Below are 56,784 nucleotides of genomic sequence, written 5' to 3' on the forward strand. Positions count from 1 at the left end.
AGCGCCACCTCCCCGGACACGGGCCGCCCGGTGAGCAGGTCCGTCCCCTCCCCTCCCACGGGGACGGACGCGCCCAGCTCGCCGCTGTGGTTGAGCAGGAACACGTACTCGTAGGCGTCGTCGCTCCGCACGGAGCACTCCACGTGGGCGGGGACGCCCTCGAAGCGCCGGCGCACGCCCGCCGCCTCCATCGTCTGCGCCACCAGCGCGTCGAAGGCGGCCTGCTCCAGCAGCGTGGCGACGTAGACGACCCGTCCGGCGCCGTACCGGTTCTCGACCACGGCGGCCTGCCCCTCCAGCAGCCCGTCGCCGTACGTCGCCAGGGCCGTCCCGCTCTCCAGGTGCAGGTCCTCACGCCACCAGGTGGAAGCCGCGCGCCGCCCGTCGGCGAAGTCGACCGCGAACTCCTCGTGCGGCCGCGCCGGCCAGTATTCGTCGATCTTGGCGCCGATGAGCTCGCGGAACGCGCCGGGGTATCCGTTCGGCCGCACCCGGTTGTCGCCATCGACCACGCCGGAGAAGAACGACATGAGCACCGTCCCGCCGTTGCGCGCGAACTCGGTGATGCGCCGCACGCCCTCGTCGTCGATCAGGTACGCGTTCGGCACCACCAGCACCTTGTACCCGTCCAGCGACGAACCGGCCGAGACCACGTCCACCGGGTAGTGCCGCTCCCACAGCGGCGTGTAGTGCCGCATCACCGTGTCCGTGTAGCTGAAGTCGTTGCGCGGCAGGCCGAAGACCTCCTCCAGCCCCCACCAGCCGTCCCAGTCGAACAGGATCGCGATCTCCGACCGCGAGGTCGTGCCCGCCACCGGCGCCAGCAGCTTCAGCTCCCGCCCGAGGTCGGTGATCTCCCTGAACGTGCGCGAGCCGGGCCCGGAGTGCGGCACCATCGCCGAGTGGAAACGCTCCTGGCCGCCGCGGCTGGCCCGCCACTGGAAGAACATGACTGAGTCGGCGCCGCGCGCCATCGCCGCCAGCGAGCCGAGCCGCATCCGCCCGGGCTCCTTGACGACGTTGAGCTTCCACTGGCTGACGGCGCTGCTCGACTGCTCCATCAGCATCCACGGCCGGCCGCCCTTGAGGGAGCGGAACAGGTCGTAGTTGAAGGCCGCCGACACGTGCGAGTCGGGCTCGGCCGGGTTCGGGTAGATGTCGAGCGCGGCGGCGTCCTCTTCCGGAGCCCACTTCCAGTAGTCGGCGTGGCGGAAGAACCGCATGAAGTTCGTCATGACCGGGAGGTCGTCGCGGAAGGAGCGCACGATGTCCCGCTCGGCGAGGTAGCACTCCAGCAGCGCGTCGGAGGTGAAGCGCTTGAAGTCGAGGCGGCGGGTGGGGTTCATCCAGGTGCGGGGGATGTGCGGCACGTCGACCTGGTCCCAGTCGGTGTAGATCTGGCCCCAGAACCGGGTGGTCCACGCCTCGTTCAGCGCGTCGAGGTCGCCGTACTTGCGCTGCAGCCAGCGGCGGAAGTTGACCGCCGCGGCCTCGTTGTACGCCGTCGGCCCGTATTCGTTGCTGATGTGCCACATCGCCAGCGCCGGATGGAACGAATACCGCTCGGCGAGCTTGGTCGTGATGGTCGCCGCTTATTCCCGGTAGATCGGCGACGACGGGTCGTAGTGCAGCCGGTTCCCGAAACCGAACGGCTGCCCGTCCTCCCTGATCGGGAACACCTCGGGATGCAGGTGGGTGAGCCAGACCGGCGGCGCGGCGGTGGGGGTGGCCAAGTTGACGCTGATGCCGTTGTCGTGGAGGAGGTCCATGACCTCGTCCATCCACCCGAACTCGTACTTGCCCGGCTCGGGCTCCAGCGACGCCCACGCGAACACCCCGAGCGAAACGGTGTTGACGCCGGCCTCGCGCATGAGCCGGACGTCCTCCCGCCAGACGGCGGGCTCCCACTGCTCGGGGTTGTAGTCGCCGCCGAAGGCGAAACCTCTGACGCGGTTCCTGAATGCGTCCATGCGGGTCATCTCAACACTCCTGTCGATAGTTCGGGGCTCGCTCAGCGCCGGTCGATGGAGACGGTGGTCAGCCGCCGCTCGGCGCCGGTGATCTCGCGTACGGAGCCTGTCAGTGTCACGGTCCGCTCCGCCACGACGTCCGCGACCTAACACGTGCAGGCATACACCGTTCCAAGGGACTGAACATGTGTTGCAGGTGCTCAGCCGAACGCTCCGAACGGTGTTGAGCGTTCTGGTCGAACATACGCGCGATACACGTCGGGCAAGGGCATCCGCGGCCCGAGCGGCAGGGATGGCCGCGATGCCTCGGTGTTCCTTCGTTTCACCCTGGCGCCCCACCGCTTCGCGTCAGAAAGTTTCTGACTAGCTTTCCGAAAGATTACCGTGACATTGCCGAACCGTTACGGTAGGCTGCGGTCCTCAATCCTGTCAACAGTCCCCCTTGATTCAAACAAAAGGCCGATTAGCCCAGTTCAGAGAGCTAGTGGCTTTCGCGTGATTTTCCGAAAGTTGTCACTCGCCGGTGTCAGCCGGATGGCGGCACCGCTACAGCGGGAGGTTCTGTGCCCCGAGCGACGCTCGCCGACGTCGCGGCGGCCGCAGGAGTGTCGGTGCCGACGGTTTCCAAGGTCCTGAGCGGTAAGAAGCACGTCTCGGCCGCCACCAGGGACAAGGTCCTCGAAGCCGTCCGGGCCTTCGGCTACGAGACGCCGCGCCCGCCGAGCACGCCCCGGGTCGGCATGGTCGACCTGCTCATCGACGGGCTCGGCTCGCCGTGGGCGCAGGTCCTCATCAAGGGCGCGGAGCGGGCGGCGGCGCGATGGGGATTCTCGCTCGTGGTGACCTCGTCCGCGCGGCCCGACTTCGACCTGCGGCGCTGGATCGGGATCCTGCGCAAGCGCGGCACCGACGGCATCGTGCTCGTGCTCTCCCGGCACCAGAAGGACGAGATCGCGGCCATCGGAGAGCTGCTGCACGTCCCCCTCGTGCTGCTGGACCCCGTCGGGCAACGCGACCCGCGCATGTCCACGGTCGGGGCCACGAACTGGTCCGGCGGCGTCATGGCGACCACCCACTTGCTCGAGCTGGGGCACACCCGGGTGGGGTTCATCGGCGGGCCGCTCGACGTGCAGTGCACACTCGACCGATACGAGGGCTACCTGGCCGCGCACCGCACGTTCGGCATCGAACCCGACCCCGCGTTGACCCGCTACGGCGACTTCCTCGTCTCCGGCGGCAAGCTGTTCGGCGCCGAACTGCTCGATCGTGACGACCCGCCCACCGCGATCTTCGCCGGATCCGACCTGCAGGCCGCGGGCGTCTACCAGGCGGCCGCCGAGCGCGGCGTCCGCATCCCCGGCGACCTGTCCGTGGTCGGGTTCGACGACTCGCCCTTGTGCGAGATGTTGTCGCCCCCGCTCACCACCGTGCGCCAGCCGCTCGACGACATGGCCAACGAGGCCGTACGGCTCATCTCCGAGGTGCTGACCCACCCGGGCGGGCCCGCGGGGACCCGCATCGAGCTGGCCACCTCGCTCATCGTCCGCGCCAGCAGCGAGCACCGGTCCTCATAGCAGACCGGTAAGCGCGGGAAGGATCAATTCTCCTGCGGACAGCGAACGGCGAACGCGACGACATCGCCTGCTCCTGGCCAAGGCGGTGTGACCACCCTGATTCTGTCGGTCCTGCCTGGTTTGCTGATCGGCGCGGATGCACAAGATCGGCTTTTGAGAGGTGGGCGATGGACGCTGAGGAACGTTTCTGGGACATGGTGGAGGCGGCCTGGGCGCCCCTCGGCGCGGACGTCGGCCAGGCGCGACAGGCGCTCACGGACAGGAGTCCCGGTTCCGGCGCGGACGCCGTGCTCGCCGTCATCGACGAGGCGCTGGAGGACTTCCTCGCCAACCTCGCGGCGAGCAGCCGGGATTTGCCGGCCGAGGAGCTGACGGACCTCGATCGGGTGGTCGAGCGGAAGCTCTACGACATCGACCGCGCGGACATCCAAACGGTGACCGACGGCTCCGACGACGGCTTCCTGTACGCACGCGGCTTCGTCGTCGCCATGGGCCGTGACTTCTACGCCGGCGTGCTCCGGGATCCGCGGCTGGCCGTGCTGGACGCCTGGTGCGAGGAGATGTGTTACTTCTTCGCCCACCTGCACGACGAGCGCTACGGGACCTACCCGGAAACCGGCTCGGGAATCTCCCGCGAGTCGTGCTCGAACACCGCCGGCTGGCCCTCCTGACCCACGCACGGATCATGCCGCGCCCGCGCCCGTGCACGTGAGCGGGAACGGGTGGGTACGACGTGGAGGGCGCCTAGCTAACGGAAACGTCCTCAAAGCCGAGCTATGCGGGGTGAAACGAGCCCCCGAGACCAGGTCAGGAGACGACATAGTGGAGACCGAAGGCGGGTCGGTGACGGACGGCGCCGGCGGGCGGGCGCGGCCGCTGCGCGGTCTGCGGGTCGTCGAGCTGTCCAGCTACGTGGCCACGCCGCTGTGCGGGATGACGCTGGCTCAGCTGGGCGCGGACGTGATCAGAGTGGAGCCGGTCGGCGGCGCGGTCGACCGTACCCGGTGGCCGCTGGCCGCGAGCGGCACGAGCCTCTACTGGTCGGGGCTCAACAAGGGCAAGCGCGCCATCGAGGTGGACCTGTCACGCGAGGAGGGCCGCAGGCTCGTCGCCGACCTGGTGGTCCGCGCCGGGATCGTGGTCAGCAACGCGGACCGGTTCCGCGAGTTGTCGTACGCGGCGTTGCGGGCGCGCCGCCCCGACGTGATCCACGTGCTGCTCACCGGCCGCCGCGACGGCGGGGCCGCGGTGGACTACACCGTCCAGGCGGCCACCGGATTCCCCCTCCTGACCGGCCCGCCGGACACCGCGCAGCCGGTCAACAGCGTGGTGCCGGCCTGGGACCTCGCCGCCGGGCTCTACCTGGCGGCCGGGATGCTGGCCGCCGAACGGCACCGCCTGCTGACGGGCGAAGGACAGCAAGTGCGTCTCGCGCTCGAGGACGTCGCCCTGGCGACCGCGGGCAATCTCGGCTACCTCGCCGAAGCCCAGCTGAGCACCTCACCCAGGGAACGCGACGGCAACCACGTCTACGGCACCTTCGGGCGGGATTTCGCCACCGCCGACGGCGGGCGGCTGATGATCGTCGCCCTCACGCCGCGGCACTGGCGGGACCTCCTCGCCGCGACCGGCCTCACCGACGTGGTCGCCGCGCTGGCCGCCGCACTCGGGGCCGACTTCACTGAGGAGTCGCAGCGCCACCGGCACCGCAAGGTGCTCGGCGAGCTGCTCGGGAGCTGGTTCGAGGCTCACACCCTGGCCGAGGCGGAGGCGGCGTTGCGTGACACCCGGGTGTTGTGGTCGGCGTACCGGAGCTTCGCGGAGCTCGCCGGCCTGCTGCCGGAGCACCCGCTGATGGCGCTGCTCCACCAGCCGGGCGTCGGCGATCACTGGGCGCCGGGAGCTCCCCTGATGATGGACGGGCGGCAGCCGCCTCCTGCGGCCGCGCCGCTGGTGGGGCAGCACACCGAGGAGGTGCTGCGCGGCGAGCTCGGCTTGTCCGCGCAGGACCTCGCCAAGCTGAGGGAGGACGGCATCATTCGCAGCGCGGGAAGCGGAGAACGATCATGAGCGCACTGAACCAGGACGAGCGGGACATCGTGGCCCTGACCGGTGCTTTCGTCGACGAGCGGGTCCGGCCGCGGGTGCGGGACTACGAGGCGGGGGACAGGGCCACGATGGCGCTCACCGAGCCGGGCGGCGGCGGCGGCTTGCAGGCCATGCGCACGCACGCGGTCGCCGGCGGCGGCGACCTGCTGATCACCGGGTCGAAGACGTGGATCTCCAACGCCCGGCACTCGATAGGCCTGCTGTGCGTGACCGATCAGGACAAAAGTCCTCCCACCAGGGCATGAGCGTGCTGCTCGTCGAGCCGCGGGACGGCCTGCACATCTCCAAGGACCTGCCGAAGCTCGGCTACCGTGGCGTCGAGGCGTGCGGGCTCGTCTTCGAGCGCATGAGAGTCCCCGCCTCTGCCGTGCTCGGTGGGTGCCACGGTGGGTACGCAACTGATCGCGCGCAACCCCATCACGTGAGCGAGAGAATCCGATGAGCTGGGCCCCGCACACCGTCACCACCGTCGAAACGGTCGAACCCCATCCCGTGGCGGCCCTGTCGGCGCTGTTCGACGACGGCATGCCCGTGATCGGTCCGGGAGACGCCCTGTCACCGTTGTGGCACTGGGTCGCGCTGGCCCGCTGGCCCGTCTCGTCCGTGCTCGGCGTGGACGGTCATCCTGCGCGCGGGTCGTTCCTGCCTCCGGTGGAGCTGCCGCGGCGCGTGTTCGCCGGCGGCGAGGTCGCCTTCCACGCTCCGCTCACGGTCGGTGCCACGGTCCGGCGCGAGTCACGGGTGGAGTCGGTCACCGAGAAGTCCGGGCGCTCGGGCAGGCTGGTCGTGGTGGTCGTCGCCACCACGCTGTACGACGAGCGCGACCGGCTCGCGCTCGAAGAACGCCAGGACCTCATCTACCGTGACGCGGTGCCCGTCCCCTTCGCGGCGGACATCGAGATCCCGGCCGCCCAGGTTCCGGCCGGCCCGCCCTTGACCCGGGCGGGGGAGTGGGTGTGGGATCTCGCCACCGATCCGACTCTGCTGATGCGCTTCAGCGCCGCCACGGCGAACCCGCACCGCATCCACTACGACTGGCCGTACGCCACCCGCGTCGAGGGGTATCCGGGCCTGGTGGTGCATGGGCCGCTGATGACGATGGCCCTCGCCGAGGTGCTGCGGCTGGAGAAACATGATGCGCCGATCCTGCGCATGCGGCACCGGAACCGCAAACCCCTGTTCTGCGGCCAGCCCGCCCGACTGCGCCGGGTCGGTGCCGCTCCGCTCACGCTGGGCCTGTTCGGCGATGATTCCGGCGAGCCCTGCTCCACGTTGACGATCGAAGGGGCCCGCCATGCGTGAACCGGCCGCCCGCGCCCGCGCCATCGTCGAGACGTTGCAGGCCGTCGTCGGCAAGGCCGCCGCGCACGTGCAGCCGGTCGACGAGCACCAGGCCGTCGCCTACGATGTGGCGTCCGTGTCGTCGTCCGTCGCGGCCGCCGCATCACTGCTCGGCCATCAGGCCCACGCCCGCAGCCGTAGCGAGGACGACCTGGCGTTGCTCTACGCCGCCGACGTCGCCGCCGAGCTGGCCGGTCGCATCACCGGACGGGAAGGCCTGTGGGGTGTGGACCGGACCGCGCTGGACGGGATCGCCGCACACGTCGCCGCGGGACGGGATCCTGCACTCCTGGAACGGGTGGCCGCGCGGGTCATGGCCACCGGCGAGGCGGGACCGCGACACCTGTCCGACGAGCTGCAGCTCGTCCGCACCGCCTTCCGCGAATTCGCCGCCGACCAGATCGCCCCGGCGGCCGGCCGCATACACCGCGACGACGAGGACATCCCCGACGCCATCATCGACGGCCTCGCCGACATGGGCTGCTACGGGCTGTCGATCCCCGCCGCGTACGGCGGCTACGCCGAAGGCGGCGCCGACGAGCTGCTGAGCATGGTCGTGGTGACCGAAGAGCTCTCCCGCGCCTCGCTCGGGGCCGCGGGCTCGCTCATCACGCGCCCTGAGATCATCGGTGCCGCGATCATCCGGGGCGGCACAGAGGAGCAGAAACGGCGCTGGCTACCCGCGATCGCGTCGGGGGAGCGGCTGTGCGCCGTCGCGGTGACCGAGCCCGGCTGCGGGTCGGACGTCGCCGCCATCACCACCAGTGCGGCCAGGGACGGCGAGGAGTGGGTGCTGAACGGCGTCAAGACCTGGTGCACCTTCGCCGGCCGCGCCCACTACCTGCTCGTCCTCGCCCGCACCGACCCGGACCGCACCGCCGCCCACCGAGGGCTGTCGCTGTTCGTCGTGGAGAAACCGTCCTTCACCGGCCACACCTGGCGCCTCACCCAGGAGGGCGGCGGGAGCATCGAAGGGCGCGCCATCCGTACCCTCGGCTATCGCGGCATGCACTCCTTCGAGGTCGGGTTCGACGGCTGGCGCGTGCCCGCCGCCGACCTGATCGGCCTGGACGACGGCCTCGGGCGCGGCTTCTACCTGCAGATGCGGGCGTTCGCCAACGCGCGCCTGCAGACCGCCGCCCGGGCCGTCGGCGTCATGCAGTCGGCACTCGAACTCGCCGTGGACTACACCCGGCAGCGGCCGGTCTTCGGCCGGTCGCTCGCGGGCTACCAGCTCACCCGGGCCAAGATCGCCAGAATGGCGGCGCTGATCGCCGCGTGCCGCGCGTTCACGTTCGCGGCGGCGCGTGCGGTCGCGGCCGGCGACGGCGACCTCGAGGCCGCGCAGGTGAAGCAGGTCGCCTGCCGGGCGGCCGAGTGGGTCACCCGCGAAGCCCAGCAGCTGCACGGCGGCTACGGGTACGCCGAGGAGTACGCCGTCTCGCGGCTGTTCGTGGACGCCCGCGTGCTGTCGATCTTCGAAGGCGCCGACGAGGTCCTCGCGCTCCGGGTCATCGCCCGCCGCCTGGCACAACCCTGACCTCATCCGATGTGCCCGAGTCCGGCACGGTGTCCGATGTGCCCGAGTCCGGCACGGTGTCCGATGTGCCCGAGTCCGTTACCCGCCCAGCACTCTGTCGAGTGCTTCCAGGAGGGCGGCACGCACTCGGGCGGGGTCGTCGAGGTCGAAGCCGACCACGAGTCCGTCCCTGAGCAGCAGGAGAATGTCGGCGGTCCGCTCCGCGTCGGGGTGGCCGTCGGCGGCGAGCAGGTCCCGGTAGAGGTCGCGGACCCAGCGGCGGTACTCGGTGATGGCCTGCCGCACGGGGTGACCGGGATCAGGATATTCGGCCGCCGTGTTGACGAAGGGACAGCCGCGGTAGGTGGGGCCGGCCCCGAACTCGCACATGAAGGCGAAAATGCCCATCAGCTTCTCGCGCGGAGAATCAGCCTGCATGGTGGCGGCCGCGGCGCGCTGTCGCGCGCTCTGCTCGGTCACGTACGCGCGGACAAGGTCGTCCTTGCTCGGGAAGTGCTTGTAGAAGGTCGCCTTGGCGACGTCCGCCTCCGCGATGATCCGGTCGATCCCGACCGTGTGCACGCCCTCCCGGTAGAACAGGCGCGCCGCGGTGTCGAGCACGCGGGTGCGCGCCGCGCTCGGGCGACGGCCTTCCAACGTTTCTGCGCTCACATGTTGACGATACCAGACAGATCTGTCTACTCTCATGGCATGCGGCAGACAGACAGGTCTGTTTACTAAGAAAGGGCATCGTCATGAGCATGTACACCGCCATCGCCACCTCCGCCGGGCGCGACGGCCGCGCGGTCTCCTCGGACGGACGGCTGGACGTCAAGCTGGCCCTGCAGAAGGAGCTGGGCGGCGACGGTGAGGGCACGAACCCCGAGCAGCTCTTCGCCGCCGGGTACGCGGCCTGCTTCGCTTCGGCGATGCGGCTGGTGGGCGCTCAGAAGAAGATCGACGTCTCGGACGCGTCGGTCACGGCCGAGGTCGGCCTGTCGCCGAACGGCCAGGGCGGCTTCCAGCTCGAGGCCACGCTCCGGGTCGAGCTGCCCGACTCGATCGCCCCGGAGACCGCCCGTGAGCTCGTCGAGGCCACCCACCAGGTGTGCCCCTACTCCAACGCCACCCGCGGCAACATCCCGGTCAACCTGGTCGTGGAGTAAGGAAGGCCATGTGCCGCTGGGTGACGCCGATGACGGCTCACTCAGCGGCCCTGGCTCGAAACTCGATCGGGACCGCTCATCATCGGCGCATCGTCTGGAGATGCGGAGGAGACATGGGCGGTCGCTTGTTCACATCCGAGTCTGTCACGGAGGGCCACCCCGACAAGATCGCCGACCAGATCAGCGACGCGATACTCGACGAGCTGCTGAGTGGCGACGCCACCAGCCGGGTCGCGGTCGAGACGCTGATCGCCACCGGCCAGGTGCACGTCGCGGGCGAGGTCACGACCAAGACCTACGCCGACATCCCGGCCATCGTCAGGAGGACGCTGCTGGAGATCGGGTACGACTCGTCGGTCAAGGGGTTCGACGGCGCCTCCTGCGGAGTGTCGGTGTCCATCGGCGCGCAGTCGCCCGACATCGCCCAGGGCGTCGACGACGCCTACGAGCACCGGGTGGCCGGCGACGGCGACGAGCTCGACCGGCAGGGCGCCGGAGACCAGGGGCTGATGTTCGGCTACGCCTGCCGGGACACGCCCGAGCTGATGCCGCTGCCGATCGCACTGGCCCATCGGCTCGCCCGGCGGCTGTCCGAGGTGCGCAAGAGCGGCGTCGTGCCGTACCTGCGGCCGGACGGCAAGACGCAGGTGACCGTCGAGTACGACGGCGACCGGCCGGTGCGGCTGGACACCATCGTCGTCTCCAGCCAGCACGCCTCCGGCGTCGACCTGGACGGCCTGCTCGTCCCCGACATCGCCGAGCACGTCGTGGCGCCGCTGCTGGCCGAGGTCGGCATCGAAACCGAGGGCTATCGCCTGCTGGTCAACCCGACCGGGCGGTTCGAGATCGGCGGCCCGATGGGTGACGCGGGGCTGACCGGCCGCAAGATCATCGTGGACACCTACGGCGGGATGGCCCGGCACGGCGGCGGCGCCTTCTCCGGCAAGGACCCGTCCAAGGTGGACCGCTCGGCCGCGTACGCGATGCGGTGGGTGGCCAAGAACGTCGTGGCGGCGGGACTGGCCGACCGGTGCGAGGTGCAGGTGGCGTACGCGATCGGCAAGGCGCACCCCGTCGGACTGTTCGTCGAGACCTTCGGCACCGAGAAGACCGAGGTCGCGAAGATCCAGGACGCCGTGACCAAGGTGTTCGACCTCCGCCCCGCGGCGATCATCCGCGACCTGGATCTGCTGCGCCCGATCTACGCGCAGACCTCGGCCTACGGGCACTTCGGGCGCGAGGGCCTGTCCTGGGAGAGCACCGACCGCGCCGACGCTCTCGGCAGGGCCGTGTGAAGGAGCTGGCATCCATGAGCATCATCGTTACCGGTTCGATCGCGATGGATCATCTGATGACCTTCCCCGGCCGGATCACCGAGCAGCTCGTCAAGGACAAGCTCGACACGGTGTCGCTGTCCTTCCTCGTCGACCGTCTCACCGTGCGCAGGGGTGGCGTCGGCGCCAACATCGCCTACGGCCTGGGCCAGCTCAACCTGTTCCCCACCCTGGTCGGCGCCGCGGGCCCCGACTTCGGCGACTACGGCAGATGGCTGCTCCAGCACGGGGTGGACGTCGAGTCGGTCAGGATCTCCGACAGCCATCACACGGCCCGCTTCTCCTGCACGACCGACCTCGACGGGAACCAGATCGCCTCGTTCTACCCCGGGGCGATGCGGGAGGCGGGGGAGATCGAGCTGGCCCCGGTCGTACGGCGCGTGGGCGGGTGCGAGCTGGTGATCGTCAGCCCGAACGAGCCGGCCGCCATGGCCCGCCACTCCGAGGAGTGCCGGGCCCGCGGATACCCGTTCGCCGCCGACCCCTCACAACAACTCGCTCTGCTCGCCGCGGACGAGATCGTCTCGTTGCTGGATGGCGCACATTACCTGCTCACCAACGAGTACGAGCGGTCTCTGCTCCTGGGCAAGTGCGGCTGGTCGGAGAGGGACGTGCTGGAGCGGGTCGAGGTCTGGGTGACCACCCTGGCCGCCGACGGCGCACGCGTCGACCGGCGCGGCATGGAGCCGATCTTCGTGCCTGCGGTTCCGGTGAAGGAGCCGGTCGATCCGACCGGTGCGGGCGACGCGTTCCGCGCCGGGTTCTTCGCCGGGGTCGCCTGGGGATTCCCGCTGGAGCGCGCGGCTCAGGCCGGCTGCCTCATGGCCGCACTGGCGATCGAGTCGGTGGGCGGCCAGGGATATGAGTTCCATCTCGAGACCGCGGTGGAACGGGTGGCGGACACCTACGGGGGCGCGGCGGCCACCGAGCTCCAGCGGGCCGCGGAGGCGCAGGCCGAGGTCGCGCTGGGCAAGGTCCCCATGATGGCGCTGGTGTCGCCATGACGCACCTGACGATCCAGCGGAGCTCCTCGGTCCGGGAGCTGCTCGCGGCGGGCACTCCCTCCATCTCCTTCGAGTTCTTCCCGCCCAAGACCCCTCAGGGCGAACAGGCGCTCTGGCGGACGATCCGCGAGCTGGAGGCGGTGCGCCCGACGTTCGTCTCGGTCACGTACGGCGCCGGCGGATCGACCCGCGACCGCACCGTGGAGATCACTGAACGGCTCGCCGGCGATACGACGCGGCTGCCCGTGGCGCACCTGGTCGCGGTCGACCACTCGGTGGCCGAACTGCGTCACCTCGTCGGCCGGTTCGCGGCGGCGGGCGTGCGGAACCTCCTGGCGCTGCGCGGCGATCCGCCGGGCGGCGATCCCCTGGGGCAGTGGACCAAGCACCCCCAAGGGGTCGCCTACGCGGCCGACCTCGTCAGGCTGATCAAGGTCGCCGGGGACTTCTGCGTCGGCGTGGCCGCCTTCCCCTACCGCCATCCCCGCTCACCTGACGTCGAGAGTGACACCCGGCACTTCGTCGAGAAATGCCGTGCGGGCGCCGACTACGCCATTACCCAGATGTTCTTCCGGGTCGAGGACTATTTGAGGTTGAGAGACCGCGTCGCCGCCCGCGGCTGCGACACCCCGATCATTCCCGGCATCATGCCGGTGACCCGGATGAGCACCATTGAAAGATCGGAGCAGCTCTCGGGCGCGCCATTCCCGCCCGAACTGGCCGCTGCGTTCGACCGGGTCGCCCATGACCCTGAGGCCGTGCGCCGGCTCGGCATCGATCACACGGTGGACATGTGCGTCAGGCTCCTGGACGAGGGCGTGCCGGGAATTCACTTCATGACCTTCAACACGTCGGCGGCGACGCTGGAGGTATGCCGGCGACTGGGAATATGACAAGAGCTGTAAAGCACCCTGACAGTCTGTATCAGGCCTCGATCAAGCCTCGATCCGGCCTTGAGTGATCAGCGCCAGGATGCATCCACCCGTCGTCCGAGGGGCCGCCGATGATGCCTGCTGCTTCCGCTGGAAGAGCGCGAGCGCGTAGGCCGGTGGCGTGTTTCCGGGAGTGCCGGGGGACAGGCGGGGGCGGCAGGCAGGCAGGGAGTCGGAGCGAGGGAGGTTGAGAGTGGATGAGGCGAGGTGGGTCAGTGCTCACGCCTTCTACCACGATGATCTCGACCAGCTGCTGGTGGACGCCGTGGCGCCGCTGGCTGCGGAGCTGACCGAGCGTGGGCTGGCGACGGACTTCTTCTTCCTGCGCTGCTGGGATGGGGGAAATCACCTCAGGCTCCGGATACTGCCCGAGCCGGCGGTCGAGCGGGGCGACGTCGAGACGGTGATCAGCGAACGACTCGGTGAATTCTTCGCCACGCGGCCGTCCACGACCGCGGCCAGGCAGAAGGACTACGAGCGGATGGCGGCCCTGCTCGCGCGCCAGGAGCGGGTGTCCTCCTACTCTCGCAGCCTTTATCCCAACAACTCGCTGCTGCTCGTGCCGTACCGGCGGGAGCACGGGCGCCACAGGGACGGTCCGGCGGTCCGGGCGGTGGAGCGCCACTTCGTCGAGTCCAGCAGGCTTGCGTTGGACATGCTGGTGGACGGCCTCACGCCGGGCGAGCGGGCCACGGCCGCGTACGCGATGACGTGCATCGCCTGGTTCGCCTCCGTATCCGAGCCGCAGCGGCTGACCGAGCTGGTCAGGGCCTCCGGCAGGAGCGCCGAGCAAGTGGGCCTCCTCGACAAGGGCCGCGCACTCGAGTCCCAGCGGGAGCAGGCGATCACGCTGGCGAGGCGGATCCGGACGGCCGAAAACTCCGGAGCCCTCGCGGCCTGGGCGCGGTCCGTCACCACGCTGCGTGAGACGCTGACGTCGCGGGAGGGGCGGCGCGATGCGGGCGGGAGCGCGTTCGCCGTCATGGACAGGTGCGCTCGCCTCCTCTGCAACCGGCTCGGTGTGCCCCTGGTCGAGGAGGAGTCCCTGCGCCACCTGGCGACCGAGGCCGTCGCGGCCCTGGCCAACGACGGGGCCACGGCATGACACGCGACTCGACGCCACAACCAGGGACTTTCCGACAAAGGTTGACATGCGACGGTTTGATGGACATGGTTTGACTCACGTGGCCATAAGTATCCAGGCAGAAATCTGAAATTGGCTCATGTAAGACGGGGGCAGCACAGTTGTTGCACAGTCACTGGGTTGAGCCGCTGCGGATGGTTAAGTACGGGGTCAAACTATCCATTGGGGCGAATCGTGGGACGACTCGGGCCAAGCGGCGAGGTTCGATGGTTAGTGGCGGATTTGCTGGAGTCTTCCGTGGTGGAGGTCCGCACCGCATACGAGCAGGAGCTCAATAACGCGAATAGTTCACTTTTGCGTAACCCGGAGTCCGCCGAGCAGGTGCTGGCGAGTTGTACCAGCATCGTCGCCGACGTGGTTGAAGGGCTGCGCGACTCCGCGCCCACGACGAGGGGCGAGGACATCAGCAGGGAGATCGCCGTCACGCGGGCGCGGCACGGCGTGCACCCGACCGAGTCGCTGCGCGCGGCCGAGATCCTCTTCGAGGTGGTGCTGCGCTGGGTCGACCAGCGCCTCGGACCCGAGCGTGAGGACGCGAGGCAGGCCCTGGTCGAGCTCTCGCTGCTGTTGAGCAAGAGCATCGCGCTGCGTATCCGGGAGGCGTCGAGCTGGTACGCGAGCTTCCTGCTGCAGGAGATCCATCGCGTGCAGTCCGACGAGCGCGCCAGGCTGGCCCGCGAGCTCCACGACAGGGTGAGCTACGGGGTGACGGTCGGCCACCGGAACCTGGAGAGCCTCCAGCGCCGCGGCCGGAACCTCGATCCGGAGCACGTCAGGCGTTGCGTCTCCATGGTCCAACTCGCCCTGGAGGAGGCCATAGAGGCGATCCGAAAGCTCATCGGCGACCTGCGCGTGTCGGAGTCGGTGCCCAGCCTGGAGAAGGCGCTGCACTCCTTCCTGTTCGAGGCCGAGCCCGTGAGGGCGGTCACGTCCGTGGTCGTCAACGGGGACGAGAGCTGGGTGGACCACCAGGTGCGGGACGAGGTGTTCCTGATCGTCAGGGAGGCACTGCGCAACGCCCTGGACCACAGCGGGGCCGGGCGGGTCCTGGTGCAGATCGACATCGCGCCGCACGAGCTCAGGGCCACGGTCGCCGACGACGGCACGGGCTTCGCCGCCACCGGCGCCAGTGACGGGGCCGGGTTGTCGATCATGGCGGAGCGGGCGGCCCTCCTCGGCGGGAACACGCTGGTCTCCAGCCGCATCGGCAAGGGCACGCGCGTGGAACTGACGGTTCCGTTGCTGAGGGACGGCAATGCCGGCACCTACTGATCAGATCACCGTCGTCATCGTCGATGACCACACGCTCTTCCGCGTCGGATTACGAGAGATCTTCCAGGACCAGGACGACATCGTGGTCGTGGGGGAGGCGGGTGACGGCGCCACCGCCGTCAAGCTGATCGCCGAGCTGCGGCCCGCCATCCTGCTGCTCGACGTGTCCCTGCCCGGGGAGGACGTCACCACCACGATGCGGGCCGTGAAGGCGGCCTCGCCCGGCACCCGGGTCGTCATCGTGAGCATGCAGGACGAGCCCAGGCTGATCCAGGAGCTGATCGCGCTCGGCGCGCGGGCCTACCTGCTGAAGAGCGCGAGCTGGCACGAGCTGATGGCGGCGGTCAGGATGGCGCACACCAGCTCCACCCGGGTCCTGCTGTCGATCTCCGCGGGGAGCGTGGCCGGAATGCGCGGCTCCGCCCGCGACGACCGGCCGCCGATCGGCGTGCTGTCCGCGCGGGAGATCGAGGTGCTCAGGCTCGCCTCGGCGGCCATGAGCAATGCGCAGATCGCCAGCAGGCTGCACCTCACCGAGGCGACGGTCAAACGCCACCTGCACAGCATCTTCACCAAGCTCGGCGCGGTGTCCAGGATCGACGCGGTGAGCAAGGCCATCTCGGCCTCGCTCATCCCGAGCTGGACCGACGAATGACCGGTAGCGCCTCCCCCGGGGGGCGCTACCGCTCGGGTCGATCAGCCGGCGAACTGCAGCTCGGGACCGGTGTCCAGGCCGGTGGTCAGGATGGCCTGGTGCAGGTCCTGCAGCTCCCGGGAGGGGTCGATGCCGAGGTCCTGGTTGAGTATCGATCGCACGTTGCGATAGGCGTGCAGGGCCTCGCTGCGCCGTCCGCTCCTGCAGAGCGCGGAGATGAGCTGGGCATGGAACCATTCGTTGTGCGGATAGGTCGCGGCCAGCGCCTTGAGCTCGCCGACGAGCTCGCGATGCCGGCCGAGCAGGACGTCTGCCTGGATGCGCAGCTCCACAGCGCGCAGCCGCTCCTCTTCCCGGTGGACACGGTAGGCGCGCAGCAGCGATCCCTGGGAGACGTTGGCCAGGGGCGGCCCCGTCCACAGGTCGAGCGCCCTGCCGAGCTGCCGGGAGGCCTCAAGGTAGCGGCCCTCGGCCAGCGCCTTCCGCCCCTCGGCGAGCATGCGCTGGAAGACGTACGCGTCCAGTTGATCGCCGTCGACCTGCAGGACGTAGCCGAAGGGCTTGGTCACCAGCAGCTCCCCCGCGGGGGTGGCCAGCCTCTCCCGCTCAAGGGCCTTCCTGAGTTGGTAGATGTAGGTCTGAGCGGTGCTCTGTGCGGTCTTCGGCGGGTCCTCACCCCACAGCTCCTCGATCAAGGACTCGAACCCGACTATGCGATTGGCCCGGGAGAGTAACAAGGCGAGTACCTGGCAGACTTTGGGTGTTCTCGGAGTGAATTCTCGTTCCCCGTTCATCGCCGTCAGCGCGCCCAGAATCGTGAACCGAATCATTGGCACCTCATTCGTAGCGGAATGCCTGCACCTTAGATAGCGCACCACGCCGGCGACAAGGCGGCCACATCGAAAGTGCGGCAGGCAGAGCCGGTGGTATTACATCTTCCGTCCGGAGAATGTAGTCCTTCCGGGCGGCGACGCCGCGTCGCCGGCTAACCTTGGCACTACACCTCTTTTCCGTTCACGGCCGCCGCGCATACGGTCCGGAGCATGGGGGACAACACACCGAACCGAAGCGCAGCCCTTCGCCGAATCCCAGCCACCGCGATTTCCGATCTCGGCTTATGCCTGTCCGAGGCCCGCCCGATCGTCCAGATCATCTTCCTGTTCCGGTTCCTCACGGGAGCCGCGCTCGGCTACACCGCGGGTGAGACCGACCTCGCCGCCGTCGGCTTCGGCGCGTTCACCTGGGAGTGCGCGGTCGTGTTCGTCTATCTCCTCAACGGGGCGACCGACGTGCTGGAGGACCGCATCAACGGCTCCCGCCGCCCCATCGCCTCCGGCGTCCTGCCCAGGCACGTCGCGCTCCGATACGTGCGGCTGACCGGCGTGGGGGCGCTGGCCGGGGGCATCGTCATGGGCTGGGAGTTCCTCGTGGCCGTCGTCATCTTCATGCTGCTCGGCTACCTGTACTCCGCGCCGCCGTTCCAGCTCAAGAACAACCCCGGCGCGACGATCGCCGTGGCCGCACTCGGCGGACTGGTGACCTACCTGGCCGGATCCGCCAGCGCCGCGTCCGGCGGCGGCCTGCCGGCGCTCGTCTGCGCGGGCGCGATGTCGCTGTGGATGGGCCTGGTCGGCGCCATCGCCAAGGACTTCGGCGACATCGACGGCGACCGCGCGGCGGGCCGCCGCACGATCGCCGTGCTGCTGGGCGACACCGCGGCGCGGCGGCTGGTCGGCCTGATCGCGCCGGCCCTCGGCGTGGCGTTCTTCCTTGCCGCCCTGCACGTGGCGCCGGTGCTCATCGTGTCCGCCGTCGTGACCCTGCTGGGAGCGATCGTGGTGGCATGGTTCGCGCTGACCCCGGCCAGGGGTGACAGGAACGCCCGGCGCAGGCCGTACCGCGCCTTCATGACCACCCAGTACGGCTCGCATGCCGGGGTGGCGCTGGCCCTGACCGTGTGAGTGAGCACCGCCTCGGCCGGGCGTGGACGCGCCTCCACTCCGATCTGGATCGGTCCTGGAAGCCCGGCTTCTTCAATGTCGGCAACGGTCTCACGAAGCAGAGGTCACATATGTCCGTCACACCGATCAGAGACAGTCACGAGATCCGGTGGGGTAAGTGCCCAGGATGCGGCCGCCTGCTGTACCTCAAGCGGCTGGCCCGCAATCTCCATGTCTGCCAGGAATGCTCGCACCACTGGCGGCTCACCGCCAGGCAACGCATCGGGATGCTGGCCGACGAGGGCAGCTTCATCGAGTTCGACAACGAGATCGCCACACGGGACGACCCGCTCGGCTTCGCCGACCGCCGGCCGTACGCCCAACGGCTGGAAGAGGCGAGGAGAGCGACCGGCGAACACGAGGCGCTGGTCAGCGGCACCGCGCAGATCGGCGGTCACCCCGTGGTTCTGGCCGTCATGGAGTTCTCCTTCATGGGCGGCAGCATGGGCGGCGCGGTCGGCGAGCTGGTCACCAGGGCGGCCGAGCACGCCGAGCGGACCCGGCACCCGCTGATCGTGGTGTGCGCCTCTGGCGGGGCGCGCATGCAGGAGGGCGCGGTGTCGCTGCTGCAGATGGCCAAGACCAGCCAGGCCTTCGCCCGCCTGGCGGAGGCCGGGGTGTTCTCGGTCTGCGTGCTCACCGATCCCACCTTCGGCGGTGTGTCGGCATCGTTCGCCATGCTGGGCAGCGTCGTGGTGGCCGAGTCGGGGGCGCTGGTCGGGTTCGCCGGGCCCCGGGTGATCCAGCAGACCATCCGTCAGGAGCTGCCCCCCGGGTTCCAGAGCAGCGACTTCCTGCTCGAGCACGGGCTCGTCGACCGCGTCGTGCCGCGGGCCGACCTGCGCCCGCTGCTGATCAGGCTGCTGTCGCTGCACGCGCCGGCGGGCAGCGCGGACAAGCTCGCCGGGCCTCCTATCGTGCGCCGGCTGCCGGCCCCGGACGTCGATCCGTGGACGGTGGTGCAGCTCGCCAGAAACGCCGGGCGCCCGACCATGCTGGACTACCTGGAGGACGCGTTCGACGAGTTCGTCGAGCTGCACGGGGACCGCTGGTTCGCGGACGACCCGGCGATCGTCGGCGGGATCGCCAGGATCGGCGGACGCTCGGTCGTGGTCATCGGGCACCAGAAGGGCCACGACACCAAGGAGCTGGTGCACCGCAACTTCGGCATGCCGCACCCGGAGGGCTACCGCAAGGCGCTGCGGCTGTTCGACCACGCCGAGCGCTTCGGGCTGCCCGTGGTCACGCTGGTCGACACGCCCGGCGCGTACCCGGGAGTGGAGGCCGAGGAGCGGGGCCAGTCCACCGCGATCGCGCAGATGATCATGCGGGCCAGCCTGCTCGACGTCCCCATCGTCGCGGTGGTGACCGGCGAGGGCGGCAGCGGCGGCGCGCTGGCGCTGGCCACCTGCGACCGGCTGCTGATGCTGGAGAACAGCTTCTACTCGGTCATCAGCCCCGAGGGCTGCGCGGCCATCCTGTGGCGCACCGCTGACTCCGCCATCGCGGCCGCGACAGCGCTGAAGATCACCGCCACCGACCTGCTGGAGCTCGGCATCGCCGACGGCGTGGTGCCCGAGCCACCCGGCGGGGCGCACACCGACCCGGCCGCGGCGGCGGCCAACCTGCGCCGGGCCGTACTGGAGCAGCTGGAAGAGCTCGCCGAGCTCGACGAGGCGACCCTGATCGCCACCCGATACCAGCGGATCCGGCGGGTCGGCAGCACCGAACACCTGCCTGAGGAGGCCTGGAGCGCATGAACGAGGAAGTCACCGGTGTCGAGGACCTGCGGGCGCTCTGGGCCGACGCCGCCGAGCTGGTCCGCAGCCAGCCGGGCAAGGTGCGCCGGATCGCGATCAGGGTTGTCGACCAGGTCGTCGAGATCGAGTGGCCGCAGGACGGCGAGCAGGCCGACGCCGGGCCGCGCCCGCCCAAGCCCGTCGTCGCCGCGACCGCGGAGCCGGTGGGGCAGGAGGAGGCCGCGGACAGCGCTCCCACGGGGCACGTGGTGACCGCGCCGCTGGTGGGGACCTTCTACCGGGCTCCCCAGCCGGGCGCCGCCCCGTTCGTCTCCGTCGGGGACGTCGTAGGCGTCGGCGAGACACTCGCGATCGTCGAGGCCATGAAGCTGATGAACAAGATCGACGCCGACGTGGCGGGCCGGATCGCCGAGATCTACCCGGCCGACGGCGAGCCGGTCCAGTACGACCAGCCGCTCGTGCGCATCGTGCCCGACGGCGACGCGGACTGACGGGGGCCGGTGTGTTCAGCAAACTCCTCATCGCCAACCGGGGCGAGATCGCCCTCCGCGTCGCCCGCGCCTGCCGCGAGCTGGGCATCGCCGTCGTCGCCGTGCACTCCACCGCGGACCGGGACTCGCCCGTGGTGCGCATGGCGGACCAGGCCGTGCACATCGGCCCGCCGCAGCCCAGCGCGAGCTACCTCAACATCGCCAACATCATCGAGGCCGCCCGCACCACCGGTGCCGACGCCATCCACCCCGGGTACGGCTTCCTGTCCGAGGATCCCGACTTCGCCGAGATCTGCGCACAGGAGGATCTGGTCTTCGTCGGTCCCCGCCCGGAGGTGATGCAGCAGCTCGGGAACAAGGCCACGGCGCGGGCGCTGATGGCCGAGGCGGGCCTGCCCATGCTGCCCGGCACGATCGAGCCCGTCAGATCCGTCAAGGAGGGCGAGGCGATCGCCGCCGAGATCGGCTACCCGGTCATCATCAAGGCCGCGGCGGGCGGCGGCGGGCGCGGGATGACGGTGGTCCACGATCCCCGGGAGTTCGCCGAGGCGTTCACCACGACGCAGGCGACCGCCCACGCGGTGTTCCGCGACCCCACCGTCTACGTGGAGCGCTACCTCACCGGAGCGCGGCACGTCGAGGTGCAGATCATGTGCGACCTCGACGGCGAGGGCGTGCACCTGGGCGAGCGCGACTGCTCGATCCAGCGCAGGCATCAGAAGCTGATCGAGGAGGCGCCCTGCACCCGGCTGGACGCGCGGGGGCGCGCGGAGATCGGAGAGCTGGCCCTGCGGGGCGCGCTGTCGGTCGGATACAGCGGCGCGGGCACCATGGAGTTCCTCCTGGACGACCAGGGGCGCTTCTACTTCATGGAAATGAACACCCGGATCCAGGTCGAGCACCCGGTCACCGAGATGGTCACCGGCGTGGACCTGATCAAGGAGCAGATCAGGGTGGCCGCCGGGCTGCCGCTGTCGGTCAAACAGGAGGACGTCGTCCTCCACGGCGCGGCCATCGAGTGCCGGGTCAACGCCGAGGACCCGCGGCGCGGCTTCGCGCCCGCGCCCGGCCTTCTGGAGGTCTTCGAGCCGCCGGCGGGCCCATGGACCAGGGTGGACTCGGGCTACACCGCCGGCATGCAGGTCAGCCCGTACTACGACTCGATGCTCGCCAAGCTCGTCGTGTGGGCCCCCACCAGGGACGAGGCGCTCGACCGCATGGACCGGGCGCTCGGTGAGTTCCGCATCGAGGGCCGCGGGGTCAGCACGACCCTCGGCTTCCACCGCGCGGTCATCGGCCACCCGATGTTCCGCGCCGGCACGCACGACCTGAAATTCCTGGAGCAATTCAACGCCGAGAACGGCGAATTCGATGGCCTATAACGACTCTGGATCGAGCCTTCGCCGGCCGCTCATAACGTCTACGCCATGAGGGAATTCACGTTAGCCGAATTCATCGAGCTCATGGAGACCCACGCGGGTGAGCCGGATGAAGGCCAACTGGACGACACCGTCATCGACGTTCTCTTCGAACAGCTCGGCTACGACTCCGTGGCCCTGCTCGAGGTTCTCAGCCAAATCAAGCATCAATACGGCATCGACCTCGCCGAAGAAATCCTGGGCGACGTGAAAACGCCCAGGCAGGCCCTGGACAAAATCAACGAGCTCATCAACGCCTAGGGAGGCACCCGGTGGCCACGCTCACCAACGACAAGGACCTCGTCCACAACGACCCCACCAGACTCCACGCCCAGCAGCTGCTGCTGTTGGCCTGCGGCGGCCGGCTCTCGCGCGTGGTCCACGTCCTCGCCGAGCTCGGGGTGGCGGACATCCTCGCCGACGGCCCTCTGCCGGTCGACGTCATCGCCAAGAAGGCGGGCGCGCACACCGACGCGCTGTACCGGATCCTGCGCAACGCCGCGTCCGTGGGCATCTTCGAGGAGGGCCCGGCCAAGGTCTTCCAGCTCACGCCGCTGGCCGACGGCCTGCGCTCGGACAATGGCGACGGTGTGCTGCCGCTCGTCAAGTACAACAACCTCGACCTGACGGCGCGGCCGTTCGACGAGATCATGCACAGCGTCCGCACCGGCGAGCCGGCCGTGGAGCGGGCGCTGGGCATGCCGTTCAACGTGTACCTCGAGAAGAACCCCGAGGTGGGGCTCTTCTTCGACGAGTTCATGTCCTTCTGGAGCCGTCAGTTCATCGAGGAGGAGCTGGAGCAGTACCACTTCGAGCGCTTCGCCAGCCTGGCCGACCTCGGCGGCGGCGACGGCTTCTTCCTCGCGCAGGTGCTGCGCCGCAACCCGCAGATGACGGCCTACCTGTTCGACTACCCGGACGTGGTGCGCAAGGCCGGGCAGGTGCTCGCCGACCACGGCGTCTCCGCCCGGGTCACCGTCGAGGGCGGCGACCTCAACCAGGCCGAGATCCCGGCCGGCCACGACGCGTACCTGCTCAAGGCCGTCCTGCACTGGATGTCGGACGAGAAGGCCGAGAACCTGCTGCGCAGGATCCGGGCGCAGATCGGCGACACCGGCGCGCGGCTGCTGGTGTTCGACTCGGTGCTCGCGCCGGACAACAAGTGGGACCACGGCAAGTTCCTCGACGTGGACATGCTGGTGCTGTTCGGCGGGCGCGAGCGCAGCCTGGACGACTGGCGGACCCTGTTCGAGCGCTCGGGCTTCAAGCTGGTCCAGGAGCCGTCCGTTTACCACTGGACGCTCCTCGAGTGCGAGGCCGTGTGACCGCCATGACGACCGCGACCATCGATACGCACGCCCTGCGGCAGATCCTCACGGCCAACCTCGGCCTCGACGAGGACGTGCTGGATGACTCCTGGGACACCTCGCTCGCCGAGCTGGGCGTGGACTCCATCGGGGTGCTGGAGCTCCAGACGGTGATCGAGCAGAAGTACCGGGTGGCGCTCCCGGAGACGGCCGGGGAACTGAGCCCGGCCGAGATCTACGACCTTGTGGCGAATGGAGGATGACCATGGCCGGCAGCACCGACAACTCCGTCTGGATCGACGCGCCGTTCGACGTGGTGTGGAAGATCACCAACGACCTGCGCAACTGGCCCAGCCTGTTCACCGAATACGCCTCCATCGACGTGCTCGAGGAGGAGGGCAACACGGCGACGTTCCGGCTGACCATGGTGCCCGACCCCGACGGCTCGATCTGGAGCTGGGTCAGCAAGCGCACCTGGGACAAGGCCAACAAGCGCGCCGCGGCCCACCGCGTGGAGACGGGTCCCTTCGAGTACATGAAGATCTACTGGGACTACGCCGAGGAGAACGGCGGCACCCGGATGCGCTGGCAGCAGGAGTTCGCCGTCAAGCCAGAGGCCCCCTTCGACCTGGCTTCCATCACCGACCGCATCAACAAGAACACCAAGATCCAGATGGCGGTCATCAAGGAGAAGGTCGAGCAGGCGGCCGCCGCCTGACGCCGAGCGCGGGCCTTCGGCGGCTGCCCGCCGGAGGCCCCGGCAGGAGACTCCCATGACACTTGATCGCACCCTGTACGACTGGTTCGCCGCGGCTGCGGCCGCGCACCCCCAGGAGATCGCCCTCCAGACGGGCGGCGACACGCTCACCTACGCCGAGCTGGAGGCGCGCGCGGCCGGGCTGGCCGAGCGGATCGTCGAGGTCAACGGCGGGGCTCCGGCCACCGTCGCCCTGCACGCCACCCGCGCGGCCGGCACCTACGCCGGTTACCTCGCCGCCCAGCGCCTCGGCGCCGTGGTGGTGCCGCTCAACCCGGCCTGGCCGGCGGCGCGCAACGAAGAGATCGTCACCGCGGCGGGCGCGGACATCGTCCTCACAGACGGATCCGACGTCCTGCGACGGCCGGGCACGGCCGAGCTCCGCGACGGCGTCGCCTACATCCTGTTCACCTCCGGTTCGACGGGCACCCCGAAGGGGGTCCCCATCAGCCACGCCAACGTGTCCGCCTACCTGTCCTACGTGATCCCGCGCTACGAGCTGGGACCGGGCTGCCGGGTCACGCAGACGTTCGACCTGACCTTCGACCTGTCCGTCTTCGACCTGTTCGCCACCTGGGGCTCGGGCGCCACGCTGGTCGTGCCCACCCGCGGCGACCTGCTGGCGCCCGCCCGGTTCGCCGCCCGTGAGGACATCACCCACTGGTTCTCCGTGCCCTCCCTGGTGTCGGTGGCCATCCAGCTCGGACGCCTGCCGGAAGGCGCCATGCCGGCGCTGCGCTGGAGCCTGTTCTGCGGCGAGAGGCTCACCCTTGACCAGGCCCGCGCCTGGGGGGCGGCCGCGCCGAACTCCGTCATCGAGAACCTGTACGGCCCGACCGAGCTGACGCTGAGCTGCACCCAGTTCCGGCTCCCCGGCAAGGTGGAGCTCTGGCCCAGGCCGGCCAACGGCACGGTCCCGATCGGCACCCTCTACCCGGGGCACGAGGAACTGATCGTCGATGACGACGGCCTGCCCTCCGACCTGGGCGAGCTCTGCGTACGCGGTCCGCAGCGCTTCGCCGGATATCTGGACCCGGCCAGCAACAAGGGCAGGTTCGTCCGCTTCGACGGCACACGGGCGATCGTCTGCGGCGACCTGCCGGCCGCCGGTCCCGACCTCTGGTACCGCACCGGCGACCTGGTGCGCAGACAGGACGGCGGGCTGCTCCACCTGGGCCGCCTGGACCACCAGGTGAAGATTCAGGGATACCGCGTCGAGCTCGGCGAGATCGAGACGATTCTGCGCGCCCAGCCGGGCGTCGTGGAGGCCGTGGTGGTGCCCATGTCGGGCGGCGACGGGCGTACCTGGCTGGCGGCCGTGCACACCGGCGCGGACGCGGACGGCGAGGCCGGGCTCCTGGCGGCCTTGCGCTCCCGCCTGCCGAACCACATGGTGCCGCGCTCCATCAGCCGGCTGGACCGGATGCCGCTCAACACCAACGGCAAGATCGACCGCTCTGTCATCATCAAGCTCCTGGAGGACGGAAATGCAGCGGGCACTCCTCGTCATGAAAATGAGCCCGAGCGACGCGCCGCACGTAGCGCAGGCATTCGCTGATCACGACCGCTCGTCGCTGCCCACCGATATCGGGGCCGTGCGCCGCACGCTGTTCAGCTACCACGGTCTGTACTTCCACCTGGTCGAGGCCCCCGACGAGCTCGACGGCGACCTCATGGACCGGATCTACGCCTGGCGCGGGCACCCGGTCTTCGCCGAGACCGCCGAGCGTGTCAAGCCCTACCTGACGCCTTACCTGCCGACGTGGCAGGGGCCCAGGGACTCCCGGGCCACCGAGTTCTACTGCTGGGAAGCGGAGTGATCATGGATCGTAAGCAGCTCTTCGGCATGATGAAGGCGTACCAGCAGACGAGCCTGCTGCGCGCCGCCGTCAAGCTGAACGTCTTCGAGCACCTGGCGGGCGGTCCCGTCACCCCCGAGGAGGTGGGCCGCGGCGTCGGCGCCGACGCGCGAGGCGCCCGGATCCTGCTGAGCGCGCTGGCCGCCGTGCGCCTCGTCGAGTCCGACGGCACCCGCTTCTGGCTCTCCGACGAGCACGCCGACCTGCTGGTCCCCGGCCGCCCCGACTACGCGGGCGGCATGGTGAACGTCTTCGCCAGCGACTGGGAGTGGGACGCGCACAAGCGCATCGCCGACGCCGTACGGCACGGCGGCACGGTGCTCGCCGAGAACGCGGAGACCGCCGAGTACGAGTTCTGGGAGGACTTCGCCCGCTACGCCAACGTGGTCGCGGAGCCGACGGCCGACCTGCTCGCCGACGCGCTCCAGCCGTGGGCGGCCGGCCGGGACGAACTGAAGGTGCTCGACGTGGCCTGCGGCCACGGCATCTACGGCTACACCGTGGCCAGGCGCTACGAGCAGGCACGCGTGTGGTCCCTGGACTGGCCGAACGTGCTGGACGAGGCGCACAAGCACGCGGTCAGGCTGGGCGTGGCCGACCGGGTCGAGCGCATCCCCGGCGACATGTTCGAGACCCCGCTCGGCGGGCCGTACGACCTGGTGCTGGTCACGAACGTGCTGCACCACTTCTCCGCCGAGCGCGCCGCCGACCTGCTGGCGCGGACCGCGTCCGCGCTCAAGCCGGACGGCAGGCTGGGCATCGTGGGCTTCACCACCTCGGGCAAGACGCCCGCGGAAGACCCCGCGCCCTACCTGTTCGACCTGCTGATGCTCGCCTGGACCACCCAGGGCGAGGTTCACTCGGCGGAGACGTACGAGCAGTTGCTGGCCAAGGCGGGACTGGAGATCACCTCCAACGAGCCCGTGGCCAAGCCGGGCATCGACTTCCACGTGCTGCTGGCCAAGCGGGCGGCGTGATGGCCAACAAGATCTCGTTGACGGACGTCACGCCGACCAGGCGCTTCGGCTGCGACATCCGGGCCCTGCTGACGCCCAACTCTGTCGGCTCCACCTCGGGCTTCCTCGGCACGATGAACCTGGCGCCAGGGGAGATCGTGGCCGCGCACTACCACCCTTACTCCGACGAGTACTGGTTCGTCGCCGAGGGCCGGCTGTCGGTCCGCATCGACGGCGAGGAACTCCGCGCCGCGCAGGGCGATGCGTTGTTCGTGCCGCGCGGCAAGGAACACCGGATCGAGAACACCGGCGACGAGCCGGCGCTGGTGGTCTTCCACATCGCGCCGCTCGCCCCCAGCCCGGAGCTGGGGCACGTGGACGTCGAGCCGATGCCCTTCCCGGCCGCGCCCCCGCCATCAGTGGGAGGATGATCGTGAAAAGAGCAGTCATCACCGGGATCGGCATGTGCGTTCCCGGTGGGGTCGGTCGCAAGGAGTTCTGGGAGTTCATCACCTCGGGCCGGACCGCCACCCGGCCGATCTCGCTGTTCGACGCCAGCCGGTTCCGCTCGCGCATCGCGGCAGAGGTCGACTGGGACCCGATCGCCGAAGGCTTCACCGAGCACGAGGTGGCCAAGTTCGACCGGGTGCTGCAGTTCGCGCTCTACTCCCTGCGGGAGGCGCTGGAGGACAGTGGCCTGAGCGTGCAGCCCGTCGCCCCCGAGCGGATCGGCGTGGCCGTCGGCACCGCGATCGGCGCCACCATGAGCCTGGACCGGCAGTACGCGGCCACCAGCCACACCGGCGAGCGCTGGCTGGTGGACCACACCCGCGCCGACCCGTGGATCTTCGACTACTTCGTGCCCAGCTCCATGGCCAGGGAGATCGCCTGGCGGGCGGGCGCTGAGGGGCCGGCCACCGTGGTCTCGACCGGCTGCACGTCGGGCATGGACTCGATCGGATACGCCCTGGAGCTGATCAGGGAGGGCACGTCCGACGTCGTGATCACCGGCGCGTCCGACGCCCCGATCTCCCCGATCACCTCGGCCTGCTTCGACGCCATCAAGGCCACCACGCCGCGCAACGACGACCCGGAGCGGGCCTGCCGCCCGTTCGACATCACCCGCAACGGCTTCGTGCTGGGTGAGGGCGCGGCCATCGTGGTGCTGGAGGAGTACGAGCACGCCGTACGGCGAGGCGCGCACATCTACGCCGAGGTCGCCGGCTTCGCCACCCGGTGCAACGCCTACCACATGACCGGCCTGCGGCCCGACGGCGCGGAGATGGCCGAGGCGATCACCGTGTCCATGGGCCAGGCCCGGGTCAACCCGGAGGACTTCGGCTACATCAGCGCCCACGGCTCCGGCACCAAGCAGAACGACCTGCACGAGACCGCGGCGTTCAAGACGTCGCTCGGCGCCGCCGCCTACGGCGTGCCGATCAGCTCGATCAAGGCGGCGATCGGCCATGCGCTCGGCTCGGTCGGCTCCATCGAGCTGGCCACCTGCGCGCTGGCCATCGAGCACGGCGTGGTGCCGCCCACGGCCACCCTGCACGACCCCGACCCGGAGTGCGACCTGGACTACATCCCCCGGACGGCCAGGGAGGCGCGCGTCGACGTCGCGCTCAGCGTGGCCAGCGGCTTCGGCGGCTTCCAGAGCGCGGCGGTGCTGCGCGGCCCGAGGAGCTGGTCGGCATGAGCGGCACCACCCAGACGGCCACCAGGACCGTCGTCACCGGCCTGGGCGTGGTGGCCCCCAACGGCGTGGGCCTGGACGCGTACTGGGACGCGACGCTCACCGGGCGCAGTGGGCTGCGCCGCCTCACCCGATTCGACCCGTCGCAGTATCCCGTGCAGCACGGCGGCGAGGTGCTGGACTTCACGCCCAAGCCGGCCGTGCCCGGGCGGCTGATGCCGCAGACCGACCGGGTCACCCAGTTCTCGCTGGCCGCGACCGGATGGGCACTGGACGACGCCGCCCTCGACCTCGCCGCGCTGGGCCTGTACGACGTGGGCATCGTCACCTCCAACGCCTGCGGCGGCTACGAGTTCGGCCATCGGGAGCTGCAGAAGCTGTGGAGCGACGGCCCGCACCGGGTCAGCGCGTACCAGTCGTTCGCCTGGTTCTACGCGGTGAACACCGGCCAGCTCTCGATCCGGCACAACGTCCGCGGACACAGCTCCGTGGTCGTCACCGAGCAGGCGGGCGGCCTCGACGCGCTCAACCACGCGCGCCGCCTGCTGCGCAACGGCACACTCAAGGTGGCGATCGCGGGGGGCATGGAGGCGCCCCTCTGCCCGTGGGGGCTGACCGGGCAGATCCCGACCGGCCGGCTCAGCCGTGCGGGCGCCTACCTCCCCTTCCACCGCGCCGCGTCCGGCTACCTGCCGGGCGAGGGCGGGGCCATGCTCACGATCGAGGACGCGGAGGGCGCGCGGAGCCGCGGCGCCCACGTGTACGGCGAACTGGCCGGATACGCCGCCACCTTCGACCCCGCGCCGGGCACGGGGCGCCCGTCGGCGCTGCCGCGGGCCATCCGCGGGGCGCTCGACGACGCCCGGCTGGAGCCGGCCGACGTCGACGTGGTCCTGGCCGACGCGGGCGGGCTTCCCGAGCTCGACACGACGGAGGCCCGGGCGATCAGCGAGGTCTTCGGCCCGCGTGGCGTGCCCGTGGCCGCGCCCAAGAGCCTCACCGGCCGCCTCTACTCGGGGGGCGGGCCGCTGGACGTGACCACCGCCCTGCTGATGATCCGGGACGGCGTGATCCCCGCGGTGCCCTACGAGAGCGACATTCCCGACGAGTACGAGATCGATCTGGTCGCCGGGGAGCCTCGGCGGCACCCGGTGCGCAACACCCTCGTCATCGCCCGCGGGAACGGGGGCTTCAATTCCGCCCTCGTGGTCCGGGCCGCCTAACTAAGGAGTCGTCATGGCAGACAGAGAAGTTTCCGTCCTGGTCGTCGGGGGCGGGCTGAACGGACTGGCGTCGGCCCTCTTCCTGAGCCAGCAGGGCGTGGACGTCCACCTGGTCGAGCGCAACGACAAGACGGCGCAGCTGCTGCGCGCGGCGGGCGTCAGCGCCCGCACCATGGAGTTGTTCCACAGCGTCGGGCTGGAGCCGGAGATCCGCGAGCGCGGCCTGCGGCTGATCCCCGGTGAGCACTGGACCGAGCCCCACTCGCCGGTCGACCTGCTGCCGCGGGCCATCCTGGGCGCCAAGCGGCTGTCCGACATCGGCAACGGCCGCGCCTTCGTCATGGAGGAGGGCACGGTCGAGGTGGCCGACGCCAGCCCCATGGAGCCTGCCTGGTGCGGCCAGGACCGGCTGGAGCCGATGATGATCCGCGAGGCCGTGCAGCGCGGCGCGCGGATCGAGTTCGGCACCGAGATGGTGTCCTACGAGCAGGACGCCGACGGCGTGACCGCTGTGGTGCGCACCCTGGCCACCGGCGCCGAGCAGCGGATCAGGGCCCGCTACCTGATCGCCGCCGACGGCGTGACCAGCCCCATCCGCGAGTCCCTGGGCATCACCAGGTCGGGCAACGGCACCATCGGCCACGTGCTGAGCATCCTGTTCGAGGCCGACCTGGACTCGGTGGTGGAGGGCCGCAGGTTCCTCATCGCGTACCTGCTCAACGAGGCCGCGGGGCTGCTGCACCGGTTCGACGAGACCCGCTGGGTCTTCGGCCTGTTCTTCGACCCCGAGCGGCACGCCGAGGCCGAGACATCCAAGGACAAGGCGCTGGAGCTGCTGCGTACCGCGCTCGGCGAGCCGGACCTGCCCATCGACATCCAGCTCGTCAACCGCTGGCGGCTGGCCCACGACGTCGCCGACACCTACCGGTCCGGCCGGATCTTCCTGGTCGGCGACGCCTGCCACGTGCACCCTCCGGCGGGCGGCTACGGGGCCAACTCCGGCATGCAGGACGCCCACAACCTCGCCTGGAAGCTCGCCGCGGTGCTGCGTGGCTGGGCCGGCGAGAGCCTGCTCGACAGCTACGAGCAGGAGCGGCACCCGGTGGGCAAGGCGACCGCCGACCAGGCCTGGATCCGCCAGACCACCCGCAGCGAGGGCGACGGCGGGCACCCCGACCTGCGCAACTCCACCGTGATCAGCACCGGCTACCGCTACCCCGAGGGCGCGTTCGTCGGCGAGAAGGGCGGCGAGGCCCTGGAGACGGAGCTGCGCATCGACGGCCGTCCCGGGCTGCGGGTGCCGCACGTCTGGCTGGAGCGCGAGGGCGCCAAGGTGTCCACGGTAGAGCTGGCGACGGACACGTTCGTGCTGCTGGCCGCGCCCGACGGCGCCTCCTGGGCCGACGCCGCCACGGCCGCGGCCGGCGCACTCGGCATCCCGCTGTCCGCGTACCGGATCGGCACCGACCTCGCGGACGCCGAGGGCAGGTTCCTCCAGGTCACCGGCCTCACCCCGCAGGGGGCGCTGCTGGTGCGGCCGGACGGCTTCGTCGCCTGGCGCTCGCCCGGCGCCGCCGGGGACCCGCGCGTCCTGCTCCAGGACGTGCTCGAGCAGATCACCGCACGGGCCTAGGTGAGCGCGATGGCGACCATCACCACGGACGAGAAGCACTACACGCTGATCAACATCTTCCGGGTGACTCCGGAGAACCAGCGGCGCATGTACGACATCATCCTCGACGCCACCGACGTGATCACCAAGTTTCCCGGATACGTGTCGGCGAACGTGCACCTCAGCGACGACGGCACCCGGGTGGTGAACTACGCGCAGTGGCGCACCAAGGAGGACTTCGACGCCATGCGCGCGCATCCCAGCGTCCAGGAGCACTTCGCGGCCTGCCGGGCGCTGGCCGATATCGAGCCGATCTTCTGCCACGTGGAGTACACGCACGAGGTCTGATGTTAAGGTGGACTCAACCAACTGGTTGGTGGAGTCTCGCGGAGGTGGGGTCATGAGCACGGGAAGCCGACGGCAGGCACTGGTGGAGGCCGCCTTCCACTGCGTGGCGGCCCGAGGTTTCGAAGGTCTCCGCCTCCGCGAGGTCGCCAAGGAGGTCGGCATCGACCACTCGACCGTCCACCACTACTTCCCGACCAAGGAAGACCTGGTGGCCGCGGTGGTCGACCACGCCACCCGCCAGTTCTGGAAGACGATGCCGCCCCAGCCCAGCGCCGCCGCCACGATCAAGCATCACCTGGCGGTGCTGGCCGACATGATCCGCACCCGTCCCGAGTTGTTCGCGGTGCTGCGCGAGCTGGACCTGCGGGCCGCCAGGGACGCGCGCATCAGGGAGATCGTCGCGAGCAACGAGCGAGGCTGGCACGACGCCCTGCGCGAGGTGCTCGCGCAGGCGGCGCCCGGCGCCGACGCGAAGGCGACGGCCGACCTCGTCATCTCCGTGGCCCGCGGCGTCAGCCTCGCCCCGGACCTGGCGCCCGCTGTTTTCGCACAGCTCGAACTGTTGCTCGACCTGACCGACTGACGCCTGACAAAGGAGTGCACCGTGCCGGCGGATGCGATCGTCTACGCACGGCTTCAGTTCGCGCTGACCGCCGTCGCGCACTGGCTGTTCGTAGCCCTCACGCTGGGCCTCGTCACCTACGTCGTGATCATCCAAACCATGTGGACGGTCACCGGAAACCCCCGTTACGAGCGGATGACCCGATTCTTCGGCCAGCTCTACCTCATCAACTACGCGCTCGGCATCGCCACGGGCATCGTGATGGAGTTCCAGTTCGGGCTGAACTGGAGCGGGCTGACCAAGGTCACCGGCAGCGTCTTCGGCGCACCACTGGCGATCGAGACGCTCGTGGCGTTCTTCCTGGAGTCGACCTTCCTCGGCATCTGGATCTTCGGCTGGAACCGCCTCGGCAAGCGGCTGCACCTGGCGATGATCTGGCTCACCGCCGTCACCGCCTGGATGTCGGTCTTCTGGGTCCTGATGGCCAACTCGTTCCTGCAGCACCCCGTCGGGCACGCCTCCGCCGCGAACGGGCGGCTGGTACTGGCGGACTTCGCCGAGTTCGTCGGCAACCCGAACTTCTGGCACGCCATCCCGCACGCGGCGGCGGCGGCGATCACCACCGGCACGTTCTTCGTCGCCGGCGTCAGCGCCTGGCACCTCAGGCGGCTGCCCGAGGGTCACGAGGACCGGGCCGCGTTCCTGCTCCTGCTGCGCATGTCTGTCTACATCGCGCCGTTCTTCGTGTTCGTCACCGCCTTCATGGGCGGCCAGCTGCTCGACGTCATCAACGTGGAGCAGCCCATCAAGGGCGCACTGGCCGACAACGACCTCGCTTTAGCGGCCCGGCTGCAGGAAGAGATGGTCGCCAAACACGGTCCCGGTGAATACATCCCGGTCCACGAGTTCATCTACATCACCCGCACGGTCATGATCTGGTCGGCCATCACTCTGCAGGCCGTGTCCGTCATCACCGCGCTCATGACCATCAAGATCTCGCTGCTGCTCACCCGGTTCGCCTGGCTGCTGCGGGTGTTCCCGTGGCTGATCCCGGTGCCGTTCCTCGCGGCCACCGCGGGCTGGCTGTTCCGGGAGGTGGGCCGCCAGCCGTGGGCCGTCTACGAGATCCTCAAGACCGAGGACGCGATCAGTCCCGGGCTGACCAGCGGCGTGCTGCTGACCTCCCTCATCGTCTTCACCCTGGTCGTCGGGGCACTGGCCGTCACCGACTGGCGGCTGCTGGCGAAGTTCGCCCGCCGCGGGCCCGACGCCGCCCAGCTGGGCTCCCAGGGCCAGGAGACGGACACTGACGAAGAAGAAGAGCTCGCGATCACCGGAGGTCGGCTGTGACCTGGCACGCTGCTTGGCTCGTCCTCACCGGGCTGATGTTCGCCGGATACCTCCTCACCGAGGGACGCAGCATCGGCATCGGGCTCATCCTGCCCGTGCTGGGCAGGAGCGACCGCGACAGGGACGCCGTCGTCGACACGATCGGGCCGTACTTTCTCGGCAACGAGGTGTGGATCGTCTCCGTGGTGGGCCTGCTCATCGGCGGCTTCCCGGTCTTCGAGGGGACGCTGCTGTCCGGGCTCTTCCCGCTCTTCGCCGCGTTCGCGCTGGGCATGGTGGTGCGCGGCGCTTCCTTCCACTTCCGCCGCCGCCACCCGTCGCCGCGCTGGCGGCGCGGCTGGGCCGCCGCCATCACCGCCGCCAGCCTCGTGATCGCGCTGGCGCTCGGCGCGATCGCCGCCGCGCTGCTCCACGCCCTGCCGCTGCGGCCGGACGGGGTGCTGCCGCTGACCGCAGGGGTGCTGTTCACCCCGTTCGGGCTGGCCTGCGCGCTCACGTCCGTGCTGTTCTTCGCGCTGCGTGGGGCGGCGTTCGCGGCGACCAGGACCCGGGGGCCGCTCGCCGGGCGGGCCATCGGGCTCGCCAGCCTGCTCACCCGGCTCGCCCTGGCCGGCGCGGCGATCTCCTTCGGCGTGGGCCTGCTGGCCGCCGACGTGCGGGCCTCCGTGCAGCAGCCGATCGTCGTGTGGGTGCTGGCCGGCGTCGTCGCCGTGGCGCTCGTGGTGTGCGACGTCTTCGCGATGCGGGCCGCGCCCCGGCGCGCGCTCGCCCTGTCGGGAGTCGTCCTGCTCGCCGCCGCGGCCGCCGTCGCCGTCGGCCGCCTGCCCTACCTGCTCGTCTCCCAGTACGGCGACTCGGCCGGCATGACAGTGGCCGAGGGCAGCGCGGATCCGGTCGTGCTGGCGCCACTGTTCTGGGTCGTGGCCGTGCTGGTCCCGTTGCTGGCCGCCCTCCAGTGGTGGGCGGGACGTCTCTACCGCACCGCCAGGACCGGCGCGCGCGCCTACTTCTAGGTGGAGGAACAGATCATGACCGTGCAGCTTCAGGACGTGACCGACGCGCGGGCGCTGCTCTGGTCGGGCCGCGACGAGGCCGAGTGGGAGTCGGGGCGGCGGCGGCTGGCAGAACGGCTGGCAGAGCGACCGGTTACGGCCGCGGAGTTCGCCGCCGTCGCCGGCGAGTGGAACGCCTGTGAGCGCGGCGACGGCCCGGTGCGCGGCGCGATCGTCGCGGCGGACGCGGCGGCCGCGCTGGCGGCCCTGCCGGGCGCGCGGCCGTCCGCGGCGCTGCGGCGGCCGGTCGCGCTGCTCTTCCCCGGGCAGGGTGCGCAGCACCGCCGGATGGCCGCCGGCCTGTACGGGTTCGAGCCCGTCTTCACCGCCGCGATGGACGAGCTGTTCGACCTGCTCGGTCCCGACGGGGAGGAGGTGCGGGCCGACTGGCTCGCCGACGAGCCCCGGGTCCCCGTCGACGAGGTGTCGCGGGCCCAGCCGCTCCTGCTCGGCGTCGGCCACGCGCTGGCGCGAACGCTGATCGGCTGGGGGCTGCGGCCTGGGGCGTTGCTCGGGCACAGCGTGGGGGAGACCGTCGCCGCGGTGGTGGCGGGGGTGTTCTCCCTGGAGGACGCGGTGGCCACGATGCGGCACCGCGTCGCGGCCGCCGCCTCTCAGCCGCCCGGCGGCATGCTGGCGGTCGGCGCCGCCGCCGAGGCGCTCGCCCCCTACCTGCGGGGCTCAGTCGTGGTGGGGGCGGTCAACTCGCCCCGGCAGACAGTGCTCGCCGGTCTGGCCGCGGAACTGGGCGCCGTCGCCGACGACCTGCGGGAGGCCGGGTTCATGGTGGTCCCCGTGCCGTCGCCGCTGGGCTTCCACAGTCCGGCCGTGGACGAGCTGGCCAGGAGCGGGCTCGACGTGCTCGGCCGCGTCACGTACAGCCCACCGGGGCTGCCGCTCTACTCCGCGTACACGTGCGCGCCGCTCACCGCGGAGCAGGCCGGCGACCCGTGGTTCTGGGCCAGGCAGGTGGCCGACCCCGTGCTGTTCTGGCCGGCGCTCGACCGGCTGCTGAACGACGGCGACTTCCTCCTCGTCGAGGCGGGGCCGTCGCAGGGCCTCATCACCGCCTGCCGCCGCCACCGGTCGGTGATCAGGAAGAAGAGCGACGTGACGGCCTTCCTGCCCGCCCGCCCCGGCACGGCGGAGGCCGACAGAGCCGCCCTGCTGACGGCCGCGGCGCGGATCTGGACGGAAGGGCACGACATCACGCCGTGGTGACCCCCGCCAGGTAGGGGGCGGCGCTGCCCGCCGCCACGCGGGGCATCTCCCGCACCCCGATGATCGCGAGCGCCGCGGCGTGCCCGTCTCGCCGCGGCAGGTCCGTGAGCGCCACCCGGAGCAGCGGGCGCCCGCGGAAGCCGAGCAGGCGCGCGGGCTGATCGGGAGGGGAGACGATCACGTGCGACATGGGCACGCGCAGCCCGTCACCGGTGGCCTTCAGCACGGCCTCCTTGCGCGTCCAGTAGGCGATGAATCCGGCCACGGGGTCGGCCGTGCGCCCCAGCGCCTCGGCTTCGACATCCGCGAGCGCCGCCTCCACCAGCGCCGTGCTCCGTTCGGCGACGCGCTCCACGTCGATGCCCACGGGCCCCACGCCGCTGATCGCCACAGCCACCCAGCGGCCGGAGTGAGACACCGAGAGGTGCAGCTCGTCGCCGGGCAGGCGCGGCTTGCCGTGCGGGCGGGCACAGGCCGGGCAGTCGCGACGCAGCGGCACGTCGGCGGCAGGCACGCCCAGGCGCCTGCCGAGCATGATCCTGGTGATCGCACAGCCCAGGATGAAACGGTGGCGGTCCGCCGGGGCACGGTACTTGCCCTTGCGGAGCCGTTCCACGGGGTCGAGGAGCTCCTCATGCCAGGCCCGCACCTCGCCGAGCTCGGCCCACCACACCTCGCAGGTCATCCGGCTCGGTCCGGGAGCGCGGCGGCCAGGCCGTCGAGCAACAGCTTCAGGCCGAAGCGGAAGCGCTCCCCGCACGGGGCGTCCGGCGCCGAGGCAAGGTGGGGATGACGCCCTTCCGGCGCGTGCCGGCACGCGGCAAGGCTGGGGTGACGTCCGTCCGGTGCGTGCTGGTACGCGGCGTCGGCGATCGCGTACAGCAGCAGCCCGGTCAGCGCCGCGGCGCGGGTCGCCTCCGGCAGACCGGCCGCACGCATGATCGCCAGCATTCCCTCCCTGACGCGCAGCCCCTGCGGGCACACCGGAGACTCCAGCGCGGCTCGCGCCACGCCCGGATCGACCAGCAGCGCCTCGCGCAGCCCGGCGGTCGCCTCCTCCAGCTGCTCCCGCCAGCGCCGCGGGTCCGCGTCGGGCACGCGGACCCCGGCGAGAATGCCCTCGAGCGTGATCGGGGGCCTGCGGGGCGGGGTCGTGCGCGGAGGCCACCAGGCGGGCAGGCGGGCCGCCGTCGGCAGCAGGTCGGTTTCCATCGGCTCACTCCGCTCAGTCACTCGCCCTCTACTGTGCCGCGCCACGACCGAGAATCGATTGAGGACCGATGGAGCGTCCCGCCCGTGCGCCGGGGTTGCGGAGCACGGGCGGGGGAGTGGGTGTGTCAGTCCCTGTAGGGAGCGACCGTGATCTTGTCGATGGCCGGGGCGTACTGGGAGCGGAGGAGCACTCCCGGGAAGGTCTCCGACGCGTAGGTCTTGCCGTCGAAGTTGGGCAGTTCCTCGGCGGAGAACCGCACCGTGTTCTCGCCCTTCTGCAACTGCACCGGGACCGTGAGCTCCCAGAAGTTGTTCTCGTGGAAGGAGTGCGGGAACAGGACGCGCTGCGGGGCGGCGCCGTTCACCGAGATGTCGGCGTGCCTGGCGAGCGGGTCCGGGTTGTAGTGCGTCGCGGGCGACTGCTCCGGGTTGGAGTAGCGGACGCGCATCGCGTACGTGCCTGGCTTGTCCGCCTGGACGGTGAAGGTGAGCGTGTTGGCGTTGCCCGGCGTGCCGCCGACCCCGGTGACCGCGGCCTTGCCACTGGCCAGGGAGAGCTGCGCCGCCTTGGCGGTGCCGGCCAGCTGGGCGGACTCCGCCTCGTAGGCGGTGCCGGGCAGCGCGCCGGCGGCCGGGCGCACCTCCAGCCGGTCGACGAGCGCCGTGCCGGACGCGCCGGTGACCGTGACCTTGTTGACGCCGCCGGACAGCGACACCGTCCTGGTGGAGCCGTCGCGCCGGGCGTCCTCCATCACCTGGATGCCGTTGACGGATATCGTCGCCTGGCCGGAGCCGAGCAGCTTGAGGTCGAGGACGGCCGCGGCGTCCCGGGCGGAGTAGACCCAGAACGTCACCGACTTCCCGCGCTCGGCCGCCACGACACCCGAGCCGCCGACGCCGTCGCCCTTGACGTCGTAGGCGATGCGGGCCCCGCTCAGGTCGGCCAGCTCCGCCTCATAGATCGAGGTCGCCGCCGCCGGGTTGGCCAGCGACAGCCGGATCCGGTCCACGATCGCGTCGCCCTTGGTCGCCTTGGCGCCGTCGAGGCTCCGCGCGGCCAGGGAGATCACGTGCTTGCCCGCCTTGAGTTCCACGGTGGTGCCGGCGTGGTCCCACACGACCCACTTGTAGCCGAGGGGCAGGAACAGCTCCTGCTCGGCGGCGCCGTCCACGCGGACGAAGACGTTCGTGGGCCCCTGCTCCCGCACCCGGTCGAAGGTGTTGAGCGAGTTGGCGAAGACGCTCAGGTCGTAGCGGCCGTCCTGCGGGACCTCGACGGTGAAGTCGAGCACCCCGTCGGAGCCTGTCCGCAGCCCGCCGACGTCGTAGCGGCCGGAGGTGTAGAACTTCGACACGTCCGAGGGCGAGCCCTCGGGGCCGTTGCGGGTGTAGCCGCCGCCGGTGTACTTGGCGTCCTCGGCCTCGTAGGACTGCTCCCACAGCTTGGGCGCGGGCGCCGTCACCGTGCCCGCGCCCTCGGGGCTGAGCACGATCTCGTACGCCGACGACTCCTTCAGCCGCGGCAGGCCGCCGCTGCCGAAGTCGAACGCCACGGTGCCGTCCTCGACCTTGACGTCACGCTCGGCGATGATCTCCGGCTGCGCCGAGTCGCCGATCTGCCCCGTCCACGGGATCTCGCGGATCCAGGCGTGAACGGTGCCGGAGCTCGCGCCGAGGACGTCGGCGGGGACGTTCTCGAAGCGGATGTGCCCGGCGCTGCTCGCGCCACCGAAGATCGTCCGGGCCTGCTTCTTGGCCGGGTCGAGGGTGGCGACGCCCTGCAGCGTGTAGTTCTGCCCTGGGAACGGCGGCGTGACCTGCACGGTGTGCCCGCTCATGCCGCCGTAGGCGTTGAGCAGCCACCACTGGCCGTTGGCGCGGTTGGCCTGCACGGCGGAGTCGGACAGGTTGCCGTCGATGTTCCAGTACGCGATGTCGGCGTCCACCTTCGACTCCTCGATGGCCGACACCCACTGGATCATCTGGCCGGGCACCGAGGTGTGGTAGTTGAAGGCGTACTCGTTGACGTTGATCGGCAGCTTCTTCCCGGCGTACTCGGTGCCGGCGAAGACCTCGGCCTCCCAGCCGCGATAGCGCTTGACGCTCTGCCGCACCTGCTCGGGGTGGCTGAGCTCGTGCCAGGTCATCACCTCGGGCACGGTGCCGGCCTGGACGGCGTGCTGCAGGAAGCCCTTCACCTGCGAGTACAGCACGCTGGTGTTGGGTCCGGCGATGCGGGCCTGCGGCATCTTGCCCTTGATGAGCGCATGGACCTCGTCCCACGCCCTGAAGTAGTCCGTCGGGTCGTTGAGCCAGCTCTTGCGGTTGTAGCTCCACTCACCGGTGCCGAACATGTTGCCCTCGGGCTCGTTGAACGGCACGAAGACGATGTTGTCCTGATATTTCGGGTCGAGCGCGAGGACCTGGTCGACCTGCTTGGCGATCTTCTCCTTGAACAGGTCCATCTTCTCCTGCGGCGTGCTGCCCGGCCACTGGTACGGGAAGCCGCGGTGGATGTCGGTCATGTAGATGTACACGTCGCCATCGGTGCTGTCGGCCAGCGGCTTGACCACTTCGAGGGCGTCGGCCCCCGGGTGCTGCGGGCCGTCCTGGGCCTTGGTCGAGACCGTGCGCAGGCGCATGCCCTCGATCAGGTTGTTCGTCGGCACCCCGGGCCCATACAGGCCGTAGAGCGTGCCGGACGCGCCGCCGTGGAAGGCGCCGGTGTCCTTGGCCAGGTCGATGACGAGCTGGCCTTCGCGGATCACCGTGACGTTGGCGGTGACGGGCCGCCCGCCCGCCGTGCCCGTCACGGTGAACGTCCCGGCCTTGGCGTAGTCCTCGGGGTTCACCTGCGCCCAGGTGATGGCCAGGTCGCGGTCATAGCCGTCGGAGAAGGTGGCGCGGACCGCGGCCGGCAGGGACGGCGCGGTGCCGATGAACGTCCGCACCGCGAAGGCGTCCTGGGTCAGGCCGGTCGGGGTGGGGACCTGGCCGCCGGCGAGGGCGGCGACCTGCTCGGCCGTCAGCGCCGCGCCGTAGACGCGGAAGTCGTCGATCGCGCCGTCGAACAGCGGGTCCGGATAGAACGAGCGGCCGATGAAGCCGGCGGACGTCGTGGCGGCGTCGATCAGCTGCGCGGCCGTCACGTTCGTGGCGGCGGAGGCGACGGCGACGCCGTCGAGGTAGGTGGTGACGCGCTTGGCGGCCGTGTCGAGGGTGACCGTCAGCGTCTTCCAGGCGTTCGCCGGCAGCGGGGCATAACCCGTGACCTGGGCCTCGCCGCCCGCCGACGAGGCGGTGACGGCCGTGCGCAGGCGGCCGTCGCCGTTGTACGGCGTGGTGAACAGGTAGCGGCTGGTGTCCTTGCCCAGCGCGTAGATCCACTGCCAGGGGGCGGTGGTGCCGTCCCACTTCACCCGGGCAGACACGGTCAGATCGGTCTTGCCTTGGATGGCGGCCAGCGGCAACCTCACGTAGGCGCCGTTGGAGGTGGGCGCGCCGCCGGGCAGGCTCAGCGCGTGACCTCCTCCCGAGCCGTCGACCAACGACGCGGTGGAGCCGTTGACCAGCGTCCCGTGCAGACCGTTGCCCGAGGAGTCGGTGACGGAGCCGGTGCTGACGTCGTCGGCGTCGAATTCGTAGACGAGGGCGGGAGCAGGCGGATCGGCCGCTGCCGCGACCGGGACGCCAAGGGTTAACGCGAGGGTGAGGGCGGCCGGGAGGAGCCCGGCGCGCATGGCCTTGGTGATGCTCGGAAAGGTCATCACGATGTCCCTAGGTCATGTGAGCGCTAACAAGTCCGAGGGAGTCGATCCGCAACGCAACCGAGGGTTTCGCGTAGGTTACGTAGCCGCGGCGCGCACGTCAATGGGGTGGTTTCCCACCGTTTCCGGCAAGTCACGATTCGGTATCTTCCGTCGCCCGCGCTCTTGACGCCTGCCTCCTGGAGGAGTGACAGTCGAGCCCAATCGTTGAACCGGTTCGCCGATGCCGATGAGGCACCGTCCAGGGAACTCTGGGCGCAGGCGTCGTCCGGGCGACGATATGAGGGAGTCCGCAACGCAACTGTCGAACCGGTTCAATGATCAGGAGGTGAGAGTGGCGACGATCGGAGACGTGGCCCGGGAGGCCGGGGTGAGCCGCAGCACGGCGTCGTACGCGCTGTCAGGCAAGCGGCCCATCTCGGAGGAGGTCCGCCGGCGGGTGCTGGCGGCGGCCGAGGCGCTGGCGTACACGCCGAACGCCGGCGCCCGCGCGCTCGCCACTTCCCAGACCAAGGTCCTCGGTCTGCTCGCCCAGTTCCACGAAGACGAGTTCGCGCCCGCGATGATGCAGTACATCCTGGGCGTCACCGACACCGCCCGCGACCTGGGCTACGACACGCTGATGGTCACCGAGGCCGACGGCGCGCGGGCCCTGCGGCGCATCACCGATTCCCGGATGGTGGACGGCGTCGTCCTGATGAACATCGCGGAGGACGACCCGCGGCTGCCCATCCTGCGCGCCGCGCCGCAGCCGGGCGCCCTGGTCGGCCTGCCCGGCGACTGCTCGGGTCTCGACGTGTTCGACCTGGACTTCGAGGAGGCCGGCCGGGTCATGGTGGAGCACCTCCACCGCCTCGGCCACCGCGAGCTCATCCTGATCTCGCAGCCCGAGCACGTGGTCGAGCGCGGCGGCGCGTACGTGTGGCGCCTGCGGGACGCCGCGCAGGAACGGGCGCGGCAACTGGGCGTCACCCTGCACGCGGTGTACGGCGAGTCCCGGCAACCCGCCGTCGGCCGCCTGCTCAACGGCCTGCTCGACGCCTACCCGGCGGCGACCGGCCTGCTGATCAACAACGAGGCGGCCGCCGCCGCGCTGCCGTCGGTCACCTACCAGCGGGGACTGCGGGTCCCCGAGGATCTGTCGGTCATCGGGCGTTACTCCGAGGAGTTCGCCGCGACCTTCTCCCTGCCCTATTCCTTCATCGAGAGCGCACCCGACCGCCTCGGCTCCATGGCGGTGCGCCAGCTCGTGCGCCGCGTCGAATCGGCGTCGGCCCGCGACGAGTCGTTCGTGGTGCGCTTCATCTCTCCCGAACTGGTCTCCCGAGGCAGCACCGCCGTCCCGGGAGCGCCGCTCCCGCCTCCGCACGCCCGCTGAACCCGGGCCTTTACCCCCCAAACCACCTTTGATCGCTCGATGTGAGCGCTAACATTGGAGGAATCGATGAACCGTCCGTCGATGTCCACGAGGGCGGCGGTCTTCGGAACCGCCGTTCTGGCGCTGTCCGCTCTGTCCGCCTGCGCCTCCGCCCCCCAGGGTGGGAGCACCCCCACGGCCGCCGGCTCCGCCGGCACGGCCTACACGTGGTGGGACCCGTACCCGCAGCACGACGCGTCCTCCGCCTGGGCGAAGCGGGTGAACACCTGCGGGCAGCAGGCCGGCGTCACCATCGAGCGCACCGCCTACGACACGACCGCGCTGACCAACCAGGCGCTGCTGGCCGGGCAGGAGGGCAACGCGCCGGACGTCATCCTCCTGGACAATCCGGCCGTCTCGACGCTCGCCGACGCCGGGATGCTCACCACCATGGCCGACTTCGGGCTGGACACCGCCAGATTCGACAAGAACCTCATCGCCGCCGGTGAGCTGGACGGCAAGACCTACGGCATCCCCATCGGCGCCAACACCCTCGCCCTGTACTACAACAAGAAGATCCTCGACGAGGTCGGCGTCGACCCCGCCTCGATCAAGGACTGGGCCTCGCTCAACGGGGCGCTGAAGAAGGTCAAGGCGGCGGGCAAGAAACCGATCACGTTCTCGGCCATCGGCACGGAAGAGGGCTCGTTCCAGTTCCTGCCGTGGTTCTGGGGCGCCGGCGCGCAGCTCACCCAGCTCGACTCGCCCGAGGCCGTGGCGGCGCTGGAGCTGTGGACGTCGTGGGTCAAGGACGGCACCGCGCCCAACTCGGTCATCAGCAACTCGCAGAACACCACCTGGGAGGAGTTCCTGACGGGCGAGTTCGCCTTCGCCGAGAACGGCACGTGGCAGATCAACAGCGCCGGGAAGGCGGACTTCCCCACCGGCATCGTGCAGATTCCCGGCAAGGACGGAGGCGTCGCACCCACGCCCACGGGCGGCGAGTTCATCACGGTCCCGGTGCAGAAGGACACCGGCCGCTACAGCGCCACCAAGAAGATCCTCGAGTGCATGACCACGCCCGAGGGCCTGGTGGAGACCGGTACGACGTTCGCCTACTACATCCCCTCCACCGCCGACGGGCAGCAGGCGATCCTCGCCAAGGAACCCGGCCTGAAGCCGTGGGTCGAGGCCGTGCAGTCCGCCAAGGGCCGCACCAGCGACAACCTCGGCACCAAGTACCCGAAGATCTCCGAGGCGATGTGGACGGCTGTGCAGAAGTCGCTGAGCGGTTCGGCCAGCCCGGCCGACGCGCTCAAGGAGGCGCAGGCGCAGGCGAAGCAGGCCACCGGCGGCTGATCCGATGACCTCCGTTCGCACCCAGACGGTCACGGTGAGGAGAGCGGCGCACCAGGCTCCCCGGCGGCGCTCTCCTCGATGGACGGCCCTCGCCTTCCTCGCGCCGCTCGTCCTCTACCTGCTCCTCTTCTACGCCTATCCGCTCTACCGCAACATCGAGCTCAGCGTGCACGACTACACGCCGCGCGCGTTCGTGCAGGGCGACCCGGAGTTCACGGGGTTCGAGAACTACGCGACCATCCTGTCCGACGACACCTTCCTGCGGGCGCTGGGCAACACGGCGGTGTTCACGCTGGGGTCCATCGCCGTCCAGTACGCCCTCGGGCTGGCGCTCGCGGTCTTCTTCCACCGCACCTTCCGCCTGTCGGTGGCGTTGCGCGCGATGTTCCTGGTGCCGTGGCTGCTGCCGCTGATCGTCTCCGCCTCGACCTGGTCGTGGATGCTCAACAGCGAGAACGGCATCGTCAACGCGGCCCTGCAGGCGTTCGGGATCGGCCAGATCAACTGGCTCACCTCACCCGACACCTCACTGCTGGCCGTCACCATCGCCAACATCTGGCTCGGGATCCCGTTCAACCTGGTGATCCTCTACGCCGGGCTGCAGAACATCCCGGCCGACCTGTACGAGGCCGCCGGCCTCGACGGGGCGAACGCCTGGCAGCGCTTCTGGCGCATCACGTTCCCCCTGCTGCGCCCGGTGTCGGCGATCACGCTGCTGCTCGGCCTGATCTACACGCTCAAGGTCGTCGACATCATCTGGATCATGACGAGGGGAGGTCCGGCGGACGCCTCGACGACGCTGGCCATCTGGTCCTACCGGGAGGCGTTCGGCACCGGGCAGCCCGACTTCTCCCCGGCGGCGGCCGTCGGCAACATCCTCATCCTCATCGCCTTCGCCGCCGGGCTCGTGCACGTGCATCTGCAGCGCAGGGAGGAAGGCGCATGACGGTCCGCAGGTCCTGGTGGAAGACGTCGGTGGGCGTCGTCCTGGTGGGGCTGATGCTCTTCCCGGTCTACTGGATGTTCAACGTCTCGCTCACCAAGACGAGCGACATGCGGGCCGACCCGCCGCACTGGTTCCCGTGGGACGCCACGTTCGAGGGATACACCGCGGCGTTCGGCCAGCAGCTGCCGGCCCTGGCCACCAGCCTGTTCATCGGCCTCGGCACGGTCGCGCTCACGCTGGTCGTGTCGCTGCCCGCCGGCTACTCGCTGGCCAAGCTGCGGCCGCTCGGCGCGCGCGGGATCGACTTCCTGCTCCTGGTCGCCCAGATGATCCCCGCCGTGGTCATGGCCATGGGCTTCTACGCGATCTACATCAGGCTCGGGATGCTCAACACCGTCGCGGGCCTGATCGTGGCCGACTCCACGCTGGCCGTGCCGTTCGGGGTGTTGCTGTTCCGGGCGTTCATGGCGAGCATCCCCGCCGAGCTCATGGCCGCGGCCCAGATCGACGGGGCGAGCACCTGGCGCACGTTCCGCTCCATCATCCTGCCGCTCAGCCGCAACTCGGTGATCACCGTCTCGCTCTTCGCGTTCCTGTGGGCGTGGTCGGACTTCATCTTCGCCTCCACGCTCAACCGCAACAGCGACGTCATCCCCATCACGCTCGGCATCTTCCGTTACATCGGCAACAACACGACCCAATGGAACTCGATCATGGCGACCGCCGTGATCGCGTCCGTTCCCGCAGCGTTCCTCCTCGTCCTCGCGCAGCGCTACATCGCCGCCGGGGTCACCGCGGGCGCCGTGAAGGACTGATCGTTCCGTGATTCGAAAGGCCCACCACATGACCGACCGCTCCGTTCCCGTGCTGCCGCCGACCGGCCCGGTACGCCCTCTGGGGCTCGCCCAGGTGTCCATCACCGGCGGGTTCTGGGGCCGCAGGCAGAGCGTGAACGCGACGGCCACGCTGTTCCACTGCGAGTCGTGGATGGAGCGCCTCGGCTGGCTCGCGAACTTCGACCGCGTCGCCGACGGCACGACCGGGCCCGACCGCCCGGGCTGGTCGTTCTCCGACTCCGAGGTCTACAAGCTGCTGGAGGCCCTGGTCTGGGAGACCGGCCGGACCGGCGACCCGGACGCGGAGGCGGCCATCAAGCGGCTCACCACCCGCATCGGCCGGGCGCAGGACCCCGACGGCTACCTCAACACGTGCTTCGGGCACGGCGAGCAGCCGCCGCGCTACAGCGACCTGGAAATGGGCCACGAGCTCTACAACACCGGCCACCTCCTGCAGGCCGCCGTGGCCCGCTTGCGCACCTCCGGCGAGGACGACCTGGTACGGATCGCGCGGCGGGCCGCCGACCACGTATGCCGCACCTTCGGCCCCGGCGGCAACCCGGGCATCTGCGGACACCCCGAGATCGAGGTCGGGCTGGCCGAGCTCGGCCGGGCCCTGGGGGAGGAGCGCTACGTCGAGCAGGCCCGCCTGTTCCTCGACCGCCGCGGGCATGGGACCCTGCGGGACATCCCGCTGGGCCGCGCCTATTTCCAGGACGACATCCCGATCAGGCAGGCCGACGTCTGGCGCGGCCACGCCGTGCGCGCGCTCTACCTCACCGCCGCCGCGGTGGACGTCGCGGTCGAGCTCGGCGACGACGAGCTGCTGGCCGCGATCGAGCGGCAGTGGGAGCGCTCGGTCGCCCGCCGCACCTACATCACCGGCGGCATGGGCTCCCGCCACCAGGACGAGGGATTCGGCGAGGACTGGGAGCTGCCGCCGGACCGGGCCTACTGCGAGACGTGCGCCGGTGTTGCCTCGATCATGGTGTCCTGGCGGCTCTACCTGGCCACGGGCGACGTCCGCTACACCGATCTGATCGAGCGCACGCTCTACAACGTCATCGCGACCTCCCCGAGCCCCGACGGCCGGGCGTTCTTCTACGCCAACCCCCTCCACCAGCGCACGCCCGGCAAACCGGCGGACGCCACCGAGGTCAGCCCCCGGGCCGAGGCCGGCGTCCGGGCCGCCTGGTTCGACGTCTCCTGCTGCCCCACCAACGTCGCCAGGACGCTGGCCAGCCTGGACGGCTATGTCGCCACCGCCGACGACGACGGCCTGCAGATCCATCAGTACGCGCCCGGCGCCGTCCGCGCCGAGCTGCCCGGCGGGCGGCAGGTCGCCGTGGACGTCGAGACGGACTACCCCGCGTCGGGGACCGTCCGCGTCCGGATCGCGGCCGACGCGCCCTCGCCCTGGACCCTCTCCCTGCGGGTGCCGGCCTGGGCCGCCGGCGCCACATTGACCGAGGACGGGCAGGCACGGCCGGTCGAGCCCGGCATGCTGGAGATCCGGCGGGCGTTCCGCGCCGGCGAGGTGATCACCCTCGAACTCCCGATGGAGCCCCGCTTCACCTGGCCGGACCCCCGCATCGACGCCGTACGCGGCTGTGTCGCCGTCGAGCGCGGCCCCGAGGTCCTGTGCGCCGAGTCCCACGACCTCCCGTACCCCGGCGGGCTCGACTCCCTGGCGATCGACCCCCTGACCGGCCCTCAGGCCGAGCCTGGCGGCGCGCGGGTCCGCGCCCTCCTGCCCGCCCACCCCGACCGGCCCTGGCCCTACCGTCTCTCGGGCGTTCCCGCGGAGCGCGCCGAGTGGCTCGACCTGCCGCTGCGGCCCTACCACTCCTGGGCCCAGCGGGGTCCGTCGAGCATGCGCATCTGGTTGCCCGTGTCCACACCCCCCGAAGGAGCGTGACACCATGTCCCGAATCCGAGCGATCGCCTTAGCACTGGTCACCACGGCCGCCACCGTGGTGACCGCCGCCCCTCCGGCCGCCGCGGCGGGCGCGACGCTGACCGTCAACGTCGCCCAGCCGTTCCGGACCGTCACCCACGCCGCCTCCGGCGGCCTCTACGGCCTGGCGGAGAACTCCCGCCCGGCCGACTCCACCCTGCTGCCGATCAAGGTGAACTCGCTGACCCAGCCCGCGCCCGGCGTCGGCCAGCGCCCCAACGGGCAGCCGCCCGGCGGCGACGCCCTCCTGGTCGCCCCGCAGGCCACCAGGGTCGGCGCGGGCGAGTTCATCCGCATGCCCGACATCTACCCGGACTTCCCCTACCGGTGGGTGAGCTGGGACGACTGGCTGGCCAAGGTCAACACCATGGTCAACGCCCGGTTGTCGGCCACCACGGTCACGAACGTCATCGGCTGGGAGCTCTGGAACGAGCCCGACTACACCTGGAACACCTCTGCCGCGGGCAACTTCAACGACGGCTGGGTGCGGACGTTCCGGGCGGTGCGCGCGCTCGACACGCTCACGCCGATCGTCGGCCCCAGCACCGCCACCTACAACCGCTCCTGGATGCAGGCGTTCCTCACCCGCGCCAGGGACACCGGCACGCTGCCCGACATCATCTGCTGGCACGAGCTGACGAACCCCACCAGGATCGCCGGCGACATCGCCGACTACCGCAACCTGGAGGCGTCGCTGGGCATCAGCCCGCGCCGCATCTCCATCAACGAGTACGCCGCCCCCGCCGAGGTGGACGTCCCCGGCCGGGTCGCCAGCTACGTGGCCAAGCTGGAGCGCGGCGGCGTCGAATCCGCGCACCGGGCCTTCTGGTACGAGTACGGCACCATGAACGGCCTGGTCGTCAACAACAACCAGCCCACCGGCACCTGGTGGCTGTACAAGTGGTACGGCGACATGGCCGGGAACATGGTCACCACGACGACCACCACGCAGACCGGCCTGGACGGGTTCGCCTCCTACGACCCCACCCGCAGGATCGTCAACGTGGTGTTCGGCAACGAGGCCGGGGCCAACACCGTCAACCTCACGGGCCTCGGCCCGCTCGGCTCCAGCGTGCGCGTCACGCTGCTGTCCACCCCGTCCAGCGGCCGCTTCACCGCCGTGACCGCGCCTGCCACCGTCTCCACCACCACCCGCACGGTCAGCGGCGGCAACCTCAGCGTGTCGGTGCCGAATATGAGCGCCACCAGCGCCTACCAGCTCATCGTCGAACCCGTCAGCGGGGTCCCGTCCTACCAGCAGCGCTACGAGGCCGAGAACGCCTCCGTGTTCCGTGCCCAGCGGCTGAGCGCCTCCAGCGCGTCGGCAGGCGGCTACGTGGGCCGGATCGACAACTCGGGCACGCCCCGCACCGACAGCTACGTCGACTTCGTCGTGAACGTGCCCACCGCCCGGGCGTACACGATGACCATCGGCTACGCCAACGGCACCGGCGCCACCGCCACCCAGGGCCTGGCCTACAACGGCGGGGCCTGGACCACGGTCAGCTACCCGCCGACCGCGGGCTGGGGCCAGTTCGGGGCCACGATCAGCACCAGCGTCAACCTCAGGGCCGGCTACAACGTGATCCGCCTGGCGAAGGGCTCGCCGTACTTCGCGGGCGGCACCGGATACGCCGAGCTCGACTACATCCAGCTCACCTGATCGCTCACCGCCCATGATCGCGCCCGGCCGGGCCACGACGTCGACGTGACCCGGCCGGGCGGGTCTGGTCGAAGCAAAGGGCTGCGGGCGAGCGCCCCGGGAGCGTCGCGCCCGCAGCTCAGGGAATGGATGGGCAGGCCGTGGCGTTATCCCCGCAATCCCGAAGCCGGCTTTACCGCACAGGGTAGATCTTTGCCGGATTCGTGGTGTTTTATTTGCGTTTGTCCGATTCGAGTCGGTAACGTAGTTCCAGTTGCCGGGGAATGACCCGCACCTTACCTCTGAAGGGCGGTTTCCCGGATCCTCTTGCGCTCCACGTAGCGACTGTGGCCTCATGCCCGGCTACGTCGGTCAAGCGAGTGCAACGCCTGTACGTGTCCCCTAACAAAGGACTGACCTTTAACTATGACTGCCCGCATGCGCTCTATCGCCCTGCTCGCAGCCTCCACCCTCGGCGCCCTGACCATCGGCTCCGCCGCGGCCCACGCCGACACCGGCTCGGACGCCGGCAAGGCCAAGCTCCAGGGCTCCACCACGGCGTCCTACTTCTGGGACGACTCCTCCGGTCGCGCCGGTGACACCGGCCTTCCCGCCGCCGGCAAGCCCATGCAGAAGGGTCTGGCCGCCAGCCCCAGCTGGCCGCTCATGACCGAGGGCTACGTGATGTACAAGGGCAAGAAGCTGCCCTTCTTCGTCGGCGACCGCGGCCCCGGCGACCCCTCCAGCCGTGGCGTCATGCTCGACCTGGACGCCAAGACCTTCGCCGAGCTGACCGGCGGCACGTTCAACCCCGACACCCTGGGCGTGGACGGCGTCGACGGCGAGGGCCACATCAAGATCCAGTACGTGGTGACCAAGTGGGGCGACGGCATCGGCCGTAAGAGCCACCCGGTCGCCTTCTCCACCCGCGCCTGGGCCGAGAAGGACACCACCTCTGTCTCCACCGTGTCGGTGAAGCACTAGGCCGGCTCACAGGTCAGTCCGTCCACGAGGAGGGCACCCCATTCGGGGTGTCCTCCTCGTCTGTATCGTTACAAACCGATCTACAGAATGGACGGTCATGACAGAGGTCCCCCGGCCGCTCTACCGCGACCCCATGTTCGACGGCGCCACCGATCCCACCGTGATCTGGAACCGCGCCGAGGGCGCGTGGTGGCTCGTCTACACCAGCAGGCGGGCGACCGCCCCGCACCGCCAGGACGTCAGCTGGGTCCACGGCACCGACCTCGGTGTGGCCTCCTCCGCCGACGGCGGCGTGACCTGGCTGTATCGGGGGACCATCGAGGGTCTCGACCTCGAGTGGGGGCGGCACACGTACTGGGCGCCGGAGATCGTCGACGACGGCGCCACGTACCACATGTACGTCAGCGTCATCCGCGGCGTCCCCGAAGCCTGGCATCCCCACGAACGCCACATCCGCCACTACACCAGCCCCGACCTCGTCCGCTGGACCTACCGCTCCACCTTGGACCTGTCCTCCGCGTACGTGATCGACGCCTGTGTGGCCCCGCTGCCCGGCGGCGGCCACCGCCTCTGGTACAAGGACGAGGCCGACGGATCCCACACCTGGGCCGCCGACAGCCAGGACCTGTATCAATGGAAGGTCAAGGGCCCGGCGGTGACGATCTCCGCCCACGAGGGGCCCAATGTGTTCACCCTCGGCGGCCACCACTGGATGATCGTGGACGAATGGCACGGCCAGCGCGTGCTCAGATCCGGCGACCTCGAGACCTGGCGGCCCCAGGGACTCATCCTCGACAAGCCGGGGACCGGCGAGCAGGACGCCGGCTACGGGCACCACGCGGACGTCGTGGTGACCGGCGAAGAAGCGCTGGTCTTCTACTTCACCCACCCGGACGGGCCGGACAGCGGACGGCGGTCGGCCGTGCACGCGGCCCGGCTGAGGGTCCGCGACGGCGTGCTGACCTGTGATCGTGACGAGCCCCTCATCGGCCCGATCCTGCCCGTTGAGGGTCCGGCAACACATCCTTGACATCCGCCAATTTTTATCGATACAAACCACTGTATCGATAAACCGGCGAATTCCGGCCGGTTGCCCCCCGCGTGGATGTCCATCCGCGCGTCCATCCCCCCACGGTAACGATCGCCAAAGAGGTGAGCGATGTCCCTGCTCAGAAGATCAGTCGCGACGCTGGCGGCAGCGGCGGCCGTCCTGGCCGCAACGGCCGGATGCGGCTCGGGAAGTGAAGGCAGCGGCGGCGGCAAGACCAAGCTGAGCTTCTTCTCCTGGGAGAACGAGAAGACGATGAAGCCGCTCATCGACGCCTTCGAGAAGCAGAACCCCAGCATCGACATCGAGTTCTCCACCGCCCCGCCCGTGGCCGAGTACATCGCGGCGCTGCAGACCAGGCTCGTCTCGGGCACCGCGGCGGATGTGTTCGTGATCGCCGCGGAGAACAAGACCAACCTCGTTCAGGGCGGCTTCGTCAAGGACCTGACCGGCAAGCCGTTCATGGCGAACATGTCCAAGTTCAACACCGAGGCCTGGTCCGTGGACGGCAAGGCCTACGGCATGTCGATCTCGTCGTGGTCCGCCGGCATCCTCTACAACAAGGACCTCCTCGCCAAGGCGGGCGTCACCGAATTCCCCACCAAGTGGGACGACTTCATCGCGCTGTGCCAGAAGCTCAAGGCGGCGGGCACCACGCCCTACCACGAATCGGTGGCGGGCATGCCGCTCACCTTCGCGGCCCTGGTCGGCCACGAGAACGCGCGCCAGGGCGGCGACGTGGACGCCCAGATCTTCGCAGGCAAGAAGAAGTTCGGCGACCTGTGGAACGGGCCGCTGACGACCTTCAACCAGCTGTTCACCAGCGGCGTGCTGGGCAAGGACGCGGTCAGCCTGAAGGGCGAGCAGATCGCGGACGAATTCGCCAACGGCCGCGTCGCGATGATCCCCGCGGGTCCGTGGGACGTGACCTCGCTGCGGGAGAAGGCGCCGAAGATGAACATGGTCTTCGCCGGGGTGCCCACTCCCGACGGCAAGCCGTTCTGGGGCGGCGCCGCCTCGCCCGGCTGGGCCATCAACGCCAAGACCGAGCACGAGAAGGAGGCCGAGGCGTTTCTGACGTACCTCGGCAGCAAGGAGGGCGTCACGCTGTTCAACAAGCAGACGGCCGCCATGACCACCACGTCCGACGTCATCCCCGTGATCGACAAGGCGCTGGAGCCCAACCTCCAGGCGCTCAAGGACGGCACCTTCTACCTGCCGCAGATCGCCTGGCCGCGGGTCCAGGACGCGCTCACCACCGAGGCCGTTGCCCAGCTCCAGCTGATGGTGCAGGGCCAGGCCAAGCCGGCGGACGTCGCCGCCGCGCTGGACAACCGGCTGGCCCAGGGCTGACATGACCGCGCTCGGCAGAAGGGCGCCCGCACCGACGGGCGCCCTGTCCTGGCTCACCTCGCCGAAGAGGCTCGAAGGGCTGCGCCTGCAGGCGTTCCTGGTGCCGATCGGGATCGTGTTCGCGGTGTTGTTCGCGATCCCGCTGGCGCAGTCGCTCTACTTCAGCGTGACCGACTTCAACGGCTACTCCACGGACGTCAACTTCGTCGGGCTGGAGAACTACCGGAAGATCTTCAGCGATCCGTCCATGCTGGCGGGGCTGGGGTTCACGCTGCTGTACGCGATCGGCACCACCGTGATCGTCACGGTGCTGGCGATCCCGCTGGCCGTGCTGCTCAACCGGCGCTTCTTCGGCCGGAACGTGGTGCGCGCGGTCTTCTTCTTCCCGGCGATCCCGAGCATCGCGATCCTCGGTCTGGTGTGGGGGTTCATCCTGTCGCCCCTCGGGTCCGGCGCGCTCAACTGGCTGCTCGACGCGGTCGGCGGGTTCGGTCCCGTGTCGTGGCTGTCGGACGGCACGCTCGCCCAGTGGTCGATCATCATGGTCGCCGTCTGGTCGTCCACCGGCTGGCACGCCATCCTCTACCTGGCGTACCTGCAGTCCATCCCGGGCGACTACTACGAGGCCGCGCGGGTCGACGGGGCCTCGCCGCGCCAGTCGTTCTTCCGGATCACGCTGCCGCTGCTCGCCCCCGCGGTCACCGTCAGCTCGCTGCTGCTGATGACCGGCGGGCTGAAGGTCTACGATCTGCCCTACACCCTCACCAAGGGCGGCCCCGGGTACGCGACCTTCACCATCACCCAGTCGATCATCCAGAGCGGCATCGCCCAGGCCAAGTTCGGCCAGGCCTCCGCGCTGGCCGTGGTCTTCATGCTGGCCGTGGGGGCGATCGTGGCGGTCCAGCTCGTCCTGTCCCGCCGCCTGGAGGGACGCCTCTCATGAGGAAACAGCGCTCCTCGCCGATCCTGTCCCTGGCCATGATCCTGGCCGCGGCCGTGGTCGGCGTGCCCTTCTACTACATCGTCGTCAACACGTTCAAGACGCAGCAGGAGACGTCCGCCGCGCCGCTCGCGCCGCCGACGAGCCTTTACCTGGACAACTATGTGCGGGTGCTGGAGAGCACGCCGATCCTGCAGTCGTTCCTCAACACCCTCTACGTCACCGTCGTGTCCATCGTGATCATGCTGGTCATCGGGTCGATGGCGGCGTACGCGATGCTGCTGCGCCAGACGTTGCTCAACCGGGTGGTCGGGGTGCTCCTCGTGATCGCGTTCTTGGTGCCCGGGCAGGCCACGCTGATCCCCGTCTACCGGATCCTGGTGGGGCTGCGGCTGGTGGACAGCCTGGAAGGGCTCGTCTTCCTGTACGCGGCCGGCTCGATCTTCTGCTACTTCCTCATCCAGGGCTACCTGCGGTCGCTGCCGATCTCGATCTTCGAGGCCGCCCGCATCGACGGCGCGGGGCCCTGGCAGATCTACTGGCGGATCGTGCTGCCGCTCATCCGGCCGATCCTCATCACCGTCGGGGTGTTCCAGACCATGTGGATCTGGAACGACTTCATCACGCCGAACGTCTTCATCAGCTCGCCCGACAAGCAGACCCTGGTTCTGCAGGTCTACAAGGCCGTCGGGGAGTACTCGGTGGACTGGCCCGCGTTCATGACGCTCAGCGTGATCGTGCTGATCCCCGTCGTGATCTTCTTCATCGTGATGCAGCGGCACATCGTCAACGGGCTCCTGCAAGGAAGCGTCAAGGGCTGAGGCCCTCCATGAGAGGATTCTCCGGTGAGGCGGCGGGGATGGTGACGATTCAGGACGTCGCGCGGGCGGCAGGCGTGTCCGCCATGACCGTGTCCCACGTGATCAACGACCATCCGCACGTCAAGACCGAGACCCGGGCCCGTGTGCTGCAGGCCATCACCGACCTCGATTACCGGGTCAACGTGGCCGCGCGCAACCTCCGCACCGGCCGCACCGGCACGATCGGGCTGGCCGTTCCCGAGGTCGACCGGCCCTACTACGGGCAGCTGGCCGCCGAGATCATCACCGCGGCGGCCCGGCACAACCTCAAGGTGGCGATCGAGCAGACCGGTGCCTCCCGCGAGGGCGAGCTCGACGCGCTCGCCCTGTCCCGCAACCGGCTCTACGACGGGCTCATCCTCAGCACGGTCGGGCTGGGACCGGCCGACACCGATCTGCTCAAGGTCGACTACCCCGTGGTCATCCTGGGGGAGCGGATCTTCGACGGGCCGGTGGACCACGTCGCGATGCCCAACGTCGAGGGCGCGCGGGCGGCGACCGCGCACCTGATCGAGCAGGGCTGCCGCCGCGTCGCCCTGATCGACGGCGGGCCCGGGGACGAGGTCGACGTCTCCAGCCTGCGCTTCGACGGCTACCGCGAGGCGCTGGAGGAGGCCGGCATCCCCCTCGATTCGCGGCTCCTCGTCCACATCGACGGGCTCACCATGGAGCAGGGCGCCGCGGCCGCGCGGCGGGTGAGCGAGTCCGGGGTCGAGTTCGACGGCGCCTTCTGCGTGACCGACACGGTGGCGATGGGCGCGCTGCGCGGGTTCGCCGACGCAGGGGTGCGCGTGCCGCAGGACGTCAAGGTCATCGGGTTCGACAACATCGCCGAAGGCGCCTACATCGTGCCGTCGCTGTCGTCGATCGACCCCGACCACGCGCTCATGGCGAGCACGGCCGTGCGGTTCCTGGTCGGGCGGCTGGCGGAGAAGGGGAAGAAGCGGCAGGTCGCGCGGGAGTTCATCAGCCGCTTCACGGTCGTGGCCCGCGAGTCGACCGGCGGCTGACGACTCCGGCCGCTGACGTCGGCCGGCGGCTGACCGCCGCCGGCCGACTCGCTGGGGCTCAGCCCTGGGGGGTCCGGAAGCGGGGCACGGGCACCCGCGACCAGTCGATGTCCGAGCCCAGGTAGAAGCTCGGGTAGGCGGGCTGGTTGTAGCCGGTCTGCTGCCGCGCCACCTCCACGCGGTACTGCGGGTCGTGCATCAGCGTGTACAGCTTGCGGTCCGTGACCTCCGTGCTGAGGAAGATCCGGATCGCCGAGCTGTCGGCCGTGCGCGTCAGCAGCTCCTCCCGCCAGTCGCCGAACACGTCGGCCACCAGACCCGGGTTGCCCTTCGTCCAGTTGTTGGTCAGCGTGCCCTCAGCGGTGAGCACCGTGCCGCGCTTCCAGTCGTCGATCGTCGGCGTCTGGAACACGGTGGTGGCGGTGCCGTTGATCAGCTGGGTGGTCATGTCGGGCGCCCAGCGGATGCTCATGTTGGTGCCGGGGGTGGTCCGGCCCAGGTGGTCGCCGCGGGCCGACCACAGGCCCGCCTGGATCTCCTGGTTGGGCGGCATCGACGACCAGGCCTCCAGGCCGCGGATGGCGGGGTCGATGTCGCCGACCATGCCGCGCCCGGTGTCCCGGCCGCTGTAGCCGCCGAACAGCACCTTTCCGGTGGCGGCGTCCCGCATCGCCCATCCGTACGGAGCCCAGGCTCCGCCCTCGTGCACGGTCCAGATCTCCAGACCGGGGCGCTCGGGGTCGAGGTCGCCGACGTGCATGGCGTCGCCGTGGCCGAGCCGCACGTTCTGCCCGGGCACGTTGCTCTGCGGCGGGCCCTCGGCGAACGACGAGTACAGCAGGTCGCCGTCGTCGTCGATGGTCGCGGCCCCGTACACGATCTCCTGCCGGCCGTCAGCGTCCACGTCGGCCACGCTCATCGAGTGGAAGCCCTGGGTGGTGAGGTCGGCATATTTCGGGTTGCTTCCCGGCACGCCGTGGGGGGAGGCGTTGAAGGGGTTCGCCATCGGCGCGTGGCCGCTGTCGACGTACCAGACCTCCTTCAGCTTCCTGCCGTTCCAGTCGTAGGCGACCAGCGTCGTGCGCGTGTAGTAGCCGCGGGCGAAGATCGCCGACGGGCGCTTGCCGTCGAGGTAGGCGACGGCGGACAGGAACCGGTCGACCCGGTTGCCCGGCTCGACGCGGGCCATCGCGTAGTCGCCCCACAGCAGGCCGTCGTCGCCGCGGCCCGGCTTGTAGTGAATGGTCTGCAGCTCCCTGCCGGAGGCGCCGTCCAGCACCGACAGGTACTCGGGACCGGTGATGACGAACCCGGCGAACTCCCGCAGGCGGTTGTTGCCACTGCGGCCCGGGGCGTAGACGTCGACGAAGTACGTGGCCAGGTCGACGGCGGCTTCGTGCGACAACGGGTACTGGTGCCTCGGGGCGATGCCGAAGGCCTGCTCCAGCGTCGCCGGCCAGCGTCCGGCCACCACCTCGGGGTGCTCGTGCCACTTCTCGAACATGCCGACCACGTGGTCGAAGTAGTCCGCCGCGCTCTTGCGGTAGTCGTCGGCGTGCGAGTAGCCGGCCTTGACGTCCTGCTCCGGCATCGTGACGTAACGCTCGGAGACGACCTCGCCGCCACGTCCGTAGCGGATCATCTTCGTGCCGGGGGCGGTCTTGAGCATCATCTCCGAGCGGCCGTCGCCGTCGAAGTCGTAGACCAGGAACTGCGTGTAGTGGGCGCCCGAACGGATGTTGACGCCCAGGTCGAGCCGCCAGCGGAGGGTGCCGTCCAGCTCGTACGTGTCGACGTAGGTGTTGCCGGTGTAGCCGCGCTGGGAGACGTCCTTGGAGTTCGACGGGTCCCATTTCACGACGTATTCGTATTGGCCGTCGC

Annotated in this window: 53 protein-coding genes and 1 pseudogene (2 of these 54 running past the window's edge); 46 read left to right on the forward strand and 8 right to left on the reverse strand. The window is 70.1% G+C overall.

From position 1 onward, the window contains the following. Positions 1-191: the 5' portion of a Beta-galactosidase C-terminal domain gene (locus OHA25_RS34595; protein ID WP_327591084.1), read on the reverse strand. The gene continues 43 nt to the left of window position 1, outside the view; 191 of the gene's 234 nt are visible here — the first part of the coding sequence; the start codon lies at positions 189-191; its stop codon lies off the left edge, out of view. Continuing rightward, positions 186-1,979 (reverse strand): annotated as a pseudogene (locus tag OHA25_RS34600) (beta-galactosidase); the annotation flags it as partial. The pseudogene OHA25_RS34600 and the gene OHA25_RS34595, both read right to left, overlap by 6 nt. Before the next feature lie 554 nt (positions 1,980-2,533). Between OHA25_RS34600 and OHA25_RS34605 the strand changes: the two are divergent. The 7 genes from OHA25_RS34605 (at position 2,534) to OHA25_RS34630 (ending at position 8,534) form a co-directional block, all read left to right on the forward strand. Then, positions 2,534-3,544, forward strand: a complete 1,011-nt coding sequence (locus tag OHA25_RS34605; protein WP_327581109.1) for a LacI family DNA-binding transcriptional regulator — start codon at positions 2,534-2,536, stop codon at positions 3,542-3,544. Between the two features lie 167 nt (positions 3,545-3,711). Beyond that, positions 3,712-4,215 (forward strand): DUF4240 domain-containing protein, encoded by a 504-nt coding sequence (locus OHA25_RS34610; protein WP_327581110.1) that lies wholly within the window; start codon positions 3,712-3,714, stop codon positions 4,213-4,215. Positions 4,216-4,366: 151 nt separating this feature from the next. Next, positions 4,367-5,614 carry a CoA transferase gene (locus OHA25_RS34615; protein ID WP_327581111.1) on the forward strand — a complete coding sequence of 416 codons (1,248 nt, stop codon included), beginning with the start codon at positions 4,367-4,369 and terminating at the stop codon, positions 5,612-5,614. After that, a complete protein-coding gene (locus tag OHA25_RS34620; protein ID WP_442941929.1) occupies positions 5,611-5,898 on the forward strand; it encodes an acyl-CoA dehydrogenase family protein in 288 nt (95 codons plus the stop codon). The genes OHA25_RS34615 and OHA25_RS34620 overlap by 4 nt, the downstream gene beginning before the upstream one ends. After that, complete coding sequence (locus OHA25_RS61540; protein WP_442941930.1) at positions 5,895-6,095, forward strand: hypothetical protein; 201 nt, start codon at positions 5,895-5,897, stop codon at positions 6,093-6,095. The genes OHA25_RS34620 and OHA25_RS61540 overlap by 4 nt, the downstream gene beginning before the upstream one ends. Further along, complete coding sequence (locus OHA25_RS34625; protein WP_327581112.1) at positions 6,092-6,955, forward strand: FAS1-like dehydratase domain-containing protein; 864 nt, start codon at positions 6,092-6,094, stop codon at positions 6,953-6,955. Before OHA25_RS61540 ends, OHA25_RS34625 begins: the two co-directional genes overlap by 4 nt. Next, complete coding sequence (locus OHA25_RS34630) at positions 6,948-8,534, forward strand: acyl-CoA dehydrogenase family protein (RefSeq protein WP_327581113.1); 1,587 nt, start codon at positions 6,948-6,950, stop codon at positions 8,532-8,534. The genes OHA25_RS34625 and OHA25_RS34630 overlap by 8 nt, the downstream gene beginning before the upstream one ends. Before the next feature lie 78 nt (positions 8,535-8,612). Here OHA25_RS34630 and OHA25_RS34635 read toward each other — a convergent pair whose 3' ends face one another. Continuing rightward, positions 8,613-9,185, reverse strand: coding sequence for a TetR/AcrR family transcriptional regulator (locus OHA25_RS34635; protein WP_327581114.1), 573 nt, complete (start codon positions 9,183-9,185; stop codon positions 8,613-8,615). A gap of 83 nt (positions 9,186-9,268) precedes the next feature. On the opposite strand from OHA25_RS34635, the gene OHA25_RS34640 reads away from it, so the two are divergent. The 7 genes from OHA25_RS34640 (at position 9,269) to OHA25_RS34670 (ending at position 16,020) form a co-directional block, all read left to right on the forward strand. Further along, the gene (locus OHA25_RS34640; RefSeq protein ID WP_327581115.1) at positions 9,269-9,679 is read left to right on the forward strand and encodes an organic hydroperoxide resistance protein; all 411 of its coding nucleotides are present in this window, start codon (positions 9,269-9,271) and stop codon (positions 9,677-9,679) included. Between the two features lie 113 nt (positions 9,680-9,792). Further along, positions 9,793-10,974: a methionine adenosyltransferase gene (metK, locus tag OHA25_RS34645; protein ID WP_327581116.1), complete on the forward strand. Its 1,182-nt coding sequence runs from the start codon at positions 9,793-9,795 to the stop codon at positions 10,972-10,974. A 14-nt stretch (positions 10,975-10,988) separates the two neighbouring features. Continuing rightward, entirely contained in the window at positions 10,989-12,017 is a 1,029-nt protein-coding gene (locus OHA25_RS34650; RefSeq protein ID WP_327581117.1) for a carbohydrate kinase family protein, read from the forward strand. Further along, positions 12,014-12,910, forward strand: coding sequence for a methylenetetrahydrofolate reductase [NAD(P)H] (gene metF, locus OHA25_RS34655; protein ID WP_327581118.1), 897 nt, complete (start codon positions 12,014-12,016; stop codon positions 12,908-12,910). Before OHA25_RS34650 ends, metF begins: the two co-directional genes overlap by 4 nt. Positions 12,911-13,142: 232 nt before the next feature. After that, on the forward strand, positions 13,143-14,054 hold the full coding sequence (locus OHA25_RS34660) for a lantibiotic dehydratase C-terminal domain-containing protein (protein WP_327581119.1): 912 nt from the start codon (positions 13,143-13,145) through the stop codon (positions 14,052-14,054). A 276-nt stretch (positions 14,055-14,330) separates the two neighbouring features. Further along, positions 14,331-15,365 (forward strand): sensor histidine kinase, encoded by a 1,035-nt coding sequence (locus OHA25_RS34665; RefSeq protein ID WP_327581120.1) that lies wholly within the window; start codon positions 14,331-14,333, stop codon positions 15,363-15,365. After that, the gene (locus OHA25_RS34670) at positions 15,349-16,020 is read left to right on the forward strand and encodes a response regulator (protein ID WP_305917187.1); all 672 of its coding nucleotides are present in this window, start codon (positions 15,349-15,351) and stop codon (positions 16,018-16,020) included. Before OHA25_RS34665 ends, OHA25_RS34670 begins: the two co-directional genes overlap by 17 nt. A gap of 41 nt (positions 16,021-16,061) precedes the next feature. On the opposite strand, the gene OHA25_RS34675 is transcribed toward OHA25_RS34670, so the two are convergent. Further along, a complete protein-coding gene (locus OHA25_RS34675; RefSeq protein ID WP_327581121.1) occupies positions 16,062-16,850 on the reverse strand; it encodes an AfsR/SARP family transcriptional regulator in 789 nt (262 codons plus the stop codon). A gap of 213 nt (positions 16,851-17,063) precedes the next feature. On the opposite strand from OHA25_RS34675, the gene OHA25_RS34680 reads away from it, so the two are divergent. The 20 genes from OHA25_RS34680 (at position 17,064) to OHA25_RS34775 (ending at position 35,632) form a co-directional block, all read left to right on the forward strand. Further along, on the forward strand, positions 17,064-17,981 hold the full coding sequence (locus tag OHA25_RS34680; RefSeq protein WP_327581122.1) for a UbiA family prenyltransferase: 918 nt from the start codon (positions 17,064-17,066) through the stop codon (positions 17,979-17,981). Between the two features lie 110 nt (positions 17,982-18,091). Next, positions 18,092-19,780 carry an acetyl-CoA carboxylase carboxyltransferase subunit alpha gene (locus OHA25_RS34685; RefSeq protein ID WP_327581123.1) on the forward strand — a complete coding sequence of 563 codons (1,689 nt, stop codon included), beginning with the start codon at positions 18,092-18,094 and terminating at the stop codon, positions 19,778-19,780. After that, the gene (locus tag OHA25_RS34690; protein WP_305917184.1) at positions 19,777-20,271 is read left to right on the forward strand and encodes an acetyl-CoA carboxylase biotin carboxyl carrier protein; all 495 of its coding nucleotides are present in this window, start codon (positions 19,777-19,779) and stop codon (positions 20,269-20,271) included. Before OHA25_RS34685 ends, OHA25_RS34690 begins: the two co-directional genes overlap by 4 nt. 11 nt (positions 20,272-20,282) lie before the next feature. Continuing rightward, positions 20,283-21,653 carry an acetyl-CoA carboxylase biotin carboxylase subunit gene (gene accC, locus OHA25_RS34695; RefSeq protein ID WP_305917183.1) on the forward strand — a complete coding sequence of 457 codons (1,371 nt, stop codon included), beginning with the start codon at positions 20,283-20,285 and terminating at the stop codon, positions 21,651-21,653. Positions 21,654-21,698: 45 nt separating this feature from the next. Beyond that, positions 21,699-21,950 (forward strand): acyl carrier protein, encoded by a 252-nt coding sequence (locus tag OHA25_RS34700; protein ID WP_327581124.1) that lies wholly within the window; start codon positions 21,699-21,701, stop codon positions 21,948-21,950. 11 nt (positions 21,951-21,961) lie between these two features. Next, positions 21,962-23,014, forward strand: coding sequence for a methyltransferase (locus OHA25_RS34705; RefSeq protein ID WP_327581125.1), 1,053 nt, complete (start codon positions 21,962-21,964; stop codon positions 23,012-23,014). A gap of 5 nt (positions 23,015-23,019) precedes the next feature. After that, positions 23,020-23,259, forward strand: coding sequence for an acyl carrier protein (locus tag OHA25_RS34710; RefSeq protein ID WP_327581126.1), 240 nt, complete (start codon positions 23,020-23,022; stop codon positions 23,257-23,259). Positions 23,260-23,261: 2 nt separating this feature from the next. Next, positions 23,262-23,714, forward strand: a complete 453-nt coding sequence (locus tag OHA25_RS34715; protein ID WP_327581127.1) for an SRPBCC family protein — start codon at positions 23,262-23,264, stop codon at positions 23,712-23,714. 55 nt (positions 23,715-23,769) lie between these two features. Further along, positions 23,770-25,311 carry an AMP-binding protein gene (locus tag OHA25_RS34720; RefSeq protein WP_327581128.1) on the forward strand — a complete coding sequence of 514 codons (1,542 nt, stop codon included), beginning with the start codon at positions 23,770-23,772 and terminating at the stop codon, positions 25,309-25,311. Continuing rightward, positions 25,268-25,573 carry a TcmI family type II polyketide cyclase gene (locus OHA25_RS34725; RefSeq protein ID WP_327581129.1) on the forward strand — a complete coding sequence of 102 codons (306 nt, stop codon included), beginning with the start codon at positions 25,268-25,270 and terminating at the stop codon, positions 25,571-25,573. The genes OHA25_RS34720 and OHA25_RS34725 overlap by 44 nt, the downstream gene beginning before the upstream one ends. 2 nt (positions 25,574-25,575) lie before the next feature. Further along, positions 25,576-26,589 carry a methyltransferase gene (locus tag OHA25_RS34730; RefSeq protein WP_327581130.1) on the forward strand — a complete coding sequence of 338 codons (1,014 nt, stop codon included), beginning with the start codon at positions 25,576-25,578 and terminating at the stop codon, positions 26,587-26,589. Then, entirely contained in the window at positions 26,589-26,999 is a 411-nt protein-coding gene (locus tag OHA25_RS34735) for a cupin domain-containing protein (RefSeq protein ID WP_327581131.1), read from the forward strand. Before OHA25_RS34730 ends, OHA25_RS34735 begins: the two co-directional genes overlap by 1 nt. After that, positions 26,996-28,267 carry a beta-ketoacyl-[acyl-carrier-protein] synthase family protein gene (locus OHA25_RS34740; RefSeq protein WP_442941931.1) on the forward strand — a complete coding sequence of 424 codons (1,272 nt, stop codon included), beginning with the start codon at positions 26,996-26,998 and terminating at the stop codon, positions 28,265-28,267. The genes OHA25_RS34735 and OHA25_RS34740 overlap by 4 nt, the downstream gene beginning before the upstream one ends. Then, positions 28,264-29,487 carry a ketosynthase chain-length factor gene (locus OHA25_RS34745; RefSeq protein ID WP_327581132.1) on the forward strand — a complete coding sequence of 408 codons (1,224 nt, stop codon included), beginning with the start codon at positions 28,264-28,266 and terminating at the stop codon, positions 29,485-29,487. The genes OHA25_RS34740 and OHA25_RS34745 overlap by 4 nt, the downstream gene beginning before the upstream one ends. Positions 29,488-29,500: 13 nt before the next feature. Next, positions 29,501-31,120: an FAD-dependent oxidoreductase gene (locus OHA25_RS34750; RefSeq protein ID WP_327581133.1), complete on the forward strand. Its 1,620-nt coding sequence runs from the start codon at positions 29,501-29,503 to the stop codon at positions 31,118-31,120. A 9-nt stretch (positions 31,121-31,129) separates the two neighbouring features. Next, positions 31,130-31,447, forward strand: coding sequence for an antibiotic biosynthesis monooxygenase family protein (locus tag OHA25_RS34755; RefSeq protein WP_327581134.1), 318 nt, complete (start codon positions 31,130-31,132; stop codon positions 31,445-31,447). Between the two features lie 52 nt (positions 31,448-31,499). Next, entirely contained in the window at positions 31,500-32,030 is a 531-nt protein-coding gene (locus OHA25_RS34760) for a TetR/AcrR family transcriptional regulator (protein ID WP_327581135.1), read from the forward strand. A gap of 21 nt (positions 32,031-32,051) precedes the next feature. Then, on the forward strand, positions 32,052-33,359 hold the full coding sequence (locus OHA25_RS34765) for a cytochrome ubiquinol oxidase subunit I (protein WP_327581136.1): 1,308 nt from the start codon (positions 32,052-32,054) through the stop codon (positions 33,357-33,359). Then, entirely contained in the window at positions 33,356-34,372 is a 1,017-nt protein-coding gene (locus tag OHA25_RS34770; RefSeq protein ID WP_327581137.1) for a cytochrome d ubiquinol oxidase subunit II, read from the forward strand. The genes OHA25_RS34765 and OHA25_RS34770 overlap by 4 nt, the downstream gene beginning before the upstream one ends. A 15-nt stretch (positions 34,373-34,387) precedes the next feature. Next, positions 34,388-35,632, forward strand: coding sequence for an acyltransferase domain-containing protein (locus OHA25_RS34775; RefSeq protein WP_327581138.1), 1,245 nt, complete (start codon positions 34,388-34,390; stop codon positions 35,630-35,632). On the opposite strand, the gene OHA25_RS34780 is transcribed toward OHA25_RS34775, so the two are convergent. From OHA25_RS34780 to OHA25_RS34790, 3 genes are all read right to left on the reverse strand, one after another. Continuing rightward, positions 35,619-36,317, reverse strand: a complete 699-nt coding sequence (locus tag OHA25_RS34780) for a 4'-phosphopantetheinyl transferase family protein (protein ID WP_327581139.1) — start codon at positions 36,315-36,317, stop codon at positions 35,619-35,621. The two genes, OHA25_RS34775 and OHA25_RS34780, sit on opposite strands and share 14 nt — an antisense overlap. Next, complete coding sequence (locus tag OHA25_RS34785) at positions 36,314-36,844, reverse strand: TetR/AcrR family transcriptional regulator C-terminal domain-containing protein (RefSeq protein WP_327581140.1); 531 nt, start codon at positions 36,842-36,844, stop codon at positions 36,314-36,316. Before OHA25_RS34785 ends, OHA25_RS34780 begins: the two co-directional genes overlap by 4 nt. 125 nt (positions 36,845-36,969) lie before the next feature. Beyond that, positions 36,970-40,611 (reverse strand): LamG-like jellyroll fold domain-containing protein, encoded by a 3,642-nt coding sequence (locus OHA25_RS34790; protein WP_327581141.1) that lies wholly within the window; start codon positions 40,609-40,611, stop codon positions 36,970-36,972. 334 nt (positions 40,612-40,945) lie between these two features. On the opposite strand from OHA25_RS34790, the gene OHA25_RS34795 reads away from it, so the two are divergent. The 12 genes from OHA25_RS34795 to OHA25_RS34850 all read left to right on the forward strand — a co-directional run bounded on the left by OHA25_RS34795 (position 40,946) and on the right by OHA25_RS34850 (position 54,903). After that, positions 40,946-41,989 (forward strand): LacI family DNA-binding transcriptional regulator, encoded by a 1,044-nt coding sequence (locus OHA25_RS34795; protein ID WP_327581142.1) that lies wholly within the window; start codon positions 40,946-40,948, stop codon positions 41,987-41,989. Positions 41,990-42,055: 66 nt separating this feature from the next. Beyond that, entirely contained in the window at positions 42,056-43,327 is a 1,272-nt protein-coding gene (locus OHA25_RS34800) for a sugar ABC transporter substrate-binding protein (RefSeq protein WP_327581143.1), read from the forward strand. 4 nt (positions 43,328-43,331) lie between these two features. Beyond that, positions 43,332-44,273: a carbohydrate ABC transporter permease gene (locus OHA25_RS34805; RefSeq protein WP_327581144.1), complete on the forward strand. Its 942-nt coding sequence runs from the start codon at positions 43,332-43,334 to the stop codon at positions 44,271-44,273. Beyond that, positions 44,270-45,088, forward strand: coding sequence for a carbohydrate ABC transporter permease (locus OHA25_RS34810; protein WP_327581145.1), 819 nt, complete (start codon positions 44,270-44,272; stop codon positions 45,086-45,088). The genes OHA25_RS34805 and OHA25_RS34810 overlap by 4 nt, the downstream gene beginning before the upstream one ends. Positions 45,089-45,095: 7 nt before the next feature. Then, the gene (locus OHA25_RS34815) at positions 45,096-47,027 is read left to right on the forward strand and encodes a glycoside hydrolase family 127 protein (RefSeq protein WP_327581146.1); all 1,932 of its coding nucleotides are present in this window, start codon (positions 45,096-45,098) and stop codon (positions 47,025-47,027) included. A 4-nt stretch (positions 47,028-47,031) separates the two neighbouring features. Continuing rightward, a complete protein-coding gene (locus OHA25_RS34820; RefSeq protein ID WP_327581147.1) occupies positions 47,032-48,729 on the forward strand; it encodes a hypothetical protein in 1,698 nt (565 codons plus the stop codon). Between the two features lie 417 nt (positions 48,730-49,146). Next, on the forward strand, positions 49,147-49,692 hold the full coding sequence (locus OHA25_RS34825) for a hypothetical protein (protein WP_327581148.1): 546 nt from the start codon (positions 49,147-49,149) through the stop codon (positions 49,690-49,692). 97 nt (positions 49,693-49,789) lie between these two features. Further along, entirely contained in the window at positions 49,790-50,722 is a 933-nt protein-coding gene (locus tag OHA25_RS34830) for a hypothetical protein (RefSeq protein ID WP_327581149.1), read from the forward strand. 129 nt (positions 50,723-50,851) lie between these two features. Next, positions 50,852-52,093: an ABC transporter substrate-binding protein gene (locus tag OHA25_RS34835; protein WP_327581150.1), complete on the forward strand. Its 1,242-nt coding sequence runs from the start codon at positions 50,852-50,854 to the stop codon at positions 52,091-52,093. Position 52,094: 1 nt separating this feature from the next. Continuing rightward, the gene (locus tag OHA25_RS34840) at positions 52,095-53,036 is read left to right on the forward strand and encodes a carbohydrate ABC transporter permease (protein WP_327581151.1); all 942 of its coding nucleotides are present in this window, start codon (positions 52,095-52,097) and stop codon (positions 53,034-53,036) included. Next, the gene (locus OHA25_RS34845) at positions 53,033-53,854 is read left to right on the forward strand and encodes a carbohydrate ABC transporter permease (protein WP_327581152.1); all 822 of its coding nucleotides are present in this window, start codon (positions 53,033-53,035) and stop codon (positions 53,852-53,854) included. Before OHA25_RS34840 ends, OHA25_RS34845 begins: the two co-directional genes overlap by 4 nt. An 8-nt stretch (positions 53,855-53,862) precedes the next feature. After that, positions 53,863-54,903: a LacI family DNA-binding transcriptional regulator gene (locus OHA25_RS34850; RefSeq protein ID WP_327581153.1), complete on the forward strand. Its 1,041-nt coding sequence runs from the start codon at positions 53,863-53,865 to the stop codon at positions 54,901-54,903. A 58-nt stretch (positions 54,904-54,961) separates the two neighbouring features. Here the strand turns inward: OHA25_RS34850 and OHA25_RS34855 are convergent, their stop codons facing one another. Further along, a protein-coding gene (locus tag OHA25_RS34855; RefSeq protein WP_327581154.1) for a rhamnogalacturonan lyase crosses the window boundary here: on the reverse strand, positions 54,962-56,784 show its 3' portion. The gene runs 502 nt beyond the window's last position; the window shows 1,823 of its 2,325 coding nt (coding positions 503-2,325); the start codon falls outside the window, past its right edge; its stop codon occupies positions 54,962-54,964.

The sequence above is a fragment of the Nonomuraea sp. NBC_00507 genome (assembly GCF_036013525.1).
Taxonomy (GTDB): domain Bacteria; phylum Actinomycetota; class Actinomycetes; order Streptosporangiales; family Streptosporangiaceae; genus Nonomuraea.

Excerpts from the sequence above, each read along its gene's own strand:
- OHA25_RS34805 (WP_327581144.1), top strand. The coding sequence starts at position 43,332 with ATGACCTCCGTTCGCACCCAGACGGTCACGGTGAGGAGAGCGGCGCAC.
- OHA25_RS34640 (WP_327581115.1), top strand. The coding sequence starts at position 9,269 with ATGAGCATGTACACCGCCATCGCCACCTCCGCCGGGCGCGACGGCCGC.
- OHA25_RS34850 (WP_327581153.1), top strand. The coding sequence starts at position 53,863 with ATGAGAGGATTCTCCGGTGAGGCGGCGGGGATGGTGACGATTCAGGAC.
- OHA25_RS34745 (WP_327581132.1), top strand. The coding sequence starts at position 28,264 with ATGAGCGGCACCACCCAGACGGCCACCAGGACCGTCGTCACCGGCCTG.
- OHA25_RS34670 (WP_305917187.1), top strand. The coding sequence starts at position 15,349 with ATGCCGGCACCTACTGATCAGATCACCGTCGTCATCGTCGATGACCAC.
- OHA25_RS34710 (WP_327581126.1), top strand. The coding sequence starts at position 23,020 with ATGACGACCGCGACCATCGATACGCACGCCCTGCGGCAGATCCTCACG.
- OHA25_RS34630 (WP_327581113.1), top strand. The coding sequence starts at position 6,948 with ATGCGTGAACCGGCCGCCCGCGCCCGCGCCATCGTCGAGACGTTGCAG.
- OHA25_RS34680 (WP_327581122.1), top strand. The coding sequence starts at position 17,064 with ATGGGGGACAACACACCGAACCGAAGCGCAGCCCTTCGCCGAATCCCA.
- OHA25_RS34775 (WP_327581138.1), top strand. The coding sequence starts at position 34,388 with ATGACCGTGCAGCTTCAGGACGTGACCGACGCGCGGGCGCTGCTCTGG.
- OHA25_RS34610 (WP_327581110.1), top strand. The coding sequence starts at position 3,712 with ATGGACGCTGAGGAACGTTTCTGGGACATGGTGGAGGCGGCCTGGGCG.
- OHA25_RS34730 (WP_327581130.1), top strand. The coding sequence starts at position 25,576 with ATGGATCGTAAGCAGCTCTTCGGCATGATGAAGGCGTACCAGCAGACG.
- OHA25_RS34760 (WP_327581135.1), top strand. The coding sequence starts at position 31,500 with ATGAGCACGGGAAGCCGACGGCAGGCACTGGTGGAGGCCGCCTTCCAC.
- OHA25_RS34840 (WP_327581151.1), top strand. The coding sequence starts at position 52,095 with ATGACCGCGCTCGGCAGAAGGGCGCCCGCACCGACGGGCGCCCTGTCC.
- OHA25_RS34625 (WP_327581112.1), top strand. The coding sequence starts at position 6,092 with ATGAGCTGGGCCCCGCACACCGTCACCACCGTCGAAACGGTCGAACCC.
- OHA25_RS34720 (WP_327581128.1), top strand. The coding sequence starts at position 23,770 with ATGACACTTGATCGCACCCTGTACGACTGGTTCGCCGCGGCTGCGGCC.
- OHA25_RS34785 (WP_327581140.1), bottom strand. The coding sequence starts at position 36,844 with ATGGAAACCGACCTGCTGCCGACGGCGGCCCGCCTGCCCGCCTGGTGG.
- OHA25_RS61540 (WP_442941930.1), top strand. The coding sequence starts at position 5,895 with ATGAGCGTGCTGCTCGTCGAGCCGCGGGACGGCCTGCACATCTCCAAG.
- OHA25_RS34690 (WP_305917184.1), top strand. The coding sequence starts at position 19,777 with ATGAACGAGGAAGTCACCGGTGTCGAGGACCTGCGGGCGCTCTGGGCC.
- OHA25_RS34755 (WP_327581134.1), top strand. The coding sequence starts at position 31,130 with ATGGCGACCATCACCACGGACGAGAAGCACTACACGCTGATCAACATC.
- metK (WP_327581116.1), top strand. The coding sequence starts at position 9,793 with ATGGGCGGTCGCTTGTTCACATCCGAGTCTGTCACGGAGGGCCACCCC.
- OHA25_RS34790 (WP_327581141.1), bottom strand. The coding sequence starts at position 40,611 with ATGACCTTTCCGAGCATCACCAAGGCCATGCGCGCCGGGCTCCTCCCG.
- OHA25_RS34820 (WP_327581147.1), top strand. The coding sequence starts at position 47,032 with ATGTCCCGAATCCGAGCGATCGCCTTAGCACTGGTCACCACGGCCGCC.
- OHA25_RS34835 (WP_327581150.1), top strand. The coding sequence starts at position 50,852 with ATGTCCCTGCTCAGAAGATCAGTCGCGACGCTGGCGGCAGCGGCGGCC.
- OHA25_RS34715 (WP_327581127.1), top strand. The coding sequence starts at position 23,262 with ATGGCCGGCAGCACCGACAACTCCGTCTGGATCGACGCGCCGTTCGAC.
- OHA25_RS34830 (WP_327581149.1), top strand. The coding sequence starts at position 49,790 with ATGACAGAGGTCCCCCGGCCGCTCTACCGCGACCCCATGTTCGACGGC.
- OHA25_RS34800 (WP_327581143.1), top strand. The coding sequence starts at position 42,056 with ATGAACCGTCCGTCGATGTCCACGAGGGCGGCGGTCTTCGGAACCGCC.
- OHA25_RS34780 (WP_327581139.1), bottom strand. The coding sequence starts at position 36,317 with ATGACCTGCGAGGTGTGGTGGGCCGAGCTCGGCGAGGTGCGGGCCTGG.
- OHA25_RS34650 (WP_327581117.1), top strand. The coding sequence starts at position 10,989 with ATGAGCATCATCGTTACCGGTTCGATCGCGATGGATCATCTGATGACC.
- OHA25_RS34700 (WP_327581124.1), top strand. The coding sequence starts at position 21,699 with ATGAGGGAATTCACGTTAGCCGAATTCATCGAGCTCATGGAGACCCAC.
- OHA25_RS34620 (WP_442941929.1), top strand. The coding sequence starts at position 5,611 with ATGAGCGCACTGAACCAGGACGAGCGGGACATCGTGGCCCTGACCGGT.
- metF (WP_327581118.1), top strand. The coding sequence starts at position 12,014 with ATGACGCACCTGACGATCCAGCGGAGCTCCTCGGTCCGGGAGCTGCTC.
- OHA25_RS34810 (WP_327581145.1), top strand. The coding sequence starts at position 44,270 with ATGACGGTCCGCAGGTCCTGGTGGAAGACGTCGGTGGGCGTCGTCCTG.
- OHA25_RS34750 (WP_327581133.1), top strand. The coding sequence starts at position 29,501 with ATGGCAGACAGAGAAGTTTCCGTCCTGGTCGTCGGGGGCGGGCTGAAC.
- OHA25_RS34685 (WP_327581123.1), top strand. The coding sequence starts at position 18,092 with ATGTCCGTCACACCGATCAGAGACAGTCACGAGATCCGGTGGGGTAAG.
- OHA25_RS34845 (WP_327581152.1), top strand. The coding sequence starts at position 53,033 with ATGAGGAAACAGCGCTCCTCGCCGATCCTGTCCCTGGCCATGATCCTG.
- OHA25_RS34675 (WP_327581121.1), bottom strand. The coding sequence starts at position 16,850 with ATGATTCGGTTCACGATTCTGGGCGCGCTGACGGCGATGAACGGGGAA.
- OHA25_RS34740 (WP_442941931.1), top strand. The coding sequence starts at position 26,996 with ATGATCGTGAAAAGAGCAGTCATCACCGGGATCGGCATGTGCGTTCCC.
- OHA25_RS34735 (WP_327581131.1), top strand. The coding sequence starts at position 26,589 with ATGGCCAACAAGATCTCGTTGACGGACGTCACGCCGACCAGGCGCTTC.
- OHA25_RS34825 (WP_327581148.1), top strand. The coding sequence starts at position 49,147 with ATGCGCTCTATCGCCCTGCTCGCAGCCTCCACCCTCGGCGCCCTGACC.
- OHA25_RS34725 (WP_327581129.1), top strand. The coding sequence starts at position 25,268 with ATGAGCCCGAGCGACGCGCCGCACGTAGCGCAGGCATTCGCTGATCAC.